This window comes from Rhizobium vallis (genome assembly GCF_003985155.1).
GTDB lineage: Bacteria > Pseudomonadota > Alphaproteobacteria > Rhizobiales > Rhizobiaceae > Rhizobium > Rhizobium vallis.
Map to the genome: position 1 here is coordinate 114,286 of NZ_ML133698.1, position 56,984 is coordinate 171,269.

The window sequence follows — 56,984 nt, forward strand, 5'->3', positions numbered from 1 at the left end:
TCATCCCGTGGATCACGGCTGGGTCGTGGATGACGTTGAGGAGATCGTCATAGGCTTGCCTGTCCATCAGCGCCGGGGAGAGCTTGTCGTACCAGGCCAGGGGATCGGCCAAGATCGCCCGTTCCGGTTTTTCCGGCTCGGCAAAGAAGAACCAGTGATACCAGTCCCTGGCGAATTTCCAGTCGGCGCGTTCGAGATGTTCGATGACGGGGATGCCGTCAGCGATGACCAGCCTCAGCACCCGGTCGGGATGATCCATTGCCATGCGGAAGGCGGTGAGGCTTCCGCGGTCGTGGCCGACCACCGCGAAGTTTTCGTAGCCCAACCGCCGCATCAGCTCGATGAGGGATTCAGCCTTGGCGCGCTTGGAGGAGTTGCTGCTGTCGGGAGCATCGACCGGCTGGTAGGAGCGGCCGAAGCCGGGAAGATCCGGACAGACGACCGTAAAATCGGGCGACAGCTGATCCGCCACCTTGCCCCAGGTCATGTGTGTCCTGGGATGGCCGTGGAGGAGAAGAACGGCTGGTCCCGACCCACCATGACGGACGCGAAGCGGACCCGCCTCGACGTCGACTGTATCGCAAGCAAAGCCTTCGAACATCGTCAGCCGAGCTTGCCCACAAGCCTTGCATAATCCGAAAACGTGGCCCCTTCTTTGCGGCCAGCTTCGCCGGCAAGCTGCAGCACGCGGATCGGAAACAGGATCGCCGCTTGGTTGGCGCCGGAGAGCTCATGGTCATCGTCCTCCTCGATCGCCTTTTGAGCTTTCGAGAGCGCGGCGCCGATTTCCCCGCGCGTGAGCAATTCCTTCTCGGCGATCGCGTCGCATAGCGAGGCCATCGCCATGATAAGGCCTTTGAGCTGCAGATTGGCGGTATTCATGAGAACTCCCCGGGTAAAGAAGGATTTCTAGTCCGCCTCGACCGGCCGGATCGTGTCGACCGAGACCGTTCCGTCGAGGATACCCCGCTTTATATCACGTCTGTCCCGATCGATCTCGATCACGGTGTAGAGTTTGTCGTCGCGAAAGGCGCTGGCATTGGCGGTGGTGACATCCTCGGCGGGTGCGGCATCCACTTCCATGAAATCGAGTTCGCGCGCCGCGGCGACGATCCTGGCATCACCCGGCGTTCTGGCGGCCACGACGATGACGCCGTGTCCGGGGGCATTGTCCCATCTGGGATCGTCGGGTTTGGCGATCGGTTCCAGCCGGTAGATGTTGAGCATCTCGCCGCCGGTTTCGGGCGACGCTTCCGCCGCAGCATCCCGCATTTGCGCCTGGCTCTCGACCGACCGTCCGAAAGTGGTCGGGCTGGTGGCGTTGTTGATCTCTTCTTTGCCTGTCCTTGAAACGTTCGACATGTCGCTCTCCATCATCAGGACGGAAACGACGCCCGGCCGTAAACTGTTCCCGCACCAGCAAAGTTTGGCGCTTGACGTAGGGTTAGCTTGATCTATGCAACCCTGCGGAGCCCCCATACCCTTTTTCCAGTCGAGCACTAATTACTTGTTTTCGATCAGGGGGATCCCGTGAGCAAGCAAACCAGTGAATTTTCGCGCGACGACGCCGTTGCAGAGAGCCTCAACGGTCATGACCACAAAAGCATGGCGTTCGACGACGCCAGCGCCCTTCTGGAAGTCCTTGTCGCGGTCAGGCGTGGCAACTTTTCCGTGCGCATGCGCTCAGACCTCACCGGCGTCACCGGCAAGGTCGCCGATGCGCTGAACGACATCATCGCCGCCAATCAGCGCATGGCCCAACAGCTCGAACATGTCGGCCAGGTCGTCGGCCGCGACGGGCGAACGAGCACGCGGGTGCGCTTCGGCCTGTCGGATGGTTCCTGGTCCGAGATGGAAGGGTCGATCAACGGCCTGATCGACGATCTGCTCTGGCCGACGACGGCCGTCACCCGCACGATCACGGCGGTTGCCAAGGGTGACCTGCTGCAGACCGTGCCGCTCGACGTCGACGGGCGGGCTCTGAAAGGCGAATTCCTGCGCTCGGCCGATATCGTCAACACGATGATCAAGCAGCTGAGCGTCTTCACCTCGGAGGTAACACGTGTTGCCCGCGAAGTCGGCACCGACGGCAAGCTAGGCGGGCAGGCGCAGGTGCCGGAGGTGACGGGCGTCTGGAAGGACCTCACCGAAAGCGTCAACTCGATGGCGTCGAACCTGACCGCGCAGGTGCGCAACATCGCGGAAGTGACGATCGCGGTCGCCAATGGCGACCTTTCGAAGAAGATCACCGTCGACGTGCGCGGCGAAATCCTGCAGCTGAAGGAAGCGATCAACACCATGGTCGATCAGCTGCGCTCCTTCGCTTCCGAAGTGACGCGCGTCGCCCGCGAGGTCGGCACCGAAGGCAAGCTCGGCGGCCAGGCGCTCGTGCCTGGCGTTGCCGGCACCTGGAAGGATCTGACCGACTCGGTCAACGCCATGTGTGGCAACCTGACGGCGCAGGTGCGCAACATCGCCCAGGTGACAACGGCCGTGGCGCGCGGCGACCTGTCGCGCAAGATCACTGTCGACGTCTCGGGCGAAATCCTCGAACTCAAGGAAACCATCAACACGATGGTCGATCAGCTGAACGGTTTTGCCGGTGAGGTAACGCGCGTCGCGCGTGAAGTCGGCACCGAGGGCCGCCTCGGCGGCCAGGCGCAGGTGCCTGGTGTCGCCGGCACCTGGAAGGATCTGACCGACAACGTCAATTCCATGGCGTCGAACCTGACGGCACAGGTGCGCAACATCGCCGAAGTCTCGACCGCCATCGCCAATGGCGACTTGTCGAAGAAGATCACGGTGACGGTGTCGGGCGAAATCCTTGAGCTCAAGGAAACCATCAATACGATGGTCGACCAGCTGAACGCCTTCGCCTCGGAAGTGACGCGCGTCGCCCGTGAAGTCGGCACGGAAGGGCGGCTCGGCGGCCAGGCGAACGTGCGCGGTGTGGCCGGCACCTGGAAGGACCTGACCGAAAACGTCAACTCGATGGGCGGCAACTTGACGGCGCAAGTGCGCAATATCGCCGAAGTCTCCACAGCGATCGCCAATGGCGATCTGTCGAAGAAGATCACCGTCGACGTGAAGGGCGAAATCCTCGAACTCAAGGAAACCATCAATACGATGGTCGACCAGCTGAACGCCTTCGCCTCGGAAGTGACGCGCGTCGCCCGCGAGGTCGGCACGGAAGGCCGGCTCGGCGGCCAGGCCAACGTGCGTGGCGTCGCCGGCACCTGGAAGGATTTGACCGACAGCGTGAATTCCATGGCCTCCAACCTTACCGGCCAAGTACGCAACATCGCTGAAGTCGCGACCGCGGTTGCGCAGGGCGACCTTTCCAAGAAGATCACGGTGACCGTCTCGGGCGAAATCCTCGAACTGAAAGAGACCATCAATACGATGGTCGATCAGCTGAACGGTTTTGCCGGTGAAGTCACGCGTGTCGCCCGCGAGGTCGGCACGGAAGGCCGGCTCGGTGGCCAGGCGAACGTGCTTGGTGTGGCCGGCACCTGGAAGGATCTGACCGATAGCGTCAATTCCATGGCGGGCAACCTGACGGCGCAGGTGCGCAACATCGCCGAAGTGTCGACCGCAATCGCCAATGGCGACCTGTCGAAGAAGATCACCGTGTCGGTTTCGGGCGAAATCCTTGAACTCAAAGAAACGCTGAACACCATGGTGGATCAGCTGAACCGCTTCGCCTCAGAAGTCACGCGCGTCGCCCGCGAAGTCGGCACCGAAGGCAAGCTCGGCGGCCAGGCGCAGGTGCCTGGCGTAGCCGGCACCTGGAAGGATCTCACCGAGAACGTCAACTCCATGGCCTCCAACCTCACCGGCCAGGTGCGCAACATCGCCGAAGTGACGACGGCTGTGGCGCGCGGCGACCTCTCGCGCAAGATCACCGTCGACGTGAAGGGCGAAATCCTCGAACTGAAGAACACCATCAACACCATGGTGGATCAGCTGAACGCCTTCGCCGGCGAAGTGACGCGTGTTGCCCGCGAAGTCGGCACCGAAGGCAAGCTCGGCGGCCAGGCGCAGGTCTCCGGCGTCGCCGGCACCTGGAAGGACCTGACCGACAGCGTCAACTCCATGGCCGGTAACCTGACGGCGCAGGTGCGCAACATCGCCGAGGTGGCGACCGCGATCGCCAATGGCGACCTCTCGCGCAAGATCACCGTCGACGTGCGCGGCGAAATCCTGCTGTTGAAGGACACGCTGAATACCATGGTCGACCAGCTTCGCTCATTCGCTGGTGAAGTGACGCGCGTCGCTCGCGAAGTCGGCACCGACGGCCGGCTCGGCGGCCAGGCGGTCGTTCCGGGTGTGGCCGGCACATGGAAGGACCTGACCGACAACGTCAATCTGCTTGCTGCCAACCTCACGACCCAGGTTCGAAACATCGCCGAAGTGACGACGGCTGTCGCGCGCGGCGACCTCTCGCGCAAGATCACCGTCGACGTGAAGGGCGAAATTCTCGAACTGAAAAACACCATCAACACGATGGTGGACCAGCTGAACGCCTTTGCCGGCGAAGTGACGCGCGTGGCCCGCGAAGTCGGCACCGAAGGCAAGCTCGGCGGCCAGGCGCAGGTGCCGGGTGTCGCCGGCACCTGGAAGGATCTCACCGACACGGTCAACGTCATGGCCGCCAACCTCACCGAGCAGGTGCGCGGCATCGTCAAGGTGGTGACGGCGGTCGCTAACGGCGACCTCAAGCAGAACCTCACCGTCGCCTCCAAGGGCGAGGTGGCGGCGCTTGCCGAAACCATCAACAACATGACCAACACACTCGCGACCTTTGCCGATCAGGTGACCACGGTGGCGCGCGAAGTCGGCGTGGAAGGCCGCCTCGGCGGCCAGGCGAATGTTCCCGGTACTGCGGGAACGTGGAAAGACCTGACCGGCAACGTCAACCTGCTTGCCGCCAACCTGACGACCCAGGTGCGCGCTATCGCCGAGGTTGCCACCGCCGTCACCAAGGGCGACCTGACGCGGTCGATCAAGGTCGATGCGCGCGGCGAAGTCGCCGAGCTCAAGGATAACATCAACACGATGATCGACAACCTGCGCCTGACGACAGAGCGCAACACCGAGCAGGACTGGCTGAAAACCAATCTGGCGCGCTTTACCAACATGCTGCAGGGCCAGCGCGACCTGACGCTGGTCGGCAAGATGCTGCTCTCGGAACTGGCGCCGCTGGTCGGCGCGCATCAGGGTGTCATCTACCAGATGGATGCCGACGAGAGCCAGCCGTTCCTCTCGCTACTGTCGGTCTATGCGCAAGGGGTCGAGGCGGCGCATCCGCCGCGGCTCGATTTCGGCCAGGGCCTCGTCGGCCAATGCGCCAGCGACGCCCGCCGCATCCTCGTCACCGATCTTCCCGACAATGTCGTCCCGATCAGCTCTGGCGTGTTCACGACGCTGCCGCGAAGCGCGATCGTCCTGCCCGTGCATTTCGAGGGGCAGGTGAAGGCAGTGATCGAACTTGCTTCAGCAGGCGAATTCACAGAGCTGCAGCTCTCCTTCCTCGACCAGCTGACGACATCGATCGGCATCGTTCTCAACTCGATCGAAGCGACCATGCAGACCGAAGGCCTGCTCAAGCAGTCCCAGCAGCTCGCCGCCGAACTGCAGACGCAGCAGCGTGAGCTGCAGCAGACCAACGAGCAGCTCGGCCAGAAGGCGCAGCAGCTGGAAGAACGCAACGTCGAGGTCGAGGCGAAGAACCAGGAGATCGAGCAGGCAAGACGCGCACTGGAGGAAAAGGCGACCGAGCTTGCGCTGACATCGAAGTACAAGTCCGAATTCCTCGCCAACATGTCGCATGAGCTGCGCACGCCTCTGAATTCGATCCTCATCCTCGGCCAGCAGCTCGGGGAAAACCCGGATGGAAACCTGTCGGTCAAGCAGGTCGAGTTCGCAAAGACCATCCATGGCGCCGGCACTGATCTGCTGAACCTGATCAGCGACATTCTCGATCTCTCGAAGATCGAGTCCGGCACGGTGTCGGTCGACGCCGAGGAGATCTTCGTCAGCAACCTGCTCGAAGTCATGGCAAGGCCGTTCCGGCACGAGGCCGAAAATCGCAACCTCTCCTTTGCGGTCGAGGTCGGCACCGATGTGACGAAGAGCATCATCACCGACTCGAAGCGGCTGCAGCAGATCCTCAAGAACCTGCTGTCGAACGCCTTCAAGTTCACAGCGCAGGGCGGCGTCACGCTGCGCGTCGCATCGGCAACGAGCGGCTGGTCTCCCGAACATCCCTCGCTCCGGCATGCGCCCTCGGTCATCGCCTTCGAAGTCGTCGATACGGGCATCGGCATCCCGCCGGAAAAGCAACGCATCATCTTCGAGGCCTTCCAGCAGGCGGATGCCTCGACGAGCCGCAAATATGGCGGCACCGGCCTCGGTCTCGCCATCAGCCGCGAGCTGGCGAACCTCCTCGGCGGTGAGATCCAGCTGCGCAGCACGCCAGGTGTCGGCAGCACCTTCGTCCTCTACCTGCCGCTCACCTATGTCGGCGCCGGCACGGTTGCACTGAAGCCTGCCATGCCGCCGGCCAATGTCGTGGAATTCGCGGAAGCCGCGGCGAGCCGCCGTGCCGAAAAGCCGACCGAGCATGTCGCGGATGACCGTCATCGGATCGAGCCCGGCGATTCCGTGCTGCTCGTCGTCGAAGACGATGCGCACTATGCCCGCGTTCTCGTCGATCTCGCCCGCGACAACGGCTTCAAGGTGCTGGTTGCGATGCGCGGCAGCGACGCGCTTGGTCTCGCGCAGGAGTACAGGCCAGCGGCGATCTCGCTCGATATCTTCCTGCCCGACATGCTCGGCTGGACGGTGCTGAGCCAGCTCAAGCAGAATTCGCAGACGCGACACATTCCGGTGCAGATCATCAGCCTCGACGAGGATCGCCAGCACGGGCTAACGCGTGGCGCCTTCGCCTTCATGAGCAAGCCGACGACGCCTGAAGGCCTCGGCAAGGCGCTGTCGCGGCTGAAAGCCTATGCCGAGCCGCGCCGCAAACATCTGCTGCTCGTGGAAGACAACGAGGCCGAGCGCATGAGCGTCACCGCTCTTCTCGGGCACGACGACATCGACATAACCAGCGTCGGCTCCGGATCGGAGGCGCTCGCCGTTCTCCGGCAAGGTTCCGCCGACTGCGTCGTGCTCGACCTGACGCTCCCCGATATGTCCGGCTTCGAGGTACTCGAACAGATACGCGACGATGGCGAGATCGCCGAAGTGCCGGTGGTCGTCTTCACCGGGCGCGAGCTTTCGCCTGAGGAGGACGCGACGCTGCACAGCATGGCCCGCAGCGTCGTGGTGAAGGGCGTCGAGTCGCCCGAACGCCTGCTCGACGAGACGGCGCTGTTCCTGCACCGGGTCGTCGCCGACCTGCCGGCGGCAAAACAGGCGACGCTGCAGGAGCTGCACAGTTCGGACGAGGATCTGGTCGGCGAGACCGTGCTGCTCGTCGACGACGATGCCCGCAATATCTTCGCGCTGAGCAGCGTCCTCGAACGCCGTGGGATGAAGGTGCTGACCGCGACGACCGGCAGCGAGGCGATCGACGTCATCAACAACGAACCCTCCGTCGCGATTGTGCTGATGGACATCATGATGCCTGATATGGACGGCTACGAGACGATGCAGGTCATCCGCTCGGAGCCGCGCTTCCGGCGGCTGCCGATCCTGGCGCTGACGGCCAAGGCGATGAAGGGGGACCGCGAGAAATGTCTGGAAGCGGGCGCGTCGGATTATCTGGCGAAGCCCGTCAACACCGAGCAGCTTCTGTCGGCTCTGCGCATGTGGCTGCACCGCTGAGGACCCGGCCATGAACCCCGTCAACATCCTCCTCGTCGACGATCAGCCCGCAAAGCTCCTCAGCTATGAGGTCATCCTCGAAGAACTCGAGGAAAACCTCATCAAAGCGCAGTCCGCCCGCGAAGCCTTCGAGCACCTGCTGCGCACCGAAATCGCCGTGATCCTCGTCGACGTCTGCATGCCGGAGCAGGACGGATTTGAGCTCGTCGGCATGATCCGCCAGCATCCACGCTACCAGAACACGCCGATCATCTTCGTTTCCGCCGTGATGCTGGCCGAGCCAGACCGGCTGCGCGGCTACGCGGTCGGCGCCGTCGATTACGTCTCCGTCCCGATCGTGCCCGAGGTGCTGAGAGCCAAGGTCAGGGTTTTTGCCGATCTCTACCGGAAGACGCGGGAACTCGAACGCCTGAACGCCGATCTGGAGGCCCGGGTGCGCCAACGCACCGCCGAACTCGAAACCTCGGCGGCGCAACTGCGTGAACTCAACGAGGAGCTCGAGCATCGGATCGACCAGAGGACGCGCGAGCGCGAGGAGGCGCTGGCGCAGCTCTTCGAGGCGCAGAAACTCGACACGATCGGCCACCTGACGGGCGGCGTGGCGCACGATTTCAACAATCTTCTGATGGCGGTGCTCGGAAGCCTCAGCCTTCTGAAGAAGCGGCTTCCGCCGGATGAGCGCAGCGAGCGGCTGGTGACGAACGCGATCCAGGCAGCCGAGCGCGGCACGGCCCTGACCCAGCGCCTTCTCGCCTTCGCGCGCCGCCAGGAACTGAAGCCGCAGGCGGTCGACTTCCTCAGGCTGTTCGAAAACGTCGAAGATTTGCTTGCCAAGGCCGTGGGGCCACGCGTCGAGATCCGCAAGCGCATCCCGGCCGATTTGGCGCCCTTGCTCGTGGACAGCAACCAGCTGGAACTGGCGCTGCTCAACCTCTTCGTCAATGCGCGTGACGCGCTGGAAAGCGGCGGCGCCGTAACGGTCGCCGCGGTTCAGGCTGAAGAGGCTCGGCCGGCCGGTCTTGCGGGCGGCAATTACATCAGAATATCGGTGTCCGACGATGGCGAAGGCATGGACGAGGAAACTGTCTCGCGTGCCGCCGAGCCGTTTTTCACCACGAAGGGGGTCGGCAAGGGCACCGGCCTCGGCCTGTCGATGGTTCATGGTCTTGCTGCGCAATCCGGCGGCTCGATCCAGATATCGAGCATGCGAGGAGAGGGCACCACCGTTTCCCTCTGGCTGCCCATCGCCGAGGCCTTCGCCAAGGCGCCGCCCGTCGCCGAACCTGCGGCGGAGCCGCCGAAACCAGTGTCGAGATCCCTTGCCATTCTGGTGGTCGACGACGACGCGCTCGTCAGAACCGGAACCGTGGCGATGCTTGAAGATCTCGGCCACCTGCCGCGGGAAGCCTCTTCCGCTTCGCAGGCCCTGGAATTCCTCTCCGACGGCCAGGATTGCGACCTCGTCATCACCGACCATGCCATGCCCGGCATGACCGGCGCCGAACTCGCGCGCCGCCTTCGCGCCTCTTTCCCCGACCTGCCCGTTATCCTCGCCTCCGGCTATGCCGAGCTTTCCGAAGACAACGGGTTGGGGCGGATGCTCAGGATGACGAAGCCGTTCACACAGGAACAGCTTCAGGTGGCGATGGATAAGGCGCTCTCCGGCAAAGTCGCGGCGGCTTGATGGTGGGGGTGGTGCCGGGATATATGCATCCAGGGTGGCTCTAACTCTCGTCTCTTTCGAATTGTTGCCCGGCATAGAGGATACGGAGGATAACGACCTCGGCGGGCTCTACCACGAACGCCACGCTTACCCGGCGCTCAAAACCGACGATGCGCAGCCGAGGCCGAACATGATCACGGATGCTGCCGCGCTCGGGATATGTCTCGAACCCATCCATAAACGTCTTGATGCGGGCCACATAGTCGCGGGCGACGGCAGAAGATGCGGATTTCTGGCGGACGAAAGATAGATGCGCGCCAAATCCAACTCCGCCTCATCGGTGAGGCGGATACGATAGCGTTTCATCAACCTTCTTCCCGATCGATTTCGTCCATGCGCGCTTCAAGACGCTTCCAGACCTCATCGATGGGCTTGGCCGTCGCAGGATCGGCCTTGTAGGCATCGTAGGTGGCCGCGACTTCCGTTCGCAGCCAATGCTCAACCGCAGTTTCGCGTTCCTGCAAAGCCCGCAGTCCCTCGCGTATGACTTCGCTCTCCGAGGCGTAGTCCCCGCTAGATACTCGCTGCTTTACGCGCTTCGCCATTTCCACCGGCAAGGTGATGCTCATTTGTTGAGTCGAACGCATCTCGCACTCCTATCTCCGGAATTCTAACACAAAGTAGGATACAATCCTACTCCGGTAGAAGCAATCCTATACTCCTACGTCTGCCCAACGGCCGCCTTCGCAATTCGCACGCCGGCGAAACTTTTTGCCCTGTCAAAAGTTACTCCAATCCCATGCCATTTCATCCAAGGCTTTCGCTTGACCAAAATGTCGTTTGGCCCTGCATTCACCGAAGAGGGCACTCTGTTCCGCCTCTGGGCTCCCCTGCATGAAAGCGTGTCGCTGAAGATCGAGGGCGCAGATCCGCGCCCGATGCGGGCAGCGGAAGACGGCTGGCATCGGTGTACGGTCACGGACGCCCGTCCCGGCACGCGCTATCGCTTCCTCCTCCCCGATGGTCGCGAGGTTCCCGATCCCGCCTCGCGGCTCCAGCCGCAGGATGTGCACGGGCCGAGCGAAGTGGTCGACCTTTCCTCCTATCACTGGAAGATGGACGACTGGACGGGCCGGCCCTGGGAAGAGATGGTCATCTACGAGATGCATATCGGCTGCTTCACGCCGGAGGGCACTTTCAAGGCGGCGATCGAGCGGCTGGACCATCTGCAGTCGTTCGGCGTCACGGCGTTGCAGATCATGCCGCTCAGCGAATTCCCCGGCCGTTACGGCTGGGGCTATGACGGCGTGCTTCCCTATGCGCCTGATGCCAGCTACGGGCGGCCGGAAGATTTCATGGCGCTGGTGGACGCGGCGCATGAGCGTGGCATCTGCGTCTTCCTCGACGTGGTCTACAATCATTTCGGGCCTGACGGAAACCACATCCCGGCCTATGCGCCGCTGTTTACCGATCATCACAAGACGCCCTGGGGCCACGGCATCAATTACGATGGCGACGGCTCGGAGATGATCCGCGAATTCATCATCGAGAACGCCATCTACTGGATCACCGAGTTCAGGCTCGACGGTTTCCGCTTCGATGCCGTCCACGCCATCAAGGACGACAGCAACGAGCATCTTCTCCGCGCACTTGCGCGCCGCATCAGGGCCGCGGCCGGAAACCGGCATGTTCACCTGGTGGTCGAAAACGAGGAGAACGACAGCGACCTGCTGCAGCGCGACGAAAATGGCGAGGCGAAACTGTTCACCGCCCAGTGGAACGACGACGTGCATCATGTGCTACATATCGCTGCCACGGGCGAGACCTTTGGTTACTATGCCGATTACGCCGGCGACGCCGGCAATCTCGGCCGGGCGCTGGCGGAAGGCTTCGTGTTCCAGGGCGAACACATGCCCTATCGCGGGGGAAGCCGCGGCAAGCCGAGCGGCCATCTGCCGCCGACCGCTTTCGTCTCCTTCATCCAGAACCACGACCAGATCGGAAACCGCGCACTCGGCGATCGTGTCTTGGCGTCAAGTCCGGCCGATGCCGTCAGGGCGGTCACAGCAATCTATCTCCTGGCGCCCGGAATACCGATGCTGTTCATGGGCGAGGAGTGGGGAGCAGAAGAGCCTTTTCCTTTCTTTTGTGATTTCGACGAGGACCTGAACGAGAAGGTCAGGAAAGGCCGCCGCGAGGAGCTTTCGCGCTTGCCGGGCTTTGATGCCGAAGACCTTCTCGATCCGACGGCGCCGTCGACCTTCGCCGCCGCCAAGCTCGACTGGTCGAAACTCGACTCCTCGGAGACCCTCGATTTCTACAGGACGCTTCTTGATGTCAGGCGCCGGAAAATCATTCCCCTGCTGAAGGGCGCCGGCGCCGGTGACGCCGTTTACCGCTCGGCAGGAAGTGCTGTGGCCGTAGATTGGACGCTCGCCGGCAGCAGGCGCCTTCATCTGCGCGCCAATCTCGGCAATGAGGCGGCGATGCTTCCCGAGGAGCGGCACGAGGGCGAGACGATCTTCCGTCTGGGCAACCTCGACGGCGGCGATCTCGCGCCCTGGACGGTGATCTGGAGCGTCAGTGAGGCGTGAGCGCATGCGGCAAGACGATCGCAGGATGAAATCCGCTGACCTCGACGAGCTTGCTCGCCGGCATGGCATCAGCCCGACCAGGCCGAGCCCGGACAATCGGGAGGTGGCAATCTCCAACGCGGCCAAACGCAAGATCCTGTCGGCATTGAAAGTCGAATTGCCGGCAGCCGCTGATCCGGAGGCGGGTGCGTCGCTGCCGGAGCGGGAGCCGGCGGATCAGAAAATCCCGACCTCGTTTCTGCCGGATTTCCTTACCCGCACCCGGATATGGGGCATCAGCCTGCAGCTTTACGAGCTGCGTTCACCGCGCAACTGGGGTATCGGCGATTACCAGGATTTGGCCGATATGGCTGAACTCGCCGGGTCGCTCGGCGCCGATTTCATCGGCCTCACCCCGCTTCACGCGCCGTTTCTCGCAGATCCCGACCGCTGCAGTCCCTACGAGCCATCGAACCGCCAGCATCTCAACCCGCTTTATATCGCCGTCGACCGGGTGCCGGGTTTTGTCGGAAGCCCCGAACTCGAACGGCAATTGCAGCGCCTTCGCCGAACCGATCTCGTCGACTACGTCGGGGTCGCCCGAACCAAGCTCGCAGCGCTGCGTGGTCTCTGGCCGGCCTGGCGGCAGCGGGGACCGGCCGACGCGAACTACCATCCCGCTGATTTCGACGCCTTCATCGCAGAGCGGGGCGACAGCCTCAGGCTGCACGCGCTTTTCGAATGCCTGTCGTTTTCCATGGTGGAAGACGGGAGGGGTGCGGGCTGGCGGGGATGGCCGGCCGATTTCCGGCGCTGCGACAGTCCAGCCGTCAGGGAATTCGAGCGCGACCACGCGGATGATGTCCGTTTCCATATGTGGCTGCAATGGCTCGCTCATCGGCAGTTGCTGCAGGCGGCGGAGCGGGCGCGTAAGGCCGGCCTGCGGCTCGGGCTCTATCTCGATCTTGCCGTCGGCGAAGCTGTCGACGGCTCGGCGACGTGGAGCGAACCCGACGTCTATGTCTCCAAAGCCACGATCGGCAGCCCTCCCGATCCCTTCGCCGTGGACGGGCAGGATTGGCATCTCGCGGGATATCTGCCGTCCACGATCGCCGCGGGAAACATGTCGCCCTACCGGCGCATGGTGAGCGCGGCCATGCGATATTCGGGCGCGATCCGCATCGACCACGCTCCGGCGGTTCGTCGCCTCTTCCTGGTGCCGACAGGCAGCCGGCCGGATGGCGGCGGCTATGTCCGCTATCCCCAGCATCGGCTCCTGCAGATCCTCGCAGACGCTTCCGCCGAACATCGATGCCTCGTCATCGGCGAGGCGCTCGGCATGATCCCTGAAGACCTGCCCGATGATCTCGACGCGGCGCAGATCCTTTCCTATCGCATCCTTTCCTACGAGCAGGACGAGAAGGGTTTCAAGCCGGCGGATGCCTATCCCGTCCTCGCCTTGGCCTGCATCTCGACGCATGACCACCAGACACTGGCCGGCTGGTGGCGCGGCGCCGATATCAAGGCCAGATGCGACCATGCCATCGTGCCGCCGGATCTCACTGGGGAACATCTAAGACACCGCAAGCGCGAACGCCGAAATCTCAAGGCGGCGCTCGAGGCCGCCGGTCTCGATCTGCCGGCCGGGCTTACCGCGAGGGCAAGCCGGGAAGCTCTAAGAGAACTGACCGTCAGCGCCTACCGCTTCATTGCCAGGACCCCGTCGCTTCTCGCCGTAGTTCGCCTTGCCGATCTCACCGAAGAGAAAAAGCCGACCAATATTCCGGGTACCAGCGACACTTATCCGAACTGGAAGCCGAAGCTCTCGGTTGCGCTGGGCGATCTCACGGCGAGCCCGCTGGTTGCGCGCGTGACGGCAGCGATGCGGGAGGAAAGACCGCGGCGGTGATCGAGGTCGGGTGGGCCGATCGCACGATTTGCCGCTCGGGCGGAACCTCCTTGGGCTTCAACAGTTTGACTCGCGGAATCGAGGAGAAATCATCCTCATGACGAGGTGCTGGAAGCCTGCCCGCCTCGCCATGACGATTGTGATGGAAAACAGATCATGACGACCGCATTCATCCTTGTTGCATTGGTTCTCATCATCACCCTTGCCGGCCCGACATTGCTGTTCATCTGTGTTGGCTATGCCGACTATGTGCTGGAACGGCGCAGGCACCTGCTGGCTGTGAAACACGCGGTTAAGCGTCGCAGCGACGAGTTTTGAGATGCCTGCGGCGACGGCGCGTGATGCGTGCTTTCCGGCTCGCTGCCGCGGCGTCGTCAGGCCAGGACGCCGGCCGCGATCGCGGCCTTGATGAAACGCTGGCGGGCCAGTTCGGCGCTGCCGCGCCTGCGAAGCGCATCGACACAGCGCCGCTTCGCTTCGAAATAACCGCCGCCCCGCATGCTGGACCAGCGGTGGTTCAGCGCTTCGAGGGCCGCATCCGGGCCTCCTATGCACTGTTCCTCGCTCTCGCCGGTGCGAATGAAGACGGGATATCGCCACACCAGCTTGAAATCGACCTCGATGACGTTAGCCATGACATGATCTCATGCGGTCGTCCGGGGTCGCAGATCTTGCGGTACTGCGCCGGGCATTGGATCGATTTTTCGGGGGCATGTGTGATCTCCTTTGCCGGCCGAACTCCGCCGTGGCACGGTTGTTCCGGTTTAAGGCCATAGTCGCGGATTTCAGGAACACTGTCCGCCGCCGCTTGTTATATTTGGAGCGAGCGGCCGAGGCCGAAGCAGCTGGAGGATTCGATGAAGCGGAGCATAGGATTGGGGCTGGTTCTGGCCGTTGCGCTGACGGGTTGCACGACCGCCTCAGGCAGCTATTCGTCGGCGGGGCTCGCCCCCATTCCCGGCAGCATCACCTATAACGGTCAGCCGCGCACGAAATTGACGAAATCGCCAGTGGGTTCTTCCTTCCCGCACAGCTTTACCGATCAATGGGGGCGGCAGGTCGAAGAGATCTATATCATTCAGCCGGACCGGAGCTTGCTGATCGCCGAGCGCCATTATCGGCCAGTCTTCTCGCTCGACGACGACTGAGGCGAGCTATCCTTCGTCGGATCTAACAAGATTTCAGGATTGCCAGCTTGTCGATTATGACCGACGTTGGTTCCCTTAGGTGAGGGGAAATCATGCTCGACGTCCTCATACGAAGCACACTCGATATCGTCGGCCGCACGGAGCGCCTGATCGAAACGACGAAGCGCCTGCTCCATGGCGGAGACTTCGACGAGATCGAAATCTACGAACTCGATTGCGAGATCGAACGGCTGAGGAACGTGCTCTTCGCCGCCGACGAAGCCATCCGATCGCTCGCATGCAAGGCTGAACGCTTGCCGCAGACGGCTGGAGAACACGGACTGCACACGACATTGCATTGAGCACAGGGAGCTTGAAAGCCACATTTCACGAAGCCCGCACTGCTGCGTTCCCATGCGCTGAATGCATGTCACGCTGATGTCACGCGACCGTAGCAACGATGTGTGCTTGATAGGCGTGGGCTAGACGGCTTTTGATTGGATTGCCGAAATTCGCAGTTTCGTTATTTGATCGATTTTTAAGCATGTTGGGGACGCCGATGAAGGACGTGGGGCCGGACCAGGCCTGTCCTTTTCGCTCGTCATTGTTTCGTTGGGGCATCGCGATGAGCATGAAAAAGCTGAAGCAGGAATCTCAGGCCGAGGAGTTCATCTTTCCTGTTCACACCAGGACGATCGCAGAGATTCGCTACGATATTCACAGCCAGATGATGACGGTGGTCTATCACGACGGCCGCTCGCGCACGACATCAGGCATACAAGGCCCTGCCATGCTGAGGATTCTCGCCCAGCAGCCGCTGGAGCGCTCTCAGTTTCTGCTGCAGACCGTCATCTGACGCCGGAGGCAGGCCGCATATCTGTCAAAATAAGCGGGAGTGGTGCATCCATTTCCGGCGAGCCGCGTTCATCCCCGATGGCCACATCCTTGGAGGGAACGCCGATGACCTTTCCACCGCCCAAATCCGAAGCGCCCGTGCAACGCTTCGAACAGGCGACCGCTGCTGCGCGCGATGCCCTTGAAAAGCTGGTTGCAGCCGCCAACGAAGCCGGATGGGGAACCGAGGAGATATCGGTGGCACTCCTCAAGGCCGCGCAATTTCTGAACGATGCCAACAAGAAAGATCCCGACCCGGCCGACGATCCTGTCATTAGCGACGCGCCCGGCAAACGGGAGCAGATCGGCCACGGCGAGCTTTTCGACTAGAGCCTGTCGCGCAAAAGTGTGCGCGGTTTTGCGATAACGACATGCGCAAAATAAGGACCTAAGCGCGGCAAGCGCATCTGAAAGATTGCGACGCGCTTAGAAGGAATCATCCGCCGGGCGCCGCGACGGAGCCGCGCACAACGAGGCTCGTGCCGACGCGCAGGCGTTCGGCAGCAAGCGGTGTTCGTTCGATGCGGGCGACAAGCCGTTCGCCAGCGAGTTTGCCCATGTCGTAGACGTGCTGGTCGATGACGGTGATCGGGGGAACGGTGACGCTGGTCCAGTCGGCGTCGAGAAAGGAAATCATCGAGACGTCTCTCGGTATCGACAGCCCGAGCGATTGCAGCGACCTGAAGATCCTCAGCCCGACGAGGCTGTCGGATGCCAGCAGAGCCGTCGGTGGCGATGCTTCCGAGAGCAAGCGTCTGACGACGGAGTCCGTCTGCTGCTGGTCGGTGGCTCCGAATCGCACAGAGTGAAGGGGGTGCGGCAAGCCCGCCTCTTTCAGGACGCTGACGAAGCCTTCGACGCGTTCGCGCACGGCGGAATTCGAAATCCGGCCGGTATCGATCAGCCCGCCACCCTCGTCGTCCATGGCGGAGACGTAGGCCAGGTGGCGATGCCCCTGGTCCACCATGTAACGGGTCGCCGTAATGGCAGCATCCCGGTCATCGCCGGTCACGGCATCGACGCCGAGCTCCGGAATGCTTCGGTCGAAGAGGACGAGGGGCACGCCGGCGCGGCGGACATCCTGCAGATGCCCCATGCCGTCGCAGCGGGCCGGCGTTACGATCAGCCCGTCGACACGCTTGCCGATCAAGAGATCGACGGCCGATTTCTCCGCGTCGAGCTTTTCGCCGGAATTGGCGATGATGACGTTGTAGCCGGCAAGACGCGCCGCATCGCTGATGCCGCGCACCGCCAGGCTGAAGAAGGCATTCTCGATATCACCGACCACGACCCCGATAATGCCGGAACGGCCGGTGCTCATGCTGCGGGCAAGTTCGTTCGGCCGGTATTCGAGCGCGGCCGCGGCCGCCATGACCCGGTCCTTGATCTCATCGCTGACCACGCCGTAGCCGCCGAGAACGCGGGCAGCCGTCGCCTTCGAGACCTTTGCCGCCTTCGCGACGTCGGCGACTGTGACTGAACGTTTCGAAGCAGCGGAATCTTCCATGAGCAAGCACTACAAGAGTTATTGACGGGCGGTCAATTGACGAGTATCAAATATGTCGTGAGACCGGTCTCTTTATATATGAGACCGGTTTCTTGTCCAGAAATCTTCGTCGCGTTGCGACAGGAGAGGAGGGCAGACAATGCCGGTAAGAGCATTCCTTTCAGAGCGGAGAACGACCATGAAAACCTTTGAATCTTTTGCAGCCCTCTTAGCCCCGCTGCGGGCCGGCCTTTTGACGTGCCTTCTTGCAACGGGCGCCGGGTCGGCTGTCGCGGCCGGCAATCCCTACAATCTCATCGAGCCCGGGACGATCAGCGTCGGCACGATGGGCGACGCCAAACCCTACACTTTCGCCACAGCGGACGGCCAATTCACTGGTTTCGACATCGAGTTCTTCCTCAACGTCGCCTCCCGCATCGGCTTCCCCAAGGAGAAGGTGACGTTCACCGGCCAGGAATTTTCGGCGCTGCTGCCTTCGGTCGCCAATGAGCGCTTCGACGTTGCCGTTGCGGCGATCGGAACCACCGAAGCCCGCAAGAAGACGGTCGATTTTTCCGACGGCTATCTTGCCGGCTACCTCTCCGTGCTGACGCCTGATGCCGGGATCAAGGATGCTGATGGGCTGAAGGGCAAGCGTCTCGGCGTGGTGCAGGGAACGCTGCAGGAAGTCTATGCCGCCAAGAATTTCGGTGGGACCGATCTCGTGAAATTCCCCGACAACAATTCCGCCGTGGCTGCGCTCAATAATGGCACGATCGATGCGCATTTTCTCGATTACGAGGCCGCCAAGCAATATGGCGAGCGTTATCCCGCACTGAAGGTCGCCGTCAACATCCCGTCCTTCGATGCGCCGGCTGGCTTCGTGATCAGGAAGGGCAACGACGCGTTCCGCACGGCGCTGAACGGCGCCCTGCACGACGCGATGCAGGACGGCACCTGGAAGACACTCTACGAAAAGTGGTTTCCCGGCTCGCCGATGCCCGACCAGTATCTTCCCAAGAAGTGAGGCCGCAGGCCGTCCGTCAAAAGCGGACGGCTGACGCCTTGCGCCGGCATGTCCGACAAGGGCTTCGATGGGGATTTTTATGAACTGGCTTGAAAATCTGCGCCGCAGCTTCCTGGATTGGGACGCGATGGCGGAAGTGCTGCCGAGCATGATCAGCATCGGCCTGAAGAATACGCTGATCCTCGCCGCCGCTTCAACCGTGCTCGGCGTCGTCATCGGCATGGTGCTCGCGGTCATGGGCATTTCGCAGTCCCGCTGGCTGCGGCTGCCGGCACGCATTTATACCGATATTTTTCGCGGGCTGCCGGCGATCGTCACGATCCTGATCATCGGCCAAGGGTTTGCCCGGATGGGACGGGAGATCTTCGGTCCGTCGCCATTCCCGCTCGGCATCCTGGCGCTCAGCCTGATTGCCGGCGCCTATATCGGCGAGATCTTCCGATCGGGCATCCAGAGCGTCGAGCGCGGACAGATGGAAGCCTGTCGGGCGCTCAGCATGAGCTACGGGCAGGGCATGCGCCTGATCGTCATCCCGCAGGGTGTCCGACGCGTTCTGCCGGCGCTGGTCAATCAGTTCATCGGCAACGTCAAGGATTCGAGCCTCGTCTATTTCCTGGGATTGCTCGCCTCGGAGCGGGAGATCTTTCGCGTAGGACAGGACCAGGCCGTCGTCACCGGCAATCTGTCGCCGCTGCTGCTGGCGGGCGTCTTCTACCTCGTCATCACCGTGCCGCTGACCCACTTTGTCAATTTCATCGATACGAGGCTGCGGCTGGGAAAACAGGGGCGCGGTTCAGGCACCGCGAGCGGGTTGGTCGAGGTGAGCGAGCTGAAGGCGGCCGCCAGCCCCGCTGCTACCGATGCGCCACGTTTCAGGGGCGGCGCGCTCAACATCCGCAATCTCACCATGGCCTATGGCGAACTCGACGTGCTGAAGGGCATCGACCTCGACATTGCCCCCGGCAGCGTCACCTGCATCATTGGGCCTTCCGGCTCGGGCAAATCGACACTGCTGCGCTGCCTGAACCGGCTCGTCGAACCGAAGGGCGGCGACATCCTTCTCGATGGCGACAGCATCCTTGCCATGAAGCCGGAGAGGCTGCGCCGGCGCGTCGGCATGGTGTTCCAGCACTTCAACCTGTTCCCCGACCATACAGCGTTTGAGAACGTCATGTTGTCGCTGACGAAGGTCAAGAAAATGCCGAGGCGGGAGGCGCAGCGTATCGCCGAGGCGCGGCTCGCCGAAGTCGGTCTTGCCGCCCGCAGGGATCATCGCCCGGCGGGGCTTTCGGGCGGTCAACAGCAGCGTGTCGCCATCGCCCGCGCACTCGCCATGGACCCCGAAATCATATTGTTCGACGAAGTCACGAGCGCACTCGATCCCGAACTGGTGAAAGGCGTTCTTGACCTGATGGCCGCACTCGGCCGTCAGGGCATGACGATGGCTGTCGTGACCCATGAGATGGGATTTGCCCGCAGGGTGGCCGACCAGGTCGTCTTCATGGATGAGGGCCGTATCGTCGAGGCGGGATGCCCCGAGCAGATCTTCGACAATCCGCGCAGCGAACGGCTGCAGCGCTTCCTGGCGGAAGTCCTCTGACGCATCGGTCGCAACGCACGCGCTGGATCTCATTCGAACAAAGCAAGAGCAGGAAACAAGGTTATCGACATGAATGCCTTCAACAAGTCTTCGAAGGTCGCCATCATCGGCGGCGGCATATTCGGCGTCTCGACGGCGGTCCATCTGGCCCGGCTCGGGATTGCCACCGTGCTGATCAATGACGGGCCGCTTGCCAACGGCGCCTCCGGCCGTTCGCTCGCCTGGCTCAACTCGGCCCGCAAGCGCTCGGATGCCTATCATAGGCTGCGCCTGGCCGGTATTGACCGTTACCGTACGCTCGCCGCCCGATATCCCGATGCCCCGTGGGTTCGTTTCGACGGCGGCCTCACCTGGGACGCCGATGACGCCAGCAATGAGATCACGGAGATCTTCGACTACGAGCGCGATCTCGGCTATCACGCGCAATGGCTCGCGCCCGAAAAAATTGCCGCGGCAACGCCCGGGGTCGACGCCCGTGCCGTGACGCCGCAGGGCGCGATCTTCAATCCCGGGGAGGGGTGGGTCGATCTCCCCTCGCTGATCGGCGCGCTTGCTAAAGAATTCCGCGAACTCGGCGGCGAGATCGTCATCAATGCCGGGCGTGCGACGGTGGATATCGAAGGCGGGCGCGCCAGCGGTGTCACGACGGCGGATGGCAGGCGCCGCGCGGCCGATGCCGTGCTGCTTGCCGCGGGCGGCGAGGTTCCGGCGATCGTGGCCGAGGCCGGCCAGCATATCGAGGACGGGACGCCAGTTGCCCTTCTCGTCAGAACCAAGCCGATCCGCCATCCGCTGAAGGCCGTACTCAATACGCCTCGCGTTGCCATTCGCCCAACGCCAAATGGCGGCTTCGCGCTCGATTCCGCCTGGTCGGAGGAAGAGGTGCGCGTCAGGCCTGACGGCAGCTATGATGTCAGGCAATCGACGCTGGACGGGCTGTTGCGTGAGGCGTCGAACGTTCTCGAAGGCAATCCTGTGCTTGAGATCGAGGATTACGGCGTCGGGCTGAAACCTATCCCGGGCGACGGCGAGCCGGTCTTCGGCGAATTGCCGTCGATCCCGGGTTATTTCGTCGCCTTCAGCCATAGCGGGGCCACCCTTGGGCTGATCGCCGGCGAACTGCTGGCGGACGAGATAGCCACCGGGCACCGCCACCCGCTGCTTGTGGGCTTCCGGCCCGAGCGCTTCAGTCCATCGCAACAGTGAGGTCGAAACGGCAGCGCGACAGGCTGAGCGGCGGGCGGATCAATTAGAGCCATTGAGCGTTTTCCTCTGGAAACAACGGGAGACGCATCATGGTGAAGGACCAGTCCGCCGACTTTGGCACAGAGAAGAGATATGACGACGGCATCCCAATGGCGAACGGGGAAGAGGCGGGCGTCAATCCCGCTCTGCTGCGGCGTGAGGGCTTTGCGAGCGAGGCCGAGTACCGGGCGTATCTTGCCACGCTTGGCGCAGATGGCCTGCCTCGGAGTGAAGACTATGGCGAGGTGCCGTTCCCCGTTTCCGAGGATCATGTTCTGGAAGCCCGGCTACGGGAGTTGCGGGAAGAGCTCGAAAACCTCCGGGCTCGCCTTCACGTGATCAGAGAGCAGGCGGCGACCGTGGTTTCCGAGAACGTCCGCTGGGCCGATGCGAGCGCCCATGCGCAGCTCGGCAATCAGCCGTGGCTCAAGCTGGCGGGCGCGATGGCGACGGCATTCGTCGTGGCGCGCGGCATCCGCCGGCTGCCTTTGGGAACCGTGGCGACCACGGCTTTGCCCCTTGTCGCTGCCGCACTGAACCGGAAGTTCGCCCGAGCGTAGGTCGCGCGGTGTTCGAACGGGACCGCGCTCTATTTCTTGGAATTGGCTTCAGAGTCGGCTATGAGGCCGATCTGGCCTGCGGTCATCCGGATAAGATCGATCAGGTTTCGATAGTGTTTTAAATTGCGATGGCCGCACCATATCCTTGGTCTGGACCAAAAGCCGAGGATGCCCGATGACTGCGACAGCCCATGACGCCAGCAGCCAAAATGGTTCGCGACAACTCGCGGCGCTGGTGCTCGGTGCGATCGGGGTCGTCTATGGCGACATCGGCACCAGCCCGCTCTATGCCTTTCGCGAGGCGCTTCGGCCCTTCGCGCATGACGGCGCGACCCCGCCTGAAGTGATCGGGCTGATCTCGCTGATGATCTGGACGCTGACGATCATCGTCACCTTCAAATACGTGCTTTTTCTCTTGCGGGCCGACAATGACGGCGAGGGCGGAACGCTGTCGCTGCTGGCCCTTCTGATGAAGAAGACGAAAAAGCACGCGACCATCTTCTTCTTCGCCGGCATCATCGGTGCCGCCCTTTTTATCGGGGACGCGATGATCACGCCGGCGCTTTCGGTCCTTTCCGCGCTGGAAGGGCTGAAACTGGTGACACCCGTCTTTACGCCCTATGTGCTGCCGATCGCGGTGGCAATCATGCTCGTCATATTCCTGATGCAGTCGGTCGGCACTGCCGCCGTTTCCAGGCTGTTCGGACCGATCACCCTTGTCTGGTTCGTGGTCATGGGCATAGCCGGCCTGCTGCATATCGCCGACGACCTCTCCATCCTCGCCGCACTCAATCCCTACTACGCGCTCGATTTCATCACCCATGCGGGCTTCGTCGGCCTCGTCATCCTCGGCGCCGTCTTCCTGACCGTCACCGGTGCCGAGGCGCTCTATGCCGATCTCGGACATTTCGGGCGCAGGCCGATCCAGTTCGCCTGGTTCGCCGTCGTCTTTCCGTCGCTTGCCCTCAACTATCTCGGCCAGGGCGCTCTCGTCCTGAAGAACCCGGCTGCCGCTTCCGATCCGTTCTTCCTGCTGTTCCCGGGATGGGCGCTGCTGCCGACGGTGCTTCTGGCGACGGCCGCGACGATTATCGCCAGCCAGGCGGTGATCACGGGAGCCTTCTCGCTCGCGCGCCAGGCCATCCATCTCGGATTCCTGCCCCGGCTGGAAATATGCTTCACATCGGCCTCGAATACCGGCCAGATCTACGTTCCCACGGTCAACATGATGCTGCTGATCGGCGTGCTTGCCCTGATCCTCAGCTTCGGCAGCTCGGAATCGCTGGCGACGGCCTACGGGATCTCGGTGACAGGCGCGATGGTGGTCACAACAGTGCTGTCGTACCAGTTCCTTCGCGCCATCTGGGGCTGGACGGTGTTATCAGCCCTGGCCGTCCTGCTTCCGCTCTTCGTGCTGGAGAGCGTCTTCCTCGGCGCCAACCTTTTGAAGATCCATGACGGCGGCTATGTTCCGGTCCTGATCGCCGCAGCGCTGATCGCCATGATGTGGACATGGAAGAAGGGAACGTTGCTCGTGCGGGAAAAGTCGGCGCGCAACGACATTCCGCTTGCCCAGTTCATCAAGTCGATCGAGCGGAAATCCGACCATAGCCCCGTCGATGTCCCGGGAACGGCGATCTTCCTGACAAGCGTTCCCGACATGACGCCGAACGTGCTCCTGCACAATATCAAGCACAACAGGGTCCTTCACGACCGCAACGTCATCCTGAATGTCCGGACGGCATCGCGACCCTATGTGCCGGAATCGCAGCGCGTGACGATCGAGCGGCTCTCGCCCCGCTTCAGCAAGATCCAGCTCAATTTCGGCTTTATGGAAGATCAGAACGTGTCGGCGGCCATGCCGCTCTGCCGGCAGGCGGGATTCAACTTCGAGATCATGTCGACCTCCTTCTATGTCGGGCGGCGCAAGCTCGTCGGCGATCCCAATACCGGTCTTCCCCATTGGCAGGATCGGCTGTTCATCGCCATGGCCGGTTTCGCCATCGATCCGTCCGATTATTTCCAGTTGCCGAGCAATCGTGTCGTCGAACTCGGCGAGCAGCTGGTGATCTGACCGAACTGGTTCGGCAAGGGTCGGGTCCGGAAGCGTACATATGCCGGCGAATTGAGCGGGCGCCATCTTGTTGCCGAAGTGTGCGTGAAACCTTCCTGTCTTGAAAGGAGGATTGCATGGCTGGATATGATGACCGCTACGTCGAGATCACGACGCGGCTGCGCTCGGTGCAGTCGTTCTGCGATTTCCTTTCGCAAGGCGCAACCGTCCGCGTCGCCCTGTCGGACGGTGCACCCTACAAGGACGTGACATCGGTTCTGCTCGAACGGAACCGCCGGGAGGCCGAAGCGCTCGCCCGCACGCGCAGGCAGCTCTATCCGGAGCTGGCGGACGAAGATGTGATGCCGCTGCTTTACAGCTGCCACTGAGGCCGCGCGTCGCGGCCATGACGCCCGCAGGGAACCAGGCTGTCTTATGCCGCGCTGATACGCCGGGGTGCATCCTTTTCATCCAATTGGAACTGGTCGATCAGCTGGAGGAGCGTCTTCGTCTCGTCTGCCAGTTCTTTGGTCGCCGCACTTGTTTCCTCGACCATGGCCGCATTCTGCTGGGTCATCTGGTCCATCCGGTTGACCGACGTATTCACTTCATGGAGCGCGTTGTATTGCTCCCGGCTCGAGCGGGCGATGACGTCCATCTGCTCGGATGCGGTGACCACTTTCGCGGAAATATTCTCAAGGATTTCGCTCGTTTCGCGCACGACGCGCGCGCCGTTGGTAATCTCCGCCCGCGAGCGGCCGATGAGCTGCTTGATCTTCTGGCCGGCCTCCGCCGAGCGCTGGGCGAGATCGCGGACTTCCTGGGCGACGACCGCAAAACCTTTTCCGGCCTCACCGGCGCGTGCCGCTTCGATGCCGGCGTTGAGCGCAAGCAGGTTCGTCTGGAAGGCGATCTCGTCGATGACGTCGATGATCTGCACGATCTCGTCGGAGGCGGCTTCGATCTTGCCCATCGCATCGATAGCGCTGGCGACGACCGCCGACGAGGCATCGGCCGTCTGCTTGGTATCGGTGATGATCTCGCGGGCATCGTCGGCGCAAGCCGCGGAGGAACGGACCGTGGTGGTGATCTCCTCGATGGCCGCGGCGATCTCCTCGAGCGCGACGGCCTGCTGTTCGGTGCGCTTTGCCAGGTTGTTAGCGGAGAGATCCATCTGGCCGGCATTGCCCTCGATCATCCGGGTGTTGGTGCGGATCTGGTCGATCGTTTCCTGCAGGCGCAGCAGCGACGAGTTAAAATCGTTGCGAAGCTGTTCCAGCCGGCCGAAGAAAGGTGTGGCGATCGTCTGCGAAATGTCGCCCCGCGCCAGGCGTCCGAGACCTTCCGCCAGCGCCGTGACCGCGAAATCGATCTGCCCTTCGACCGCGCGTTTTTCCTCGTCGTTACGGTGCCTTTCTTCCTCCGCTCTCGTTCGCTCGATCTCGCTGCGCTCCTCGATCTCGACCTTGGCGATGGCATTGTTCTTGAAGACGCCCAACGCACGCGCCATGTCGCCGATCTCGTCGGCCCTGTATTCGCCGACGATCGATGTTTCGAGCTTGCCGTCGGCGAGCCGCCGCATCGCCGAGGTGATCTGGTTGATCGGTCCCTTGAGCGTCACGGTCAGCCCGACGCCGGCGAGGATTGCGATCAGCACGCCGAGGAAGGTCGTTCCTATCGACATGGAATTGGCGTTGGTGCGCTCCTCGGCGGCGTTCTGCCGCTGCATTTCGGCAAAAGCCGTCAGCTGCGACCACATGCGGTCGACATCGGCAGCAGCAGCGCGGAATTCGTCCTGGCGCTCCGCGCTAATGCGGACGAGATCGGTGGCGGATTTCTGCATCCTGTCCAGCGCCGGCAGAAGCTTCGGCTTGAGATTGTCGAACTGCGAAACGCCGCCGGCATCGGAAATCAGAACGTCCAGTCCTTTCCGGACAGCGGTGATTTCCTGCGAAAGCCGCTGGAGATTGGCGTCCGTCGGCGCGAGCGTCAGTTTCGCCATGACGATCTGGATCACATAGGCCGAGGTTGTGAGCTTCTGGCCGTCTCTCTGGCCTGTTTTGGCGCGCTCGACCGATTTGGCGGTCTCGGCCGCCTTGTCGGTGACCGTTTTCACCCGCCGAGTGGCTACCGCCTGCAGGTCGGGCAGTCTGCCGACGAGCTGGCCGATGACGTTTCGGAGACCGGCTGCGCGTTCCTCGTTCTGATCGGTGGCTTCGACCAGCGGCTTCAAGGTCGCAACGGCATCGTCGACCGCCTTCCTGGCCTCTGCCGCTTCGCCGGCAAGCGCCATGGCGAGGATGCGTTGCTGCCGGGCGAGTTCCTCCACATCGGAGCCTGCGATAGGGCCGCCCGCTTGAGCCTTGTCGTTCAATGCCTGCGCGAAGGACGCGAAGTCCGAAATGCGCTGCGCATCGCCGAGCGTATTGCGGGCCTCATCCTCCTGCATATCGGCCGCGCGCTGGAGAACCTTGCTGCCTTCGACAATATCCGTCTGTGAGGAAACGACGACGCTCTGCGCCTTCTGGAGATCGGCAAGCAGCGCGGTCCGGTTCTCCTGAAGCTGCCACAGCGAGTCCATTCGCGTGGAAATTCCGTCGATGGAAGACAGCGTCTGCTCCAGTTCCTGCTGGCCGCTGCGATCGGAAGCGAGCCTGTCGAGGTCGGATTTCAGAAGACTGCGCTGATCGGCAAGCTTCTGGGTGACGATATCCCTGTTTTCCCGAGTGGCATTGGCGAGGAACTCGGCCATTGCGGCCGACAGATCGCGAAAGCCGCTGAGCGATTGCAGGACGGAATTGGAAATATCCATGCGCCCCTGAAGGAGGCTCGATGCATAAAAGCCCATGGCGCCGACCGCCATGATGCTCAAGACGAACGGAACGATGAACACCATCACCTGCGTCTGGATGCGAACCCGCGACAACAGCCTTCCCAGCATGAGCCCCTCCCTTTCCCGCGTACCTCAAACACATAAAGCGTCAATGGAATGAATATTTCATACAGAATGATTCGTGAAATATTCGTTTCAAATGTCGCCGTGAGCGCGTTGAAAGTCGTTTTTCCACCGGATTTCGGGGCGATCAGACGAAGCCGATTTCCGCCAGCAGGGGGAGATGGTCCGAGGCGACCCTTGTCAGCCGGTTTTCGAGCACCGTCGCGCTGTGGACGACGAGGTCGTCGGTGACGAAGATGTGGTCGAGGCGCATCAGCGGATAGCGGGAAGGAAAGGTTGCTCTCGGCGCACGCGGGCCGGCGAGCTGGGCATCCTTTAGTGACCGCGTCACCAGCCGATAGGTCGCGGAAGTGGGAATGGCGTTGAAATCGCCGCAGAGAACAGTTGGAAGGGACATTTCCGACGTGCCGTGCATCCAGCCGGAATTGAGCAGCGTCGTCATCTGCCGGATGCGTTCGCGCCCGCGAAGGCCGAGATGGGTATTGACGACGAGCAGCTTCCGGTCGCCGACCGTTATTTCGACGGAAAGCGCGCCCCTGGTCTCGCCGATCGAGGGCAGGGGGCCTGATTTGACCGCGCCGGTCGGCAGCGCGGTGATGATCGCATCGCCATATTGCTCCTCGGCGACCGACAGCGCCGGATGGAAATGCGCCTGCATCTTCAGGAGCGAGGCGATGACATGCGCCTGGTCGATCCCGTCAGTCCTGCGCCTGCCGACGTCCACTTCCTGAAGGGCGATGATATCGGCCTCCGTCTCGGCGATGACGGAGGCGATGCGGCCGGGATCGAGTTTCCGGTCGCTGCCGATGCAGCTGTGGACGTTATAGGTCAGGAGTTTGATCGGTCTGTCCGGCATGGCCACCACATAGAGGGAACAGAGAAGCGCTTCCCCGGGAACACGGAACTCGTTCAATCGTTCCGGAAGAGCATGCCGCAGCGGCGGCGCTTTCGGGGGATGATCGATGCGTTGGAAAAGCATAATCTGGAATGGGTTGTTCGTTGCCGCCCTTTGTCTTGCCGGCTTTCTGCTCTACCGGATCTTCCAGCAATATAGCCTGGACGAAATCGTTCGATCGGTTCGCAGCATCCCGATTTCGACTTTCTGCACAGCGCTTGTCTTCGCAGCGGCATCGTATCTCTGCCTCAGCTGCTTCGATCTGCTGGCGATCCGATCGCTCGGCAAATCCTTGCCTTACCGGAAGATCGTGCTGGCGTCCTTCGTCAGCCTTTCGCTTGGCCACAATATCGGCTTTGCCGGCTTGAGCAGCGGCGCCTTCCGTTATCGCTACTATTCGCGCTGGGGACTAACGGCCGAGGACGTGGCGAAGATCATCCTGTTCTGCGGTGTGACTGTGGGCCTCGGGCTGATCACGCTCGGCGGCCTTGCGCTGATCGTCAATCCTGACGATGCCGCGCGCGTGCTGCGCATCGATCGGGCGGGCGCCCGCCTCTTCGGGTTTTCGGCTCTGGTCGTGCCGATCGTCTATGTGAGCCTGGCGTTTTTCGTCCGCGGCAAGCTGTCGCTGTGGCGCTGGTCGTTTCAGTTGCCGAGATTTTCGATCGCGGTCGCGCAAGTGGTCGTCGGGACGATCAATTTCATTCTGGTTTCCGCCTGCCTGCACCACATGCTTGCGGCCTTCGGCGACGTCGCCTTCTTCCGGTCGGTGACGGCCTACGTGCTTGCCAATTCGGCGATCCTCGCCACGCATGTTCCGGGCGGGCTCGGCGTGCTGGAGGCGACCGTTTCCTATGCGGTGCCGAAGGAGGCGTCGATCGGCGCGCTGATCGCATTCCGCTGCGCCTATTTTTTCATTCCGCTGGCGTTCGGCTCGCTCCTTCTCCTCATCAGCGAAATTGTCCTCCGGCGGGGCTCACGCAGTCCGGGCGAAGAGGCGGACGAGCGCGCCGAGGCCCAGTCGGTGTAGGGGCAGGAACGGCCGGGCCGGATCGAAGATTGCGGTGCCTCGGACCGGCGAGATGCTGCCCGAAAGCTCGACCGTGAATTCCCTGAGGCCACGAGCCCCATCGTTCAGCGCCTCGATCGCCTGGATCATCGAGCCGCTTTGCGCATAGGCCGCAGCAAAGGTCTCGGTTGATGTTCCGAGATATTCCGAAAGCAGATGGTTGCGCAGTTCTGCGATCGCCTGGCGATGCGCGCCGTTTTCGGCCTCGAACAGCAGATCGCATTCCGAATCAAGCCCTTCCGAGCGATTATTGAGATTGGAGGAGCCGATGCGGACGAGTTCGTCGTCGGCGATCATCAGTTTGGAATGGATAAGCACCTCGACCTCGCTGCCCTTTCCCTGTACCGGCCCGGGCACTGTCGGCGGGGGCATTGGCGGCCCGGGCACGACGGGATAGCAGACCCGCAGGCGGCTTGCGCGATCGGCGCGTTTGAGGCGGCGGATGACACGATCGCGATTGCCACCCATGACCACCTTTTCGATCAGCCCGTGAGAGCTGCGCGTGCAGATAATGACGACCTCGGGGCCATCCTCCTCTTGTAACCGCGCGGCAATGGCATCGGCGACGCGGAAGGAGGCGAGATATTGCGCCTCGATATAAAGCTGGTGCCGGGCTTTGGAGATGATGTCCAGAGTCGAGGCGATCCCGTCGCTGATGCCGGCGCGCAACGTGGTCGCCGGCTCTGTCAGGATGAAGCTGGTCGGGACATCGCGCAGCGAAACCGCAAGATCGGCCGGCCAGGCGAATGGCATGCTCCCGGCAAGCGGCCCATGGCTTTCGCCGGTGGCGGTTTCCCAGCGCTGCCTGGCGATATCGCCGATCAGGCGGGCGGCCTCGCCCGTGACCATCGCCTGAACGTCGTGCAGCGGATCATAGGAGACGCCCTCAGGGTCGCGCCGCAGCCTGTCGCTCGCGCGATGGCGCCGCGTATCCCACCGCCGCGACGTCAGGTCCATGCCGCCGATGAAGGCGACGGCATCGTCGATGCAGACGAGTTTCTGGTGGTGGCAGCCGCGGAGCGCGCCCTGCAGATCGAACCGCAGATCGATCCTGGCGTTCTTGGGAAAATTCTTCTTGCGAAGCACCTGCAGGGATTTTTCCGAATAGATCGGCCCGAGCGCCCAGATGAGGATGCGTATTTCGAGCGCGGGATTTTCCGCAGCCAGGCCATGCAGCAGGTCGGCCAATGTTTCGTCGGATTTATCGGGTTCCATCAGGATGTCGGGATTGAAATCCCAACCGACGATCCAGATCGTGCGCCGCGCCTGCCGCAGCGTCCGCGAGACCTCGGCGAAATATTTATTGCCGTTGATCAGAAAGGCGGCCTTTTCCGCGCGTCCCTGGAGCCGCAATGCCGGACTTCCCTCTTTTTCGCCGCCCGGATGTTGCGCTTTTGTTCGGGTCAGGTACGGTTGATTGAATAGGGTTTCGAATGCGGTCATGTTTGCCTCGGCCGTTTGACTGATAGCAAACGCCTGAAATTTAACCGGGTTCCCAACACGGCTGCTGTCGAAAAGGCGCCGGGCGAAGACAGTGTAGGAAGAGAAATGTCACAACGTGCAGGCAGCGCCGATCTTCCCCTTCACGGGGGACGCGTGCCGCATTGGCTCGGCGACCGGATGACGCGGCTCGGGACGCTGATCACCGAGGCGATCGTCCATCACTACGGCCGTGACGAATTCCTGCGCCGGCTCGCTCACCCTTTCTGGTTCCAGTCCTTCGGCGCGGTCATGGGCATGGACTGGCATTCCTCCGGGATTACGACAAGCGTTCTCGGCGCGCTGAAGCGCGGGTTGACGCCGCGCGCCGGCGAACTCGGCCTGCATGTCTGCGGCGGCCGTGGCGCGCATTCGCGCAAGACCCCGCAGGAGCTTGCCTTGATCGGCGAGCGCGTCGGTCTTGACGGGGAGGGGCTGGCGACAACGAGCCGGCTCATCGCCAAGGTCGACAGCGCCGCCCTTCAGGATGGGTTCGATCTCTATCTTCACGGTTTCATCGTTGCCGACGACGGCCATTGGGTGGTGGTGCAGCAAGGCATGAACGGCGACCGGCGGCAGGCGCGGCGGTATCATTGGCTGTCGGAGGGGCTGGAAAGCTTCGTCGACTCGCCGCATGCAGCGATCGAAGGACGCAGCCAGGGCGAAATCGTCAATCTTGCCGACCGGCACGCCGAGCGCTCGCGGCGCGGCCAGCTGGATCTGCTGGCGACCCTCGGGCCTGACCGGATCATCCGCGAGGCCGCGGCATTGCTGCGCGCCGAAGAGCCGGCACCGGAGCCCGCCGAACAGCCGATGCTGCCGCATCTCATCATGCCCGCCCATCACGACGTACGCGAGAGCGACGTCAACATGCGGCGCCTGCACGGAAATCTGGCCGCCGCCGCCGATCGCGGGCCGGCGGATTTCCAGGAGCTGCTGCTCGTTCCCGGTGTCGGCGCCCGCACGGTGAAGGCGCTGGCAATGGTGGCGGAAGTTGTCCATGGCGCGCCCTGCCGGTTTTCCGATCCGGCGCGCTTCTCGATCGCCCATGGCGGCAAGGACCGCCATCCCTTTCCTGTTCCGCTCAAGGTCTATGACGAGACGATCGGCGTGATGAAATCGGCGGTCCGCAAGGGCAAGCTCGGCCTTGAGGAGGAGCTGCAGGCGCTGAAGCGCTTGGACGAACAGTCCCGCCAGATGGAACGCTACGTCACCGGCCCCGACCTCAAGGAAATCATCGCCGGCGAATTCCGCCAATCCGCCGACCTCGGCGGCCGCAGCGTCTTCGGCTGGGAACCGCCGCCGGCGGATGAGAATTGAGCATGTCGCGGAAAACTGCACGGCAGTTTTGCGCGACAGGGGGCCGATGCGCCCTTCAATCAAGCGGTGAAGGCACGCCCTCACGGATTGCTTTCGAAAAATCCCCGGAGGCGCCGGCACCTTTTGCCCGTGCGGCGATATGCGACGCCGCTTTCAGCTCCTCAAAAGGCAGCTGCATGTCGAGCGCTTTCCGGTCATAGGCGAATTCCGGAAGGTAACCGTTGACGATCAGCCGCCAATCGAACGGAAATGTTGCTCCGACGGCTCGCATCATTTTGGCGGCAGTCGTGGTGCAGTTGGTGGTGAGCGAGTTGTAGAAGCGCGGGTGTTCGGCGAGCGCGTTCGCATCGCTCACATATTGCAGGAGAAGCCGTGCGGCATTGGCCGGCGGAACTCGCATGCGAAAGAGCTGGACGTCCTCGCCGCGTATGTCGGATCGGACACGAATGACATCGCTTTCGGCAGCGGCGATGATGACGAGGGGATTGCTTTTGAAGAGGTCGCCGACCGGAGAGAATTTACCCCCGGCGGTTCTGCGCACCTCAATCGACCATGCCAGGTATTGATCGTCATCGAACCCGAAACTCAGGATCATGTGTGCCATTTCCGGCCCCGCCCAATAGGACATGAACAAATCGAGGCTCCTGAGCTTGTTCAGGTCGTAGGTGCGCGTTTCCCATTTCTCCACAAAACCGCCATCCGTTTTCCAGGCAAAATTTCTGACGTCGGTCAGCGTGAGGATGTTGCCGTCGACCGTCCCTGTCACCTGCCTGGCGACGTCTCCTGCCCAGTTGGCTGTGACGGGGGGCTCGATCGAGTTCCACCACGCGACGATGCCGACAAAGCATAGGACGAAAGGAAGGATAACAACGAGCCGCGGCTTCCAGATCATGGAAATTACCGCGGCAACGCCGACCAGCGCGAGGACTCCTGCCGCGACCCCTCCTATCGGCGGGGAAACCGGCAGACGGTAGAATAGCGCGAGAGAGGCCCATAAGGTCGCCAGCAGAAACGCCAAGCCGAAGACAGCCTTTGCAGCCCGAAACATTATCCGAACGGGGAGGGGCGCTTGCCGCCGCCCGCGCCCCGCAGATCTTGACGCACTTTGGCTGTTGTTGAAACTCATGACGCCTTCCCATCCTTGTTGAAGGTCAATCGATGATTTCGATGTTCCAGACATGTGACGAGGGCCGAGACGGCGTCTTTATCCGGAGACGCGTTGTCGATGCTCGGGATAGTCTGGCTCCCGCGACGGGCGGGATGGCGAACAATCTGTCTTCAACTGAGGACGCTTGTCCAGTCCGCAGCGGACAAAACGCAAAGAGTCTTACGCGCGGACGGCAGTCGAATATATCCGGGGCGCGGTTTGTTCGTGCCCGTCGGCGCGGCGCCAGCAAGAGATGATCCTTCCCGGCAAGACCGCATTCCTGAATGCCGATCCGGCTCGTCTCTCAATGCCCGTCTGGCGGCACGGCTTCGGCCGGAACCGTTTCCTTCAAATTCTTCCGATGGAAGATGAACAGGCCGGCAAAGACGATGATTGCCGCGCCGATGATGAGCTGCGTGTCTGGAATGTCGTTGAAGAAGATGTAGCCGAGGATGATCGCCCAAAGCAGCAGCGTATATTGCAGCGGCGCCAGTAGCGATGCCGGGGCGAGCTTCAGCGAGCGGGTGATGAGCAGATGTGCGCAGGTCGCGACGACGCCGAGCAGCAGCATGCCGGACCAATCGATGGATGTTGCCGGCTGCCAGTGGCCGATGCTGAGCACGATGCCGGTGGCAAGGGCAGCGATCGTCTGCCATGTGACGAGCGTCGTGTCGCTGGTTGAGCGCAGATAGCGGCTCATGACAAGCGACAGCGCGAAGGCGAAGCTGCCGGCAAGGCCGAAGAGCGACGGAAGCGAGAACATCGCCGTGGATGGACGCAGCGCGATGACGACGCCGGCGAAGCCGACGAGAACGGCGAGCCACCGGCGCCAGCCGATCTTTTCGCCGAGAAAGAAATGCGAGAGTGCTGCGATGTAGATCGGCCCGGCCATGTAGAAGGTCATGACGTCGGCGAGCGGCAGATAGGCGACGGCCGCGTAGAACAGAGCGACATCGCCGGTCGCCATGGCGACCCGCATGAACTGCAGCCCCTTCTGCTCGACGCGGAACAAGGCCATCGGCCCTTGCCGCGCGATCATCGGTCCGAGCACGATGAAGGCCCCGACCGAGCGGATCACCAGCACCTGGCCGACGGCAAAGCTCGCCACCAGCCACTTGCCCATCGCATCGTTCAGCGCAAAGAGCAGATCGCCGAGCAGCATGAGCAGGACGCCCGTCAGGATCAGGTTTCCCGTTGTGGCGACGGCCGTCTTGGTCTTCATTCCCGAATCCTCGCAAAAACGGCCGCGCATGCGCGGCCGAGTGCGGCTTCGGCTTTAAGATGGCCGATGTCAAGCATTCGATGATGCTGAAATGCATTCCGACTGCTTTGGGTTAGGGCCGAATGATCAGAAGGGACGGCGGCCCAGGGATCGCGCCTGGGCCCGCCTCGTGTTCGGGTTGCGGATCTGGGAGGTGAAGAATTCTAGCGATATGCCGTGCGCCGGTGCTGGCGACCAATGCCGGCAGCGGTGTTTCGGCATTAATGATGGTTGGCTCTTTCATTGGAAGGGCTCGCGCATCGTGGACGGAATTGCATCAAAGCCTGCGGCGATTGAGCCGAAGAAGCGATGCATGCCGTCCAGCAGGCCAAAGGTGTAGGGCCTATAGAGAGCGTCGAACTTCGGAATTGCAATCAGGCTCACCGGCGGCAACGATGTGCCATTGGAAATGGCAGTCAACACGCTGACCATGCGCACGCGGTCAAACCCACGGAAATCCTTTGGCGTCGTCGCATTACGAAAAGGCGGCGCAATGTCCCGTAGCGAGATCGCGCAAGAGGCTGCATCCTCCGCTAAGTAGGTCGGCGCCGATGGCATGAAGCCTGCCATGCCGGCATCAGTCCACCAGTCATCTGGAATTTCGAATTCGGCTGGAAAATATGGAAAGAAAAACCGCATCGACGGCGGCAACCTCAATTCACGATGCAAGACGTTATCATGAATTGAATTACAGCGGCAACGGCGCGTGGAGCCGTTATCATAAATCCGAGAGTGGGGAGCCAAAACGCCAAAGGCGCGGAGGCCACCATTCTTACGACGCCTTCCCATACATCCGGCTCGCCCGCAGCAGGCGCTGCGAATAGGGATGTTCGACCGCGCCTTTTCGCAAGGCGTCGATATCGACCTGTTCGACGATTTCGCCGGCTTCCATGATGGCGACGCGGCTGCACATGTGGGAGACGACAGCGAGGTCGTGGCTGACGAGAAGGTAAGTGAGGCCGCGCTCCTTGCGCAGGTCTTGGAGCAGATTGAGGATTTCGGCCTGGACCGAGACGTCGAGCGCCGACGTCGGTTCGTCGAGCAGCAGGACGTCGGGGTTCAGCATCAGGGCGCGGGCGATCGCCACGCGCTGCCGCTGCCCGCCGGAGAGCTGGTGCGGAAATCGGTAGCTCAACGCCGGATCGAGACCGACCGATCTCAGCACGGCATTTACGTCGACGGAGTTCCTGTCCAGCCCCTGATTGCGCAGCGGTTCCTGCAACTGCGAGCGGATGGTCTTGCGGGGATGAAGCGATCCGTAGGGGTCCTGGAACACCATCTGCACCCGGCGGAAGAACGGCCGGCCGCGATGGCGGTCCAGCGTCTCGCCGTTAAGCGCGATCTGCCCGTCGTAATTGGCGTTGAGGCCGGAAAGCGCCCGGAGAACCGTGGACTTGCCGCAGCCGGATTCGCCGACCAGGCCGAAGGCCGTGCCGCTCTCGACGGCGAGATTGACGTCTCTGACGACAGGCCTTTGGCCATGCCCGAAACGGATGGTGAGATTGTCGATGCTGATCATCGCGGCAGCTCCAATGCGAAATCGTCGAGCCAGGCAGGGTCACGCTTCAGGATAGGCAGCCGGGCGGGCGGATCCTCAATCCTCGGTAGCGACGCCAGCAGCCCTTGCGTATAAGGGTGCCGCGCCTTGTCGAGATCACGCGCCTCGATCACCTCCACGACGCGGCCCGCATACATGATGAGGACGCGATCGCAGAAATTGCGGATGAGGTTGAGGTCGTGGCTGATGAAGATCAGGCCGAGATTGCGGCGGGAAACGAGTTCATCGAGCAAAGCCAGGATTTCGAGCCTCACCGTCACGTCGAGTGCCGAGGTCGGCTCGTCGGCGATCAGCACTTCGGGCTCGGCGATCAGCATCATGGCGATCATGACGCGCTGGCCCATCCCGCCCGATATTTCATGCGGATAGAGGCGGGCGACACGCTCGGGATCGCGGATCTTGACGGCTTCGAGCATGTCGAGGGCCTGACCGTGAGCTTTCCTGGCGCTCGCCTTGGGATGGTGGAGGCTATAGGTCTCGGCGATCTGCTCGCCGATCCGCATGACCGGATTGAGCGAATATTTCGGGTCCTGCAGGATGAGCCCGATCCGCCGTCCCCGGATCGTCATCATCGTCTTCTCGTTCGCCTTGAGCAGGTCGACGTCGCGAAAGTGCATCCGCTCGGCGCTGACCTGTGCCGTCGGCGGCAGGAGCTTCATGATCGCGCGGCCGACGGTCGACTTGCCCGATCCGGATTCGCCGACGATGCCGAGTTTTTCCTGCCCGAGCGTAAAGCTCACGCCGCGCACGGCCCGCACCTGGCCGCCGCCGAAGGCGATTTCGAGGTTTTGAATATCGATCAGCCCGGTCATTCCGCCCCCCTGGGATCGAGGACGTCACGAAGCGCATCGCCGACAAGGTTGAAGGCGAGGCTGACGAGCGCGATGGCGATGCCCGGTGCGGCGATCACCCAGGGGCTGTCGAGCATGAACTCGCGCCCGCTGGCGGCCATCGAGCCCCATTCCGGCCATGGCGGCTGCGCGCCGAGGCCAAGAAAGCCGAGGCCGGCGGCGGTGATGATGATGCCTGCCATGTTGAGCGTGACGCGGACGATCACCGAGGGAATGCACATCGGCAGGATGTGGCGGGTGATGATCGCGATCGAGGTCGCACCCTGCAGGCGCACGGCGGCGATGTAATCGGCCTTGCGCAGGCTGAGCGTCTCGGCGCGCGCCAGCCGCGCGATCGGCGGCCAGGCCGTCAGCGAAATGGCGATGATCGCATTGGTGATGCCGGGGCCGAGGGCGGCGGCAAAACCAAGCGCCAGCACCAGCCCGGGGAAGGAGAGGAAGATATCGGTGACGCGCATCAGGATCTCGTCGACGATGCCGCCGAAATAGCCCGAGAAGGTGCCGATCAGTAGGCCGAGGGGAGCGACGATGATCGTCACGAGCATGATGATATAGAGCGTCGTGCGGGCGCCGTAGATCACCCGGGAGAAGACGTCGCGGCCGAAATTGTCGGTGCCGAGCCAATGATCGGCCGAGGGTGGCGCAAGCCGCCCGGCCATATCCTGAACGATCGGATCGTAGCTGGTGAGCAAGGGGGCAGCCGTCGCCACCACGATCAGGAGCAGGATGATGGCAAGTCCGGCAAGGCCGAGCGGGTGCAGGCTGAACTTCAACCAGCCCTGATGGACCTGCTGCACTGAGGACTGAAACCACCCCTGAGGCTCCGGCGCCAGCAGCCATTTGCGAAAGCCGCCGGCCTGGATGCTGTCTGCGTCTTCGGTGGAGATCGTCATGGCGTCACCGTGTTCTCGGATCAAGGATGCGATAGAGGACATCAGACAGGATGTTAATCGTCAGGAAGACGGCGCCGATCGTCAGCACCGAGCCCATCACGACGTTCATGTCGTTCATCTGCAGCCCGCGGGTGAGGTATTGGCCGAGCCCCGGCCAGCCGAAAACCGTCTCGATCAGCACCGCCCCTTCGAGCAGCCCGCCGAAGGTCAGCGCCAGGATCGTCAGCAGCTGCACACGGATATTCCTGAAGGCATGGCGCCAGACGACCTTGCGGGTGCCGAGCCCTTTTGCCCGGGCGGTGATGATGTATTCCTGGCTCAGCTGCTCCAGCATGAAGCTCCGCGACATGCGGCTGATATAGGCGACGGAATAATAGCCGAGGATCGCCGCCGGCAGGATGATATGGCCGAGCGCGTTATAAAACACATCCCATTGGCCCTGGATCGCCGCATCGATCAGCAGAAACCCGGTCATCGGCGTGACCAGGCCTTCGTAGAAGACGTCGATCCGGCCGGATGCGCCGACGAGCTTCAGCTTCGCATAGAAGACGAAGAGCGCCATCAGTCCGGTCCAGAAAATCGGAATGGAATGGCCGGCAAGGGCAACGATGCGGGCGATGTGGTCGATAATGGTTCCGCGCCTGACCGCAGCCGTGATACCCAAGGGGATGCCGATGATCGCGCCGATGATCATGGCGATGACCGCAAGCTCGATCGTCGCCGGAAAGATCGTCATGAGATCGGTGAGGATCGGCTGGCCCGTCGTCGCCGAGGTGCCGAGATCGCCCGTCGCGATCTTCCCGACATAGGCTAGGAATTGCATCCAGATCGGTTCTCCGAGCCCCAGCTCGTTATAGACGCGATCATAGACCTCCTTGCTGACCTCCGCCCCGGTGATGGCGAGCACCGGGTCGGCGGGCAGCAGGCGGCCCATCGAAAAGGTCAGGAAGAGCAGGCCGAGCAGCGTCGTGACGACAGCCACCACGCGTCCCGCCAGGCGCCGCAGCAGGCTCAGCAGAGGGTGCGGGGCTGCATCGGCAAACCCGCCCTCCCGAGAGCGGCGGCTTGCCTGCCCCTTCGATGTCAGATCGGCGCTCGCCACGCGCTCTACTCCTTGGTCACGTCATGCCAGCGCGTCGACCAGGTCGTATGCCCGTGATAGCCCTTCACATTGGCGCGCATGACGTATGGGTCGGTTCGCTGGAAGAAGATGACGAGCGGCGAGGCCATGCCGGCGTAGATGCCATCCATCTTCTTGAAGATGTCGCTGCGCTTTTCCGTGTCGCGCTCCTTCATCGACTGGTCGATGAGCGTGTTGAGCTCGTCCACCTTCATGCCCGCACGCCAGAGATAATAGCTGCCGAGGCGCGCCTCGTCGCTGTTGTCGGGGTTGTAGGCATATTGCGTGGCGACGGCGAAGGGATCGGGCAGCCGGGCGCCGGAGTTGCCGAGCAGCACTTCGAATTTGCGCTCGCGGAAGGCGGGCGTGAATTCGCCGGGTACGAGATCGAGATCGAGACCGGCGGCCCGGGCACTTGCCTGCAGTGCTTCGGCGAAGGGCAGGGTCGCCGCACCCGACGGATTGAGCACCTTCTTCAGCCCGTTGGGATATCCGGCCTCCGCCAGCAGCTGCTTGGCCTTGGCGGGATCGTAATCGTAGTGGGCGGCAGCCTCGCCGGGAGCGCCGATCATGCCGCGCGGGACCATCGACTGCCAGGGAAAACCGGTATAGCGCATGATGTTGCCGGAGATCGCCTTCCAGTCGAAGGCGTGCTGGAAGGCCTCACGCACCTTCGGCTTCTGCAGGTCGGGATCTTTCTGGTTGAGGGCGATATAGTAGAAGCCGAGACCCGGAACGTTGTCGATGACCATATCCTTGTTGGTGGAAAGCGCATCGAGATCGCCGCTTGCCACATACTGGCCGATATCGACGTCGCCGGCTTCTAGCTGAAGCCTGAGATTGCCGGATTCCGGGATATGGCGGGCAACGACACGAGCCATGGCTGGCTTGCCGCCCCAGTATTTCGGCTGCGCATTGAAGATCGCCACATCGTTCGGCCGCCACTGCGCCAGACTGAACGGGCCGCTGCCGGCGGAATTGGCTGAAAGCCAGGCGCCGCCGAAATCGCCGTTCGCCTCATGCGACAGCACCGTCTTCTTGTCGACGATGCCGAGCGACGAGCCGGCGAGCGAATAGAGCACCAGGTCGGTATTGACCGCCTGCGGCAGCTCGATCTCCAGCGTGTGGTCGTCCTTGGCCCGAACCAGCTTCTCGACATTCTCGGGCTTAAAGCCCCAGAGCGCGACGTCAGTTGAGCCGACCTGGCCCATCTTGATGACGCGCTGGATCGACCAGGCCGCATCTTCGGCTGTGACCTTGTTGCCGCTCTGGAAGACGGCGTCGTCACGCAGGGTCAACGTGATGACCCTGCCATCCTGCGAGACGCTCCACTGCGTCGCAAGCATCGGCTTCAGTGTTTTCAGATCATCAGGCGACAGCTGCACAAGGTTGTCGTAGAGGTTCGAGATCAGCTCAGACACCGTGCGGGCATTGTTCTGAGCCGGATCGAGCGTTCTGATGCCGGTGAGATTGGTGCCGATGACCAGCATGTTGGGCGGCGACGCCGCGAGGGTGGGCTGCGCCGCCATCAGGGCGCCTGTTATCGCGATCGTCGTCAATAGCTGCTTGAGCATCTCAAGACCTCCCAATCCTGTTGCTTGCGGAAAATAGTGTCGAACTCAGCCGGCCGCCTTTGCGTCCCGCTGGTCTGCAGTGGTTTGAATATCGCCTTCGGCCTCCCAGCCCTGGAGCAGCCGATGCAGTTCCTCGCGGTCATGCTCATCGAGGCGCGGCAATCCCGGCACGCGCACGGGGCCGACATCGAGGCCGGAATAGGTGACGGCCTCCTTGACGACGGTCACGTTCGCGCCGTTGCGGAATTTGGTACGCATCCGCTCGAAGGGTTCGAGCTTGTTGACGATGGCTCTCGCCGCGGCGAAATCGCCTTTCTCAAGCGCGTCGTGGACGGCAAGCGAGAGTTTTGGCGCGACGTTGACGAGGCCGGATGTGAATCCGCGCGCGCCGGCTGCGGTGAATGTCGGCGCCCAGCTTTCCGCCAGGCCGCAGACGAATAGCGCGCCGGCAGGATCGGCCGCGGGGATTGCACGCGACAGCAGCATCAGGTCTGTTGTGGCGAACTTGATGCCGGCAATGTTGCCGTGATTGGCCAGCCGAACGATGTCGGCGACGGTGAAACCCTCGGCCCTGACATAGGCAACGAGCGGCAGGGTGGACGCATCGGCGAGATTGCAGAAATAGTCGATCTGGGCCGAGGGCGCCGCGAATGGATCGACGGGCTGATGCGACATGACCGCCGATGCGCCGATCGCCGCCGCATCCCTGGCCATGCCGATCGCCTCGTGCAGCGACCGGCCGATCGCCGCCGTCACCGGCGCCCGGCCGGCAACACCCGACACCGCCGCCTCGTGGACGATCCGGATTTCCTGCGGCGTCAGGGCATAGAATTCCCCGGTATTGCCAGCGGCGACGATGTTGTGAATGCCTGCCGCCGCCACCCGGGCATAGACCTTCGCCGTAATCTGAGGCTCGACTTCGCCTTTTCCGTCATAGGCGGTGACGGGAACGCCCGACACGCCGGTGAGCGCCTTGCGCATGATCGCGATGCTCATTGTTCTCCCCCGTTCGCTTTTCTTCCAGATGGTCGTCAGCCGAAGCGAAAGGGCGCCAGCCCCTCCGCATCGACATCGAAGGCAATGACCGTGCCTGCTTCGAAACGCCCGGTGCGGTCGGTCGACAGGCTCGTGACGTAGAGGGTGCTGAGGTCAGGCCCTCCGAAACACGGCATGGTCGGTGCCGCGACCGGCAGAATGAAGATCTCGACGATTTCGCCTTCGCTCGACAGGCGGTTGAGACGGCCGGCGGAGACGCCGGCGCTCCAGTAAAATCCGTCGCGATCGGTCGTCGCTCCGTCGGGGCGGCCCTGCTCTTCGGTAAAGCTGCGCAGCCGGCGGGCGGCGCCCAGCGCGCCGGTCTCAGGATCGAAATCGAAGGCCTGCAGGAAGCATTGCCGGCTGTCGGAGTGATACATCCGCCGGCCATCCGGCGACCAGGCAAGGCCATTGGAGCTCGTCAGTCCCGTTGCCACGGTGCGCGTGCTGCCATCGGCGCCCACCCGGTACAGTGCGGCCTCGTCGGTTTGCGGCTTGGCTTCGCTGATCGAGCCGACCCAGAAGTGTCCGTCGGGCCCGACCTTTCCATCGTTCAGGCGGCCATTGATCTCGCGCCCGACCGGATCGGAGAGAAATTCGAGATGGCGGGAGACGGGATCGAAGAGATGGACGCCGGTCTGGAGGCCGACAACGATCCTGTTGTCGCGGCAAAGGCCGAGGCAGCCGATCGCAGCCGGCATGTCGAAACGGTTGACTCTACCTTCGCACAAAATCCGGACGAGCGCTGGCGCCAGGATATCGACGAGCCATAGGGCGCCGGTCTCTTCGTCCCAAACGGGCGATTCACCGACCGTCAGCGGCTGCTCCAGCACCGAACGAACCTTCGGCTCAATGATACGCGGCGCCGTCACGAGACCGTCTCCAGGCCTTTGACGAGCCCCTCGGCATCGCGCATGCGGATGTCGCCGTCGTGATTGTATTCGCAGAACCCCCCGCCCTGGAACGTCAGGGCGACCTGGCCCTCGGCAACCTGCTCGATGCGGGCGTGATCGCGCGGGCGGTCTTGCGGGAGGTAGCCGAGCCTCGTCGCCAGATCGTTGTCCCACCATTTCTCGTCCGCATCGGAAACGCCGTAGACGACGGTTGCGGCGATCAGCGGATGGGTGAGCCCGATGCGAACCAATTGCGCCAGATCCCGCGCGCTGATCCAGATCGCGATCGCCCGCTCGCTGTTGGGATAGGTGCCCGCATTGCCGATGCGGATGGAAAGCGTGCGGATGCCTGACGTGTCGTAATAGAGCCCCGCCACCAGTTCGCCCCAGCATTTGGAAAGCCCGTAGGGGCTATCCGGCCGCATCGGATCGAGCGGCGATACGACCTCGCCACGCGGATAGAAGCCGGTCGTGTGGTTGCTCGAGGCATAGACCATCCGCTCAACCCCGTTGATCCGGGCAGCCTCGTAGAGATTGTATGTCCCAAGCACATTCGCCTGCAATATCGCGTTCATGTCGATGCCGCTTGCGATGCCGGCAAGGTGAATGACGCCGTCGATCCCGTTGAGAGCGGCCGTCGCCTCGTCGAGGTTGGCAAGATCGGCCTGGACGAAGCTTTCGTTTTCAGCCAGTTCGGCGGGTTCGTGAATGTCGATCAGGCGGAGGTGCTCGACATCGGGTCGAAGGAGCGGGCGCAGCAGCGTTCCGACACGTCCGGCAGCACCCGTCACAGCGATCCGTCTCATCGTCCGTCCTCCCATCATCGTTCAAACGCCCTGGAACATGCGGGCGCGCGCATTCAGTATGTGTCTCTTCATCGCATCGTGCGCTTCGGTTTCCCGCCGCGCGAAGATCGCCTCCACGATCACCGCATGCTCGTCCTGCACGCTGCGGATCTGCTCCGGCGTGCGCTTCAGGCTCAGGCTTCGCGTCACCGAATGGCCGATGGCGAAATGCAGCCTGAACCATTCGCGCACGGTGATGTGAAACTGATTGCCCGTCGCCATCGCAATCGCGTCATGCAGTGCCTGGTCCTCCTCGGCGCCGAGTTCGCCGTTCTTCAGACATTGCTCGATTGCGAGAAGCGCTGCCGTGATCCGCTCCTTGTCGGCTGGCTGCCAGTTTCGCGCCGCAAGCTCCGCCGCCTCAGCCTCGAGGCCGGCGCGGAACTCGAAGAACCGCTGCACATCCGCAAGCGAGCCGACCGGAACCATTTTCAGCATCGACGAATCCGGCCGCTGCCTGACGTAGGAGCCGGACCCCTTGCGCGACACGATGAGGCCGTCGGTTCTCAGCCTCTCCAGAGCCTCGCGCACCACGGGCCGCGACGCGCCGAAATCGGCGGCGAGCTTCGTCTCCGACGGCAACCGCTCGTTCACAGGAAACTTGCCGTCCGCGATCATCCCCACGATCTTCTCGTAGATGATGTCGCTGAAGCGCGTTGCGCCCCTGTTCGAAACGGCATCGACTGCAAACGTCATTTTCGTCCTTTTCTCTCCCGCCACATGGCCATTCACCCCATCGGCTCTTCGCCCGGCGAGCAGAAGCCAGATATGCCGTCTCGACCCTGCGCCAGCATGGCGCGATGCAGTCACCTGCTGTGATGTTGCCTGTGGACAGCATCTAACAGATTTGCCGCCTTCTTTCCATCGAGACTGTCTTCCCAATGGTTTTAACGCCTCGTTTGATGCTGCATCGCTAGCGAATCTGTAATTATCTGTCAACTCTTGTAATCATTTGAGAACGTGTCTATGGTCTCCTCCGCAGTGCCGAGGAGGGCGCGTAGCGGCGGGTCGGGAGCCCGCCGCGCCAGCCGGCACAAGGCCATAGCGGCATAAAAAGGGGAGGAACTCGATGTCCAAAGAAATACTGTCTGGCGGCGTTACCCGCCGCGCCGTGCTCGGTGGCATGGCCGGCGTCGCGGCATTGTCGCTTGCCGGCCGCGCCTTTGCCGCAGGCGGCGAAGCGCCTGATCTGGCGCAGCTCGTCAAGGACGGCAAGCTGCCGCCGCTGGCCGAGCGCTTGCCGAAAAAGCCGATGGTGGTGACGCCGTTCGAGAAGGTCGGCACCTATGGCGGCACGCTCCGCCGCGGCCTGCGCGGCTCATCCGACCATAACGGCATCCTGCGCATGGTCGGCAACCAGAGCCTCGTGCGCTGGAACCTCGATTTTACTGCCGTGCAGCCGAACCTTGCCGAACGTTGGGAGGTCAATGACGACGCAACGCAATTCACCTTCCATCTGATCGAAGGCGTGCGCTGGTCCGACGGTCATCCCTTTACATCAGACGACGTCGTTTTCGCGATCGAGGACTGCGTCAAGAACACCGAGCTTTACAGCTCGACGCCGGCGCAGCTTTCCGTCGCCGGCAAGCCGGTCACGGTCGAAAAGATCGATGATCATACGGTGAAATTCACCTTCGCGGCGGCGAACGCCCTTTATCTGGAAAACCTCGCGACGCCGCTCGGCCAGCATCCGACGCTCTTTCCGAAGCATTACTGCAGCCAGTTCCTGCCGAAATACAATCCAAACGTCGAAGCCGATGCGAAGAAGGCGGGCGTCACCAGCTGGACGGAGCTCTTCCGCAGCCGCTGCGGCGACATCGAAATCCCCTCGCGCTGGGGCAATGTCGACAAGCCGACGCTCGATCCGTGGGTCGTCAAGGAGCCCTATGCTGGCGGTGCGACGCGCGTCGTCATGACCCGCAACCCCTATTTCTGGCAGGTCGATACATCAGGCAATCAGCTTCCCTATATCGATGAGATCAATTTCGGCATCTCGCAGGACGTCGAATCGCTGATGCTGAACGTCATCTCCGGAAAGATCGATATCCAGGAACGCCACATCAGCGTGCTCGCCAACAAGCCGACGCTCTCCCAGAACATGCAGAAGGGCGATTACCGCCTGCTGACGCTGGTGCCTTCGGCCTCGCAGCAGTGCCAGATCTACTTCAACATCACCCACAAAGATCCTGCCATGCGCAAGATGTTTGCCGACAAGTCGTTCCGGCAGGCGCTGTCGATCGGTCTCAATCGCCAGGAACTCATCGACATCGTCTATTTCGGGCAGAGCGAACCCTATCAGGCCGGACCGCGTCCGACCCACCCCTGGTATCATGAGAAATATGCGCGCCAGTTCACCGAATTCGATGCCGACAAGGCGGGCGCGATGCTCGATCAAGCCGGCTACAAGAAGGGCGGCGACGGCTTCCGCCTTCGCCCGGATGGGCAGAAGGTGTTCTTCTCGATCGACGTCATTCCGACGCTCTATCCCGACCTCGTCGATGCGCTCGAACTGGTCAAGACGCATTGGGCCCAGATCGGCATCGACATGAAGGTCAACACGATCGAGCGGGCGCTCTACTACACCCGCGGCGACGACAATGCCCATGATGCGCAGGTATGGCCGGGGCCGGGCGGTCTCGATCCGATGCTCGACCCGCGCGATTTCTTCGCCTTCCATCCGCAAGGGTCGCGTTATGCCATTCCGTGGACGCTCTGGTATACGTCCAACGGCGCGCGCGGCGAGGAGCCGCCGGAAAGCCAGAAGAAGCGCATGAAGCTGTTCGACGAGGCGCGTTCGACGGCCGATCTCGACAAGCGCGGCGCGATCATGAAGCAGATCTTCGATATCGCGGCGGAGGAATTCGAGACGGTCGGCCTCTGCCTTGCCGTCGGCGGCTTCGGCATCATCCGCAACAATCTGCGCAATGTTCCCGAGAAAGAGCCGGACAGCTGGTCCTGGCCCAATCCGGGGCCGGCACTGCCGCAGCAATTCACCTTCACGAGCTGATTTCGATCTCAAGCGCCGTACCGTCAGGCACGGCGCTTTCTTTCAGGTTCGCTCTCCTCTTGCGGTCGTGAAAGCTGCAAGGGCCGGAGGGCGGCGTCCAAGCCGGGAGACGCTTCATGTTGGTGTTCATCGCCAAACGCTTTTTATGGATGATTCCATCGCTTTTTGCCGTCAGCTTCCTGGCTTTCGTGCTGATCCAGCTGCCGCCGGGCGATTATGTCACGACCTATATCGCGACGCTTGCGGCATCCAACGAGATCGTCGACCAGAACACGGCCGCGCAGCTGCGCGAGCGCTTCGGCTTGGATGATCCGATGCTCATCCAATATTTTAAATGGATATGGGGCATCCTTTCGCGCGGCGATTTCGGCATCTCCTTCGAGTGGCAGCAGCCGGTCTCGGATCTGATCTGGGAGCGCATGGCGCTGACCCTCGTGCTCGCCCTTTCGACATTGATTGCCACCTGGGCGATCGCGCTGCCGATCGGCGTCTTTTCCGCCGTGAAGAAATATTCGATCGGCGACTATCTGTTCACGGCTTTCGCCTTCTTCGGCCTGTCGGTTCCGTCATTCCTGCTGGCGCTGGTGCTGATGTACATCGCGGCGGTCGAATTCGGCCAGGATGTCGGCGGGCTGTTTTCGCCGGCCTATGAGACCGCGCCCTGGAGCTTTGCCAAGATGCTCGATCTCCTGACGCATCTCTGGCTTCCCGTCATCATCCTCGCGGTCTCCTCGACGGCGAGCCTCATCCGCGTCATGCGCGCGAACATGCTGGACGAGCTGCCGAAACCTTACGTGGTCACCGCGCGGGCAAAGGGCCTCTCGGAGTTCCGGCTGCTGATGAAATATCCTCTGATGATCGCGCTAAACCCGTTCATCTCGACCATCGCCTGGCTGCTTCCCAACCTGATTTCCGGCTCGGTCGTCGTCGCCATCGTCCTCAATCTGCCGACGGCCGCACCCTTGCTGCTGCAGGCGCTGATGGCCCAGGACATGTATCTTGCCGGCGCCTTCGTTCTGCTGATCTGCGCGCTGACGCTGATCGGCTCCCTGATCAGCGACATTCTTCTGGCGCTGGTCGATCCGCGCATCCGGCTGGAATAGGAGGCTGATATGGCTGACATCAGCATTACAAATCTGCAGCCGGATCGCGCCGCCGTCGCATCGCAATGGCAGCTCATCTGGTGGGCTTTCCGCCGGCATAAGCTGGCCATGGTGGCGCTCGTCGTCACGGTGATGATGTATATCGTCGCCTTGCTTCCCGGTTTCTTCGCCATCAACGATCCGAACCTTCAGAATGCGCGGGCGACATTTCACCCGCCGCAGAGAGTGCATCTGATCGACACTCAGAACGGCTTCTCCTTCGGCCTGCATTATTATCCGATGAAGCTGACCCGCGATCCGGAAACGCTCGCCGCCATCTTCAAGGAAGACACGACGAAGCGCGTCGATATCCAGCTCTTCGGCCGTGGCTACGAATATTCGGTGCTCGGCCTCTTCAGGTCGAACATTCATCTGATCGCCTCGCCCGACAAGACGACGCCGCTGCTTCTCTTCGGCGCCGACAGGCTCGGGCGCGACGTGTTCAGCCGAACGGTGCAGGGCTCGCAGGTCTCGCTGTCGATCGGCCTCGTCGGCGTCTTCTTCTCGCTGATGCTCGGCATCGTGCTCGGCGGCATATCGGGCTATTACGGCGGCCGCATCGATTTCTTCATGCAGCGGCTGATCGATTTCGTCCTGTCACTGCCGACAATCCCGATCTGGCTGGCGATGGCAGCGGCTCTGCCGCAGGACTGGCCGGCGACGCTGCAATATATGATGATCACGATCATCCTGTCGCTGACCGGCTGGGCGCAGCTCGCCCGCGTGGTGCGCGGCCGCTTCCTGTCCTTGCGCACCGAGGAATTCGTCGCCGCCGCACGGCTCGACGGCGTTCGCGAAAGACGCATCATCTTCCGCCACATGCTTCCGAGCTTTGCGAGCCACATCATCGCTTCGATCACCCTTGCGGTGCCGGCGATGATCCTTGCCGAAACCTCGCTCTCCTTCCTCGGGCTCGGGCTGCAGCCGCCGACCATTTCCTGGGGCGTACTGCTGCGCGAGGCCCAGAACATCCGCTCGATCGCCACGGCACCCTGGCTCTTCATGCCGGGCTGCGCCGTCGTGGTCGCCGTCATGGCGCTCAACCTTCTCGGCGACGGCCTGCGCGATGCGGCCGACCCCTACAACAAATGAGGCCGGCATGACCGATATCGTTCCCATTGCCGGCAAGCCGCTGCTCCAGGTCAAAAACCTCACCGTCGAGTTTCCCTTGCGCAATGGCGTCTTTCGCGCGGTCGACGACCTGTCCTTTTCGATCGAGCCGGGTAAGACGCTCTGCGTCGTCGGCGAAAGCGGCTCGGGCAAATCGGTGACGGCGCGCTCGATCCTGCAGATCGTCGATGCGCCCGGTCGCATTGCCGGCGGCTCGATCATATTGAACGATCAGAATGGCGGCTCGACCGATCTCACCAGCCTCAATCCGCGCGGGCGCCAGATCCGGGCGATCCGCGGCCGCGACATCGCCATGATCTTCCAGGAGCCGATGTCGTCGCTCTCGCCGATCCATACGGTGGGCAACCAGATCATCGAGGCGCTTCGCCTTCACACCAGGATGAGCAAGGCCGAAGCGCGGGCTGAAGCCATATCGCTGTTGAAGCAGGTGGAAATTCCTTCGGCTGATAAAGCGCTGGATCGCTATGCCTTCCAATATTCCGGCGGCATGCGCCAGCGCGCGATGATCGCCATGGCGCTTGCCTGCAAGCCGCAGCTCCTGATCGCCGACGAGCCGACCACGGCGCTCGACGTGACGACACAGGCCGAGATCCTCGACCTGATCGCCCGGCTGCAGAAGGCCAATGGCATGGCGGTTTTGTTCATCACGCATGACATGGGCGTGGTCGCGCAGATCGCTGACGACGTGCTCGTCATGCACAATGGCGTGGCCAAGGAATACGGGCCGGTCGAGCAAATCTTCCACGCGCCGCAGGACGATTATACCCGCATGCTGATCGGCTCGGTCCTGAAGCTGGAGGCGAAAGCCGAGATCCGGCTGGCGCGCCCGCCGCTCGACAGGACGAAAGCGCCGATCCTCGAGCTGCGCAACGTCTCGATGAATTTCGGCGAAGTGAGAGCGCTCGATGATGTCTCGATTTCGCTTCTGCCGGGCGAAACGCTCGGCATCGTCGGCGAGAGCGGCTCCGGCAAGACGACCATGGGTCGCTCGATCATGCGGCTGATCGATCCCTCGACCGGCGAAATCCTCTATCGCAACGCCGGCGGCGATATCATCGATCTCGCAACGGCAAGGGGTCCGGTGCTCGCCGCAGCAAGGCGCGAATTGCGCATGGTGTTCCAGGATCCTTTCGGCTCCCTCAATCCGCGCATGACCGTTTCCCAGATCATCGGCGAGCCGCTGCTCGTCAACGGCATCGCCAGGGGGCGGGCGCTGGAGGATCGGGTCTGCCATCTGATGGAGCAGGTCGGCCTCGATCCGAGGGCGCGCGAGCGCTATCCGCACGCCTTCTCCGGCGGCCAGCGCCAGCGCATCGGCATTGCCCGCGCCATCACGCTCAATCCGCGCGTCATCGTTGCCGACGAGGCGACCTCGGCGCTCGACGTCTCCGTACGCTCGCAGGTGCTCGATCTCTTGATGCGCCTGCAGGACGAGCTTGGCCTCGCCTATATCTTCATCAGCCACGATATCGGCGTCATCCGTTACATGTGCGATCGTGTCGGCGTCATGTACAAAGGCCAGCTCGTCGAAATCGGCGACGCGGAGAAGGTCTGCCGCACGCCCGAGCACGCCTATACCCAGGCGCTCCTTTCGGCGATCCCGCGGCCCGATCCGCGCGACCGCGATCACTCCAGGCGTTTCCGCTACGTCGAACCGGACAATTTGAAGAACGGGAGCTCTCAGAGATGAAGATCGCCCGGGATCCGAACATTTCTCATTTCAATCGCTAGAAGGACAGAATGATGAAGATCGACCGTATGCGGGTTTTCATGACCCGCGACAAGGACCGCCCCCGCGTGATCGTCGCCCTCGACACCGATGACGGCCTGACCGGCTGGGGCGAATGCTACAATCACGGCCCCGACAAAGCGCTGCCGCCGCTGCTCGATTATCTCTACGGCTTCATATCAGGCCAGGACCCGACGCGCGTCGAGTATCTCGTCAACCTGCTGATCCAGCAGAGCCGCTTCCCGCCGGGCGCGCTGGGGCTCGCCGCGATCTCCGCGCTCGACCACTGCCTGTGGGACCTTGCGGCGAAGGCGGCCAACGTGCCTGTTTACAAGCTGCTCGGCGGCGAGGTGCGCGACCGCATCAAGGTCTATGCCGGGGTCTACACCGCGCCCGATGCACCGGCCGCCCGCGAGGAATTCGACCGTCTCAAGGAAGAATGGGGCTTCACTGCCTTTAAGCTCAGCCCCTGGCGGATCGACATGCATGCCCATCGCTGGGGCAATGTCGTGAAAGCCTCGGCGGATTACTTCCGCTCGCTTCGCGAGACGGTTAACGACGAATACGAGATCGCCTTCGATGCCCATGCGAAGATTTTCGAGCCGGTCGCCGCGCGCCAGCTCGGCAATGCGCTGGCGCCCTACGATCCGCTGTTCTTCGAGGAGCCGCTGCGGCCCGAGAATATCGAGGCCTGGGGCGACCTGAAACAGGGTCTCAACTGCGTGCTGGCAACCGGTGAGTCGCTCTACAACAGAAACGAGTTCCTGCGGCTGCTGCAGGTCAAGGGCGCTGACCTCATCCAGCCCGACATCTGCGTCGTCGGCGGCATCAGCGAAATGCGCCGCATTGCAACGCTTGCCGAAGCCTACTTCGTCGGCGTCGCGCCGCACAACCCGATGGGGCCGCTGGCGACCGCGGTCAACGTTCACTTCTCGGCCGCGGCGCAGAATTTCCGCATCCTCGAATACCGGCTGCCGAAAGGCCAGGCCTATGTCTATGGCGGCCTCGACATCGAGAAGCGGCAAGGGGAAACCCGTTACGTCGTCGATCCCTACCTGCCGAAGGACGGTTATCTCGAACTGCGTCCAGACCGGCCCGGCTGGGGCGTCGAAATGGACGAAAAGGCCATGGAGGAGGAAGGTTACATCCATTGGCAGCGGCGCGTGCCGAAGCGGCCGGACGGCTCCTACGCCTTCGCCTGAGGCATTGCTTGCTCAAGAAACAGGAGCCGGCCGCTGTCCGCAAGGACACGGGCCGGCTCCCGCCGCAAAGACGTGGAGCCGGACAGGTGGGACGCTCGCCTGCCAATTCGTCGGCCACAGGGTGAAACCGAAAAAACCCCTGTGTTCATCATCCCCGTCGCGTTCGGTTAACACGGCTCACGGCCGGAAATTCTCAGAATGCGCGGCCTTTGCCCATAGAGCCGCGGGGTCGCGTTCGGCAAACCAAAGCCTATGTTCAAAGGATGGTTTTCTCAGGAAGAGGAGAGGGCCTTATCCACGCAGTCGACGTGCACCGGCATATCGCCAGTGGAGCGCCGCTTGCGTGCCTATCGACCCGACACCAAAGCTTAGCCGTTTCGATACTTCCCGATAATAGCAACCGAGATTCCCGCTCGCTAACCTTGCCTGAATGCCGCCGCCAAAGGAGCGCGGTGAGACCAAGCGCCCTCTAGACATCTTTCGGCAGCACTGAGCGAACCCTTGCGATGAAGACATGGAAGTCCCGCATGAAGGTGCGAAGGAAATTGGCGGTGGTGTCGTTCGTGACCTCGCCGTCATCGGTGATCAGCCCCGGTGTGAACTGGATATAGGCTTCCGGAGCATTCATCTGGGGCGAGTTGCAGAAACTGAGCACGCTGCGCAAATTCTGCTGGGCGACTGCCGTGCCTATCGCGCCCGGCGACGTGCCGATCACTGCCGACGGCTTGCGGGTGAACGAGTTGGTGCCGTAGGGGCGGCTCGCCCAGTCGATTGCGTTCTTCAGGCCGCCTGGTATGGATCTGTTATATTCAGGCGTGACGAACAGCACGGCGTCGACGGCGGCGATCGCCGCCTTGAACGCCCGGCCGGCCGGAGGGTAGTCGGCGTCATAGTCGTAGCTATAGAGCGGCAAGTCCTTGAAGGATATTTCCGACATTTCAAGTTCCGGCGGGGCGGACCGCACCAATGCCTTGGCGAGCTTGCGGTTGATCGAGCCCTTGGCGAGGCTGCCGATGAAATAGCCTACTTTATGCGTGGTCATGGTGTTCTCCGAGATCTCGCAGGAGGGGTCCCTTGTCCTTTGATCGCAACCAACTAATCGCCGACGAAGGTGACCGTCTCGGCGAGCGGCGCGCGGCCTGTGCGGGCGTAACTGACCGTGGGGTCCTCGTAGCCGATCGACATGCCGCAGAAGAGGATGAGCCCGTCCGGGGGTGACAGCACCTCTGCGACCGTCTCGCGAACCTGCGACCACGCCATCTGCGGGCAACTGTGCAGGCCTTCGGCGCGCAGCAGCAGCATGACCGTCTGCAGATACATGCCGACGTCGGCCCATTGGGGTAGGCCGAGATCACGGTCGATGTAGCAAAACAGGGCGGCGGGGGCGCCGAAACAGTTCCAGTTGGCGATTGCAGCCCGCTGGCGCGCCTCCCAGTCGTCGCGTGCAATGCCGAGTGCGCTATAGCGCTCCTTGCCGAAGGCCGACCGACGCTCCCCGTAGGGAGAGCCCATCGCGGGCGGGTACATCTCGTACTGCCGCTTGTCCCAGGGGTCGCCATGGGCCACGCGCTCGACGGCGGATGTCTTGAGCTCTGCCAGCTGTGGGCCGGTCATCACGTAGGTGTTCCACGGCTGGATGTTCGATCCTGACGGCGACCAGGCTGCGGCGGAGAGCACGCGCTCGAGCACCTCCCGCTCCACAGGTTTATCCTTGAATCCGCGCACCGACCGTCGACTTTTGACTGCCTCATATACGTCCATGATCGCCTCCATGCCGGCGGCGTTCTCGCCGTCCGTTCCTGATGCGGGCATTATCTCCATTCGCAAATGGAGGCGTAATCACACCGTGGTCTAGGAGGTGTACATCAAACGTACATCAGGGATCGATGCGTTCGAGGGGTACGTGGGCGAAGCATCGCGGGACTCCGCGCTACCGGATCATGAGCCGGAAGTGCAATGCTTCGCCGTTTCGTCAGGCGCCTACGGCTCGGGCGCAGTCCGCTTTGGGGCGGCGGTGCGTTCCGAAGATGTCGGAGAGCGTGTCGAGTATCGTCCTGGCCGCGCCGGATTGGAGGGAATAGTAGATCGTCTGGGCTGCCCGTCGCGTCTGCACGAGTTCCTGTTCCCGAAGAATGGACAAATGCTGGGAAGTCGAAGATTGGCTCAATCCCACCTCGTCGGCCAGAACCGTCACGGACATTTCTCCTTCGGCCAAGAGGCGCAGGATGTGAAGCCGTTTGGCATTGCCCATGGCCGACAGAAAGTTTGCTTCATCATCGAAGGCGTTGGTATCAGCGGAGGGTGCGACTGCGGATAGATTGTTCAATACGAGATCTCCTTTAAAAACCAAAGCCGGGGACCAAGTCATATCCCTGCGCTATAATTTAGAGATAGCGCATGCGTGCCAAATCGAAACCCATTGTTGGCGCCGCATCGTCTTTTGGGGCGCATATCGGATAGATCACGCATCATTTGGACATTGGCGGCGGGTCATGGCCGGGGCCTATGGGGAAAACCCTGTGGAAACCAGCCGCCGTTCGGCCGAATCTGAAAGACTTTGACGCGATTCAGCGCGCGCCGGCGGCCTGGCGCATTGGCGCGGGCAACGTTTCCCATGCCCGGATCAATTCGCCGATGGAGGCCGCCTCCATCTTGTGCATGACGTTGCTGCGATGCAGCTTGACCGTCACTTCGCTGATGCCGAGATCGAAGGCGATCTGCTTGTTGAGGCGTCCGTGCGCCACTTCATGCAGCACTTCGCGCTCGCGCTGCGTCAGCGTCTCCAGGCGTTCGATATTGCGATTGGCGATCGCGGCTTCCGCCCGCCGTTCGCCGTCCATGGCGATGGCAGCGGTCACGGCATCGAGCAGCGTCTGGTCCCGCACCGGTTTGGTCAGGAAATCAACGGCGCCTGCCTTCATCGCCTGGACCGTCATCGGGATGTCGCCATGCCCGGTGAGGAAGATGATCGGCTTGGAAATGCCGTTTTCGGCAAGATGGCGTTGCAGGTGCAGACCGCTCGTTCCGGGCATGCGCACATCGAGGATCAGACAGCCGGGGCTCTCCAGCATATTGGCGTCGAGCAATTCGCGGGTCGAGGCGAAACTGGCGGGCTGGAAGCCCGCCGACAGGATCAGTTCCGACAGCGCTTCGCGAATGGACGCGTCGTCATCGACGATGATGACGAGCGGCTGATCCTCTTGGCTTCTGCACTGCAGTGATGACGGCGCCGATCTCCGTGCCCAAGGCTGGTCAAGTCTCATGTCACCCTCCGTCTCTCTATTTGTGCAAAGCGTTGGCGATGGCCGTGAGCAGCGCCTGGGCATCGAAAGGCTTACGGAAAAATCCGCCCGCGCCTTGCGCCCGGCCCTGATCGGCTATCTCGTGGCGACCGGTGATGAGAAATACCGGCAGCTCCGGGCGCGATTTCCGCACCAGGTCGCGCAGTTCGAATCCATCGATGCCGGGCATTCCGATATCGGTGATGAGCAGGTCGAGGTCCGACAGGCCGTTGACGAGCAGCGAGCCCGCCGACGAGAAACCTCGGGCCACATAGCCTGCCGACTCCAGAAGGTCGCCCATCGATTCCAAGAGCCTTGGATCGTCATCGACAACTGCCACGACATGTCTTGTCTTGTTCATGTTCAATTCCCTCCCACTCGGCGCGAGTGGGTGATCGGTATTTCCAGTTTCTCTGCGATGCGCACGAGATCGGCGAGCGATGCGGCCGCCATTTTCTGCATCACATTTCTTCTATGGATCTGCAGCGTGACCTCGCTGATGCCGAGTTCGGCTGCCGCCTGCTTGTTGAGCAGGCCGCTCACGACGAGCGGCAGAACCTCGCGCTCGCGCGGCGTCAGGTCGAGGTAGTGCTGTCGCAACGCATCGCGTTCGGCGCGTTCGGCCCGCTTTTCCCGGTCCTCGGCGATCGCCGCATGGACGGCTGCCATGAGGTCGGCGTCACTGAACGGTTTGGTCAGGAAATCCACGGCGCCGCGTTTGATCGCACGCACGGAGGAGGGGATGTCGCCGTGGCCGGTGATGAAGACGATCGGCGGATGATCCCCGTCGGCGATCTGTCTCTGCAGGTCGAGGCCGTTGATGTCGGGCAGCTCGATATCGAGGATAAGGCAGGCGGGGACGTCCGGCTTTTCCGCTCTCACATAATCGCCGGCCGATTCGAAGGCGGCGGCGCGCATGCCGTGTGAATCCAGCAATTCGCCGAGGGCTTCCCGGATGCGTTCATCGTCATCGACGATGAAGACGATATGGTCGTCGGCGGTCATGATGCTGCCTTCGTTTCAATAGGCAATGTGAAGATCAACGTCGCTCCGCGCGGTTCGTTCTTCTCCGCCCACAATCTTCCGCCGTGCAGCTCGACGATCGAGCGGCAGATCGCCAGCCCCATACCCATGCCGTTTTGCTTCGTCGTGAAGAACGGCTCGAACATCTTCTCGGGAAACTCGATGCCCTGGCCGTGATCGCGGATCTCGGTCTGGATGGCATTTCCGGTCTGCCGCACGCGGATCTCGATCAGCCTATCGCTTGTCACATCAAGCGCGTCGATGCCGTTGCGGATGAGATTGATCAGAACCTGCTGGATCTGGATGCGATCGATCGCGATGAACGGCAGATTGCCTTCAATTTGCATGTCGATGCGAACGCGCCGCCGCCAGGCCTCGTCGGCCATCAGGCCACGCACTTCGTCGATGATGCTGGAGAGCGTCGTCTGGATCTTCGTGTCCGCAGATTGTTTGAACAGGGCGCGAATGCGGCTGACGACATCAGCCGCCGAGTTGGCGTCCCGGATGATGCGCTCGACCGTCTTCTGCGCCCGCTCCATATTCGGCGGCTCGGCCATGAGCCAGCGCTGGCAGGCATGCGAATTCGCCACGACGGCAGCGAGCGGCTGGTTCACCTCATGGGCGATGGAGGCCGAAAGCTCGGCAAGGCTCGCCGCCTGGCTTGCCCGCGCCAGTCCCTCCTGCGCCCGGCGCAGCTCTTCCTGGGCCTGAACCTCGCCGTCGATGTCGAGGCATATGACGTTCCACTGGACGATGATGCCTTCGGCATTGCGCATCGGCGCGGCACGCGTTTCGACCCAGCGATATTCGCCATCGAACCGGCGCAGGCGATGCTTGCGCGCATAGGGTTCTCCGGTCGCCAGGCAATGGGCATATTTCGCCTTGACCTCGGCCACGTCGTCGGGATGAACGCCGGCGTCGAGCGTGCCGGCCAGGCGCGACTTGCCGGTTCCGTCAAGCTCTTCGAGTTTGTATCCGAGAAAGTCGCGCAGCTGAGGATTGCGATAGACCGGCTCTCCATCGGGCGCAGCGCAATCGATCATGGCCGGCAGCGTTTCGACGATCTGCCAAAGCGAGCGCTCCCTCTCCCGCAGCGCTTCCTCGACGCGCAGCTGATCGTCGATGTCATGGGTGAGACCGTACCACTGGACGATCTCACCGCTCTCATCCCTGAGCGGCTCGGCGCTGCCTTTCACCCAGCGGTAAACGCCATCGGCGCGCCGCAGGCGATATTGCTTGGAGAAACGTTCGCCGGTGGAAAGGGAATGATTGAGCGCCTCGACAAGGCTCGCCGTATCGTCGGGATGGACGGCGAGGTCGATGAGTGCCGCCAGCCGGCTCATGCCGGGTTTCTCCATATCGGCGACGTCGACACCGAGAAAATCGATCAGGCGCTGGTTGAAAAAGGTCGGAGCGCCTTCCGGATCGAGCCGCCAGAGCAGGCTCGGAACCATATCGACGAGTTGCGAAAGCTCACGCTCCCGATTGCGCAGCGCTTCCTGCGCGCGCATCTCGTCGTCGATGTCGACCGATATGACGTACCATTGCACGATCGCGCCGTTTTGATCCCGCAGCGGCTCGGCGCGACCGTCGACCCAGCGAT

General features: G+C 62.4%; 51 protein-coding genes (2 of these 51 only partly in view). 22 read left to right on the forward strand and 29 right to left on the reverse strand.

Annotated elements, in window-relative coordinates; all coding sequences use genetic code 11:
• The 3 genes in view from EFQ99_RS28620 to EFQ99_RS28630 are tightly spaced (at most 27 nt apart) and all read right to left on the reverse strand, a layout consistent with a single transcriptional unit that may run on beyond the window.
• Positions 1-601, reverse strand: partial view of an alpha/beta fold hydrolase gene (locus EFQ99_RS28620; protein WP_126924526.1) — the 5' portion only. 263 nt of this gene lie to the left of the window's left edge; the window shows 601 of its 864 coding nt (coding positions 1-601); the start codon lies at positions 599-601; the stop codon falls past the left edge of the window.
• 2 nt (positions 602-603) lie between these two features.
• Positions 604-882, reverse strand: a complete 279-nt coding sequence (locus EFQ99_RS28625) for a hypothetical protein (protein WP_126924527.1) — start codon at positions 880-882, stop codon at positions 604-606.
• Positions 883-909: 27 nt separating this feature from the next.
• Positions 910-1,362, reverse strand: coding sequence for a hypothetical protein (locus EFQ99_RS28630; protein ID WP_126924528.1), 453 nt, complete (start codon positions 1,360-1,362; stop codon positions 910-912).
• 168 nt (positions 1,363-1,530) lie between these two features.
• Here EFQ99_RS28630 and EFQ99_RS28635 point away from each other — a divergent pair, with 168 nt between their 5' ends.
• Positions 1,531-7,833: a HAMP domain-containing protein gene (locus tag EFQ99_RS28635; RefSeq protein WP_126924529.1), complete on the forward strand. Its 6,303-nt coding sequence runs from the start codon at positions 1,531-1,533 to the stop codon at positions 7,831-7,833.
• 10 nt (positions 7,834-7,843) lie between these two features.
• Positions 7,844-9,517, forward strand: coding sequence for a response regulator (locus EFQ99_RS28640; RefSeq protein WP_126924530.1), 1,674 nt, complete (start codon positions 7,844-7,846; stop codon positions 9,515-9,517).
• 126 nt (positions 9,518-9,643) lie between these two features.
• Here EFQ99_RS28640 and EFQ99_RS28645 read toward each other — a convergent pair whose 3' ends face one another.
• Together EFQ99_RS28645 and EFQ99_RS28650 are read right to left on the reverse strand one after the other, a co-directional pair.
• Positions 9,644-9,862 carry a hypothetical protein gene (locus EFQ99_RS28645; RefSeq protein ID WP_245441595.1) on the reverse strand — a complete coding sequence of 73 codons (219 nt, stop codon included), beginning with the start codon at positions 9,860-9,862 and terminating at the stop codon, positions 9,644-9,646.
• Entirely contained in the window at positions 9,862-10,143 is a 282-nt protein-coding gene (locus EFQ99_RS28650; RefSeq protein ID WP_126924531.1) for a type II toxin-antitoxin system ParD family antitoxin, read from the reverse strand. Before EFQ99_RS28650 ends, EFQ99_RS28645 begins: the two co-directional genes overlap by 1 nt.
• Positions 10,144-10,320: 177 nt before the next feature.
• Here EFQ99_RS28650 and treZ point away from each other — a divergent pair, with 177 nt between their 5' ends.
• From treZ to EFQ99_RS35195, 3 genes are all read left to right on the forward strand, one after another.
• Positions 10,321-12,090, forward strand: a complete 1,770-nt coding sequence (treZ, locus tag EFQ99_RS28655) for a malto-oligosyltrehalose trehalohydrolase (RefSeq protein ID WP_126924532.1) — start codon at positions 10,321-10,323, stop codon at positions 12,088-12,090.
• Between the two features lie 25 nt (positions 12,091-12,115).
• A complete protein-coding gene (gene malQ, locus EFQ99_RS28660; RefSeq protein WP_126924533.1) occupies positions 12,116-13,978 on the forward strand; it encodes a 4-alpha-glucanotransferase in 1,863 nt (620 codons plus the stop codon).
• A gap of 156 nt (positions 13,979-14,134) precedes the next feature.
• Positions 14,135-14,296 carry a hypothetical protein gene (locus EFQ99_RS35195; RefSeq protein WP_164736455.1) on the forward strand — a complete coding sequence of 54 codons (162 nt, stop codon included), beginning with the start codon at positions 14,135-14,137 and terminating at the stop codon, positions 14,294-14,296.
• A gap of 56 nt (positions 14,297-14,352) precedes the next feature.
• Here EFQ99_RS35195 and EFQ99_RS28665 read toward each other — a convergent pair whose 3' ends face one another.
• Positions 14,353-14,613 (reverse strand): DUF982 domain-containing protein, encoded by a 261-nt coding sequence (locus EFQ99_RS28665; protein ID WP_126924534.1) that lies wholly within the window; start codon positions 14,611-14,613, stop codon positions 14,353-14,355.
• Positions 14,614-14,835: 222 nt separating this feature from the next.
• Between EFQ99_RS28665 and EFQ99_RS28670 the strand changes: the two genes are divergently transcribed.
• From EFQ99_RS28670 to EFQ99_RS28685, 4 genes are all read left to right on the forward strand, one after another.
• On the forward strand, positions 14,836-15,126 hold the full coding sequence (locus EFQ99_RS28670) for a hypothetical protein (RefSeq protein WP_126924535.1): 291 nt from the start codon (positions 14,836-14,838) through the stop codon (positions 15,124-15,126).
• A gap of 92 nt (positions 15,127-15,218) precedes the next feature.
• Entirely contained in the window at positions 15,219-15,467 is a 249-nt protein-coding gene (locus EFQ99_RS28675) for a hypothetical protein (protein ID WP_126924536.1), read from the forward strand.
• Positions 15,468-15,730: 263 nt separating this feature from the next.
• Positions 15,731-15,961 (forward strand): hypothetical protein, encoded by a 231-nt coding sequence (locus tag EFQ99_RS28680; RefSeq protein WP_126924537.1) that lies wholly within the window; start codon positions 15,731-15,733, stop codon positions 15,959-15,961.
• Between the two features lie 104 nt (positions 15,962-16,065).
• On the forward strand, positions 16,066-16,329 hold the full coding sequence (locus EFQ99_RS28685; protein ID WP_126924538.1) for a hypothetical protein: 264 nt from the start codon (positions 16,066-16,068) through the stop codon (positions 16,327-16,329).
• A gap of 106 nt (positions 16,330-16,435) precedes the next feature.
• Here the strand turns inward: EFQ99_RS28685 and EFQ99_RS28690 are convergent, their stop codons facing one another.
• A complete protein-coding gene (locus EFQ99_RS28690) occupies positions 16,436-17,506 on the reverse strand; it encodes a LacI family DNA-binding transcriptional regulator (RefSeq protein WP_126924539.1) in 1,071 nt (356 codons plus the stop codon).
• 178 nt (positions 17,507-17,684) lie between these two features.
• Here EFQ99_RS28690 and EFQ99_RS28695 point away from each other — a divergent pair, with 178 nt between their 5' ends.
• The 6 genes from EFQ99_RS28695 (at position 17,685) to EFQ99_RS28720 (ending at position 24,359) form a co-directional block, all read left to right on the forward strand.
• Positions 17,685-18,512 carry an ABC transporter substrate-binding protein gene (locus EFQ99_RS28695; protein ID WP_126924540.1) on the forward strand — a complete coding sequence of 276 codons (828 nt, stop codon included), beginning with the start codon at positions 17,685-17,687 and terminating at the stop codon, positions 18,510-18,512.
• A 79-nt stretch (positions 18,513-18,591) separates the two neighbouring features.
• Positions 18,592-20,112 (forward strand): amino acid ABC transporter permease/ATP-binding protein, encoded by a 1,521-nt coding sequence (locus EFQ99_RS36045; protein ID WP_126924541.1) that lies wholly within the window; start codon positions 18,592-18,594, stop codon positions 20,110-20,112.
• A 69-nt stretch (positions 20,113-20,181) separates the two neighbouring features.
• Positions 20,182-21,318 (forward strand): NAD(P)/FAD-dependent oxidoreductase, encoded by a 1,137-nt coding sequence (locus tag EFQ99_RS28705; RefSeq protein WP_126924542.1) that lies wholly within the window; start codon positions 20,182-20,184, stop codon positions 21,316-21,318.
• Between the two features lie 89 nt (positions 21,319-21,407).
• Entirely contained in the window at positions 21,408-21,917 is a 510-nt protein-coding gene (locus EFQ99_RS28710; protein ID WP_126924543.1) for a hypothetical protein, read from the forward strand.
• Positions 21,918-22,092: 175 nt separating this feature from the next.
• On the forward strand, positions 22,093-23,991 hold the full coding sequence (locus EFQ99_RS28715; protein WP_126924544.1) for a potassium transporter Kup: 1,899 nt from the start codon (positions 22,093-22,095) through the stop codon (positions 23,989-23,991).
• A 116-nt stretch (positions 23,992-24,107) separates the two neighbouring features.
• A complete protein-coding gene (locus EFQ99_RS28720; RefSeq protein ID WP_126924545.1) occupies positions 24,108-24,359 on the forward strand; it encodes a hypothetical protein in 252 nt (83 codons plus the stop codon).
• Between the two features lie 44 nt (positions 24,360-24,403).
• On the opposite strand, the gene EFQ99_RS28725 is transcribed toward EFQ99_RS28720, so the two are convergent.
• Both EFQ99_RS28725 and EFQ99_RS28730 read right to left on the reverse strand, forming a co-directional pair.
• Positions 24,404-26,911 carry a methyl-accepting chemotaxis protein gene (locus EFQ99_RS28725; RefSeq protein WP_126924546.1) on the reverse strand — a complete coding sequence of 836 codons (2,508 nt, stop codon included), beginning with the start codon at positions 26,909-26,911 and terminating at the stop codon, positions 24,404-24,406.
• Positions 26,912-27,053: 142 nt separating this feature from the next.
• Positions 27,054-27,782, reverse strand: a complete 729-nt coding sequence (locus tag EFQ99_RS28730) for an endonuclease/exonuclease/phosphatase family protein (protein ID WP_126924547.1) — start codon at positions 27,780-27,782, stop codon at positions 27,054-27,056.
• A 106-nt stretch (positions 27,783-27,888) separates the two neighbouring features.
• Between EFQ99_RS28730 and EFQ99_RS28735 the strand changes: the two genes are divergently transcribed.
• Positions 27,889-28,851, forward strand: coding sequence for a lysylphosphatidylglycerol synthase domain-containing protein (locus tag EFQ99_RS28735; RefSeq protein ID WP_126924548.1), 963 nt, complete (start codon positions 27,889-27,891; stop codon positions 28,849-28,851).
• Here the strand turns inward: EFQ99_RS28735 and EFQ99_RS28740 are convergent.
• Positions 28,798-30,333: a phospholipase D-like domain-containing protein gene (locus tag EFQ99_RS28740; RefSeq protein ID WP_126924549.1), complete on the reverse strand. Its 1,536-nt coding sequence runs from the start codon at positions 30,331-30,333 to the stop codon at positions 28,798-28,800. The two genes, EFQ99_RS28735 and EFQ99_RS28740, sit on opposite strands and share 54 nt — an antisense overlap.
• Before the next feature lie 105 nt (positions 30,334-30,438).
• Here EFQ99_RS28740 and EFQ99_RS28745 point away from each other — a divergent pair, with 105 nt between their 5' ends.
• Complete coding sequence (locus tag EFQ99_RS28745) at positions 30,439-31,689, forward strand: DUF763 domain-containing protein (protein WP_126924550.1); 1,251 nt, start codon at positions 30,439-30,441, stop codon at positions 31,687-31,689.
• A 55-nt stretch (positions 31,690-31,744) separates the two neighbouring features.
• On the opposite strand, the gene EFQ99_RS28750 is transcribed toward EFQ99_RS28745, so the two are convergent.
• From EFQ99_RS28750 to EFQ99_RS28805, 12 genes are all read right to left on the reverse strand, one after another.
• A complete protein-coding gene (locus tag EFQ99_RS28750) occupies positions 31,745-32,737 on the reverse strand; it encodes an Lnb N-terminal periplasmic domain-containing protein (RefSeq protein WP_126924551.1) in 993 nt (330 codons plus the stop codon).
• Between the two features lie 403 nt (positions 32,738-33,140).
• Positions 33,141-34,058 (reverse strand): DMT family transporter, encoded by a 918-nt coding sequence (locus tag EFQ99_RS28755; protein ID WP_126924552.1) that lies wholly within the window; start codon positions 34,056-34,058, stop codon positions 33,141-33,143.
• A 279-nt stretch (positions 34,059-34,337) separates the two neighbouring features.
• Positions 34,338-34,766, reverse strand: a complete 429-nt coding sequence (locus EFQ99_RS28760) for a hypothetical protein (protein WP_126924553.1) — start codon at positions 34,764-34,766, stop codon at positions 34,338-34,340.
• A 103-nt stretch (positions 34,767-34,869) separates the two neighbouring features.
• Positions 34,870-35,616 (reverse strand): ABC transporter ATP-binding protein, encoded by a 747-nt coding sequence (locus tag EFQ99_RS28765; RefSeq protein ID WP_126924554.1) that lies wholly within the window; start codon positions 35,614-35,616, stop codon positions 34,870-34,872.
• Positions 35,613-36,467, reverse strand: a complete 855-nt coding sequence (locus tag EFQ99_RS28770; RefSeq protein WP_126924555.1) for an ABC transporter ATP-binding protein — start codon at positions 36,465-36,467, stop codon at positions 35,613-35,615. The genes EFQ99_RS28765 and EFQ99_RS28770 overlap by 4 nt, the downstream gene beginning before the upstream one ends.
• Positions 36,464-37,399, reverse strand: coding sequence for an ABC transporter permease (locus EFQ99_RS28775; RefSeq protein ID WP_126924556.1), 936 nt, complete (start codon positions 37,397-37,399; stop codon positions 36,464-36,466). Before EFQ99_RS28775 ends, EFQ99_RS28770 begins: the two co-directional genes overlap by 4 nt.
• Before the next feature lie 4 nt (positions 37,400-37,403).
• The gene (locus tag EFQ99_RS28780) at positions 37,404-38,501 is read right to left on the reverse strand and encodes an ABC transporter permease (RefSeq protein ID WP_126924557.1); all 1,098 of its coding nucleotides are present in this window, start codon (positions 38,499-38,501) and stop codon (positions 37,404-37,406) included.
• A 5-nt stretch (positions 38,502-38,506) separates the two neighbouring features.
• On the reverse strand, positions 38,507-40,093 hold the full coding sequence (locus tag EFQ99_RS28785; protein WP_126924558.1) for an ABC transporter substrate-binding protein: 1,587 nt from the start codon (positions 40,091-40,093) through the stop codon (positions 38,507-38,509).
• A 45-nt stretch (positions 40,094-40,138) separates the two neighbouring features.
• Entirely contained in the window at positions 40,139-41,089 is a 951-nt protein-coding gene (locus EFQ99_RS28790; protein ID WP_126924559.1) for a dihydrodipicolinate synthase family protein, read from the reverse strand.
• A gap of 35 nt (positions 41,090-41,124) precedes the next feature.
• Entirely contained in the window at positions 41,125-42,000 is an 876-nt protein-coding gene (locus EFQ99_RS28795; protein ID WP_126924560.1) for an SMP-30/gluconolactonase/LRE family protein, read from the reverse strand.
• The gene (locus tag EFQ99_RS28800; RefSeq protein ID WP_126924561.1) at positions 41,997-42,827 is read right to left on the reverse strand and encodes an NAD-dependent epimerase/dehydratase family protein; all 831 of its coding nucleotides are present in this window, start codon (positions 42,825-42,827) and stop codon (positions 41,997-41,999) included. The genes EFQ99_RS28795 and EFQ99_RS28800 overlap by 4 nt, the downstream gene beginning before the upstream one ends.
• Positions 42,828-42,848: 21 nt before the next feature.
• Positions 42,849-43,562, reverse strand: coding sequence for a FadR/GntR family transcriptional regulator (locus tag EFQ99_RS28805; protein ID WP_126924562.1), 714 nt, complete (start codon positions 43,560-43,562; stop codon positions 42,849-42,851).
• 373 nt (positions 43,563-43,935) lie between these two features.
• Here EFQ99_RS28805 and EFQ99_RS28810 point away from each other — a divergent pair, with 373 nt between their 5' ends.
• The 5 genes from EFQ99_RS28810 (at position 43,936) to EFQ99_RS28830 (ending at position 51,077) form a co-directional block, all read left to right on the forward strand.
• Positions 43,936-45,873: an ABC transporter substrate-binding protein gene (locus tag EFQ99_RS28810; protein ID WP_126924563.1), complete on the forward strand. Its 1,938-nt coding sequence runs from the start codon at positions 43,936-43,938 to the stop codon at positions 45,871-45,873.
• A 116-nt stretch (positions 45,874-45,989) separates the two neighbouring features.
• Positions 45,990-46,976, forward strand: coding sequence for an ABC transporter permease (locus tag EFQ99_RS28815; protein WP_126924564.1), 987 nt, complete (start codon positions 45,990-45,992; stop codon positions 46,974-46,976).
• A 9-nt stretch (positions 46,977-46,985) separates the two neighbouring features.
• On the forward strand, positions 46,986-48,107 hold the full coding sequence (locus EFQ99_RS28820; RefSeq protein WP_126924565.1) for an ABC transporter permease: 1,122 nt from the start codon (positions 46,986-46,988) through the stop codon (positions 48,105-48,107).
• Between the two features lie 7 nt (positions 48,108-48,114).
• Positions 48,115-49,836 (forward strand): ABC transporter ATP-binding protein, encoded by a 1,722-nt coding sequence (locus tag EFQ99_RS28825; RefSeq protein ID WP_126924566.1) that lies wholly within the window; start codon positions 48,115-48,117, stop codon positions 49,834-49,836.
• A 53-nt stretch (positions 49,837-49,889) separates the two neighbouring features.
• A complete protein-coding gene (locus EFQ99_RS28830) occupies positions 49,890-51,077 on the forward strand; it encodes a galactarate dehydratase (RefSeq protein ID WP_126924617.1) in 1,188 nt (395 codons plus the stop codon).
• A gap of 469 nt (positions 51,078-51,546) precedes the next feature.
• Here EFQ99_RS28830 and EFQ99_RS28835 read toward each other — a convergent pair whose 3' ends face one another.
• From EFQ99_RS28835 to EFQ99_RS28865, 7 genes are all read right to left on the reverse strand, one after another.
• Positions 51,547-52,119 (reverse strand): NADPH-dependent FMN reductase, encoded by a 573-nt coding sequence (locus EFQ99_RS28835; protein ID WP_126924567.1) that lies wholly within the window; start codon positions 52,117-52,119, stop codon positions 51,547-51,549.
• Between the two features lie 53 nt (positions 52,120-52,172).
• Entirely contained in the window at positions 52,173-52,838 is a 666-nt protein-coding gene (locus tag EFQ99_RS28840; protein ID WP_126924618.1) for a nitroreductase, read from the reverse strand.
• Positions 52,839-53,049: 211 nt separating this feature from the next.
• On the reverse strand, positions 53,050-53,403 hold the full coding sequence (locus EFQ99_RS28845; RefSeq protein ID WP_126924568.1) for an ArsR/SmtB family transcription factor: 354 nt from the start codon (positions 53,401-53,403) through the stop codon (positions 53,050-53,052).
• Positions 53,404-53,644: 241 nt separating this feature from the next.
• Complete coding sequence (locus EFQ99_RS28850; protein ID WP_126924569.1) at positions 53,645-54,340, reverse strand: response regulator transcription factor; 696 nt, start codon at positions 54,338-54,340, stop codon at positions 53,645-53,647.
• A 16-nt stretch (positions 54,341-54,356) separates the two neighbouring features.
• Entirely contained in the window at positions 54,357-54,719 is a 363-nt protein-coding gene (locus EFQ99_RS28855; protein WP_126924619.1) for a response regulator, read from the reverse strand.
• A 2-nt stretch (positions 54,720-54,721) separates the two neighbouring features.
• Positions 54,722-55,363 (reverse strand): response regulator transcription factor, encoded by a 642-nt coding sequence (locus tag EFQ99_RS28860; RefSeq protein ID WP_126924570.1) that lies wholly within the window; start codon positions 55,361-55,363, stop codon positions 54,722-54,724.
• On the reverse strand, positions 55,360-56,984 hold the end of the coding sequence (locus EFQ99_RS28865; RefSeq protein WP_126924571.1) for a PAS domain-containing protein. It continues 2,005 nt past the right edge of the window; 1,625 of the gene's 3,630 nt are visible here — the last part of the coding sequence; the start codon falls outside the window, past its right edge — the gene reads right to left on this strand; it ends in the stop codon at positions 55,360-55,362. The genes EFQ99_RS28860 and EFQ99_RS28865 overlap by 4 nt, the downstream gene beginning before the upstream one ends.

What these genes read in the sequence shown, in the direction of transcription:
- EFQ99_RS28625 (WP_126924527.1), bottom strand. Translation starts at nt 882, where the DNA reads ATGAATACCGCCAATCTGCAGCTCAAAGGCCTTATCATGGCGATGGCC.
- EFQ99_RS28630 (WP_126924528.1), bottom strand. Translation starts at nt 1,362, where the DNA reads ATGTCGAACGTTTCAAGGACAGGCAAAGAAGAGATCAACAACGCCACC.
- EFQ99_RS28640 (WP_126924530.1), top strand. Translation starts at nt 7,844, where the DNA reads ATGAACCCCGTCAACATCCTCCTCGTCGACGATCAGCCCGCAAAGCTC.
- EFQ99_RS28645 (WP_245441595.1), bottom strand. Translation starts at nt 9,862, where the DNA reads ATGAAACGCTATCGTATCCGCCTCACCGATGAGGCGGAGTTGGATTTG.
- EFQ99_RS28650 (WP_126924531.1), bottom strand. Translation starts at nt 10,143, where the DNA reads ATGCGTTCGACTCAACAAATGAGCATCACCTTGCCGGTGGAAATGGCG.
- malQ (WP_126924533.1), top strand. Translation starts at nt 12,116, where the DNA reads ATGAAATCCGCTGACCTCGACGAGCTTGCTCGCCGGCATGGCATCAGC.
- EFQ99_RS35195 (WP_164736455.1), top strand. Translation starts at nt 14,135, where the DNA reads ATGACGACCGCATTCATCCTTGTTGCATTGGTTCTCATCATCACCCTT.
- EFQ99_RS28665 (WP_126924534.1), bottom strand. Translation starts at nt 14,613, where the DNA reads ATGGCTAACGTCATCGAGGTCGATTTCAAGCTGGTGTGGCGATATCCC.
- EFQ99_RS28670 (WP_126924535.1), top strand. Translation starts at nt 14,836, where the DNA reads ATGAAGCGGAGCATAGGATTGGGGCTGGTTCTGGCCGTTGCGCTGACG.
- EFQ99_RS28675 (WP_126924536.1), top strand. Translation starts at nt 15,219, where the DNA reads ATGCTCGACGTCCTCATACGAAGCACACTCGATATCGTCGGCCGCACG.
- EFQ99_RS28680 (WP_126924537.1), top strand. Translation starts at nt 15,731, where the DNA reads ATGAGCATGAAAAAGCTGAAGCAGGAATCTCAGGCCGAGGAGTTCATC.
- EFQ99_RS28685 (WP_126924538.1), top strand. Translation starts at nt 16,066, where the DNA reads ATGACCTTTCCACCGCCCAAATCCGAAGCGCCCGTGCAACGCTTCGAA.
- EFQ99_RS28690 (WP_126924539.1), bottom strand. Translation starts at nt 17,506, where the DNA reads ATGGAAGATTCCGCTGCTTCGAAACGTTCAGTCACAGTCGCCGACGTC.
- EFQ99_RS28695 (WP_126924540.1), top strand. Translation starts at nt 17,685, where the DNA reads ATGAAAACCTTTGAATCTTTTGCAGCCCTCTTAGCCCCGCTGCGGGCC.
- EFQ99_RS36045 (WP_126924541.1), top strand. Translation starts at nt 18,592, where the DNA reads ATGAACTGGCTTGAAAATCTGCGCCGCAGCTTCCTGGATTGGGACGCG.
- EFQ99_RS28705 (WP_126924542.1), top strand. Translation starts at nt 20,182, where the DNA reads ATGAATGCCTTCAACAAGTCTTCGAAGGTCGCCATCATCGGCGGCGGC.
- EFQ99_RS28710 (WP_126924543.1), top strand. Translation starts at nt 21,408, where the DNA reads ATGGTGAAGGACCAGTCCGCCGACTTTGGCACAGAGAAGAGATATGAC.
- EFQ99_RS28715 (WP_126924544.1), top strand. Translation starts at nt 22,093, where the DNA reads ATGACTGCGACAGCCCATGACGCCAGCAGCCAAAATGGTTCGCGACAA.
- EFQ99_RS28720 (WP_126924545.1), top strand. Translation starts at nt 24,108, where the DNA reads ATGGCTGGATATGATGACCGCTACGTCGAGATCACGACGCGGCTGCGC.
- EFQ99_RS28725 (WP_126924546.1), bottom strand. Translation starts at nt 26,911, where the DNA reads ATGCTGGGAAGGCTGTTGTCGCGGGTTCGCATCCAGACGCAGGTGATG.
- EFQ99_RS28730 (WP_126924547.1), bottom strand. Translation starts at nt 27,782, where the DNA reads ATGCCGGACAGACCGATCAAACTCCTGACCTATAACGTCCACAGCTGC.
- EFQ99_RS28735 (WP_126924548.1), top strand. Translation starts at nt 27,889, where the DNA reads ATGCGTTGGAAAAGCATAATCTGGAATGGGTTGTTCGTTGCCGCCCTT.
- EFQ99_RS28740 (WP_126924549.1), bottom strand. Translation starts at nt 30,333, where the DNA reads ATGACCGCATTCGAAACCCTATTCAATCAACCGTACCTGACCCGAACA.
- EFQ99_RS28745 (WP_126924550.1), top strand. Translation starts at nt 30,439, where the DNA reads ATGTCACAACGTGCAGGCAGCGCCGATCTTCCCCTTCACGGGGGACGC.
- EFQ99_RS28750 (WP_126924551.1), bottom strand. Translation starts at nt 32,737, where the DNA reads ATGTTTCGGGCTGCAAAGGCTGTCTTCGGCTTGGCGTTTCTGCTGGCG.
- EFQ99_RS28755 (WP_126924552.1), bottom strand. Translation starts at nt 34,058, where the DNA reads ATGAAGACCAAGACGGCCGTCGCCACAACGGGAAACCTGATCCTGACG.
- EFQ99_RS28765 (WP_126924554.1), bottom strand. Translation starts at nt 35,616, where the DNA reads ATGATCAGCATCGACAATCTCACCATCCGTTTCGGGCATGGCCAAAGG.
- EFQ99_RS28770 (WP_126924555.1), bottom strand. Translation starts at nt 36,467, where the DNA reads ATGACCGGGCTGATCGATATTCAAAACCTCGAAATCGCCTTCGGCGGC.
- EFQ99_RS28775 (WP_126924556.1), bottom strand. Translation starts at nt 37,399, where the DNA reads ATGACGATCTCCACCGAAGACGCAGACAGCATCCAGGCCGGCGGCTTT.
- EFQ99_RS28785 (WP_126924558.1), bottom strand. Translation starts at nt 40,093, where the DNA reads ATGCTCAAGCAGCTATTGACGACGATCGCGATAACAGGCGCCCTGATG.
- EFQ99_RS28790 (WP_126924559.1), bottom strand. Translation starts at nt 41,089, where the DNA reads ATGAGCATCGCGATCATGCGCAAGGCGCTCACCGGCGTGTCGGGCGTT.
- EFQ99_RS28800 (WP_126924561.1), bottom strand. Translation starts at nt 42,827, where the DNA reads ATGAGACGGATCGCTGTGACGGGTGCTGCCGGACGTGTCGGAACGCTG.
- EFQ99_RS28805 (WP_126924562.1), bottom strand. Translation starts at nt 43,562, where the DNA reads ATGACGTTTGCAGTCGATGCCGTTTCGAACAGGGGCGCAACGCGCTTC.
- EFQ99_RS28810 (WP_126924563.1), top strand. Translation starts at nt 43,936, where the DNA reads ATGTCCAAAGAAATACTGTCTGGCGGCGTTACCCGCCGCGCCGTGCTC.
- EFQ99_RS28815 (WP_126924564.1), top strand. Translation starts at nt 45,990, where the DNA reads ATGTTGGTGTTCATCGCCAAACGCTTTTTATGGATGATTCCATCGCTT.
- EFQ99_RS28820 (WP_126924565.1), top strand. Translation starts at nt 46,986, where the DNA reads ATGGCTGACATCAGCATTACAAATCTGCAGCCGGATCGCGCCGCCGTC.
- EFQ99_RS28825 (WP_126924566.1), top strand. Translation starts at nt 48,115, where the DNA reads ATGACCGATATCGTTCCCATTGCCGGCAAGCCGCTGCTCCAGGTCAAA.
- EFQ99_RS28830 (WP_126924617.1), top strand. Translation starts at nt 49,890, where the DNA reads ATGAAGATCGACCGTATGCGGGTTTTCATGACCCGCGACAAGGACCGC.
- EFQ99_RS28835 (WP_126924567.1), bottom strand. Translation starts at nt 52,119, where the DNA reads ATGACCACGCATAAAGTAGGCTATTTCATCGGCAGCCTCGCCAAGGGC.
- EFQ99_RS28840 (WP_126924618.1), bottom strand. Translation starts at nt 52,838, where the DNA reads ATGGACGTATATGAGGCAGTCAAAAGTCGACGGTCGGTGCGCGGATTC.
- EFQ99_RS28850 (WP_126924569.1), bottom strand. Translation starts at nt 54,340, where the DNA reads ATGAGACTTGACCAGCCTTGGGCACGGAGATCGGCGCCGTCATCACTG.
- EFQ99_RS28855 (WP_126924619.1), bottom strand. Translation starts at nt 54,719, where the DNA reads ATGAACAAGACAAGACATGTCGTGGCAGTTGTCGATGACGATCCAAGG.
- EFQ99_RS28860 (WP_126924570.1), bottom strand. Translation starts at nt 55,363, where the DNA reads ATGACCGCCGACGACCATATCGTCTTCATCGTCGATGACGATGAACGC.